Below are 57,671 nucleotides of genomic sequence, written 5' to 3' on the forward strand. Positions count from 1 at the left end.
AGGTGAGTCCGGTATTTTTTTGTTACATGGTTTCCTCCTCCTGTTGGAGCCCTGACAGCATCTGACTGAGCATTTGAACGTCGATCAGTTGTCCTGCTTTCAGGCCAAGTGCGACGGCAATCTTGTGGCTTTGTCCACGCAGGCAGCGTCGCTTCCCTTCAAGAACTTGATAGACGAGGCCGCACGAAAAGCGGTTTTCGCGAGCCCATTCCGCAATGGATATGCCGCTGCCTTCAATCAAGGAGCGGCATTCTTCAGGAGTGCGGAAGGGGGGAGAAGTGCTCATCGCGCAAAATGCATGCAAATGAGTACACGCTAGCACCCCGTATAGAAACTGTGCAACATATTTTCTATAATCCCTGACATGCCTACACAAAATGAAACATTTCTGCCTGGATTTGGTGAGCGTCTCAAGGAAGAGCGAAAGCGCTTGGGGCTTAGCCAGGATGAGTTCGCCGAGCGCGCTGGCGTAAAGCGTCTTGCCCAGCTCCAGTACGAGAAAGAAGCCCGTGAGCCGAGAACTTCGTACTTGGCGGCCATCGGAGCGATGGGCGTCAGTCTTTCATATGTGATTTTCGGGAAGAGACCGGCGGAGTCTGTGCTTGGGCCTGAGGCAATCCGAAGGATTGAGAAGAAGATTTTTGACCTACTTGAAGCCTACGTCGCGGAGCAATGCGGAGGCTATTTGAGTTCCGATGGTCGTTATGTCTTATTCGAGGTGATGCGCTCACACTGCATCCAGGCTGCAAGCAAAGGGCTTGATGCCGAGAGCAACTTGGCCGCATTTTTCCCAAAGAGGGTCCAGGGTAATGAATAGGAGTAAGGGGACTGATTCTTCAGATGAGCATGTGATGCGAGCGTTAAGTCGGATCAGAGAAGCGTTTGAAAACGACTCTCCCGCCAGCGAAGATGAGGCGCTCGGAATTTTGCGAGAGAAACTGTTCGAGTTTCGGCCGGGTGAAACGTCTGAAAAAGCTTATGGACCAAGTGCCGAGGCAGCTCATCTTGGTGAGCCCCCGAGTAGTGATAATCGTGTTGAGGCTGTTTTGGGCTGGCTGAGCGATACGAAGAGGTTCGCGCCAACGGAGATTGAACGCATGCGGCGTATCGGGATTTTTGCGGAAACGTCAGATGGACGCGTGGTTGTGCGTGAGCAACCGTTGCAAGAGACTTGGGCATCCGCTCTTGTTGCCGGTGTTGCCTTGCTTACCGGTGCCTGGATTGCCTGGGTCTGGTTCGGGTCGGAAGGTAATCTGACCGTGATTACAGCTTCATTTTCGATCGGGAGCTTGTTCGGGCTTATTGTAGGAAAAGCGCTGGATAAATCGTTCCGATTCGCCAAACTTCGCTCAAAAGTGTTGGAGGTGGCGCCTCGTTTTGAGGATGGTGTGGTGGTTCGCCTTTAAACCAGAAGGCCGGAGTTCGGCCATAGCTGACTTTGAAGATGCGCGCAGACTTGGGCTGCAGTGTGCCACTCACCTGCCGCTCAGACAGAAATCGCGCAGTTCTAAACTAACCATCAGGGCATGGTGAAATGGCCATATAATCCGTTTGGCATATAAATAACAATGCACTCCGATAATCGAGACGAATGAGACTGTGATGGGGCACGCTGTCTGCTGGAACTGTTTTGACGATTCGTATCTGGCGGCCATTGCAAAAAGGAATGGCCGCCAGGTTGCCTGCTCGGTTTGCGGAAACAAAAGACGTAAAGGTTTTACTGTCGAAGAGCTTGGCAAGGAGCTTGAGCCTGTCATCCGCGAAAATTTTCAGCTTGGCGAGTTTTATCGGAAGTTTTCGAGTGATGAAGATGATCGTGGTCACGAAGAGCAGGATGGCGACGATCTGAACTATGTTGTCCAAGAGGTACTTGGACAGTATTTCGAGTTTGAAGACGAAATTGTTGATGCGGTAATTGCTGCAGAAGATGTCTGGCCGCCTGACGGTGACGTTCCTTTTTTCGATACCAATTCGAATTACGTTCATGTCCCCATTCGTGCGGGTAACCTTCACTACCAGTGGAGGTGTCTTGGCGAGGAATTGAAACATCGACGGCGCTTTTTTTGCGAACAAGCCAACGAACTATTTGGCTGGGTGTTTCAGGGTATCGATAAGGTGGTTTCCCGGCACCCATTAGCCAAAGGTGCTTCTGTTGTTCGGGAACTGCCCGTCGGGGAAAAAATATATCGGGCGAGAGTGTGTGATGAGCACTCACTGCAACGAATGTTTGATTCACCGTTCCGAGAGGTCGGGCCTCCTCCGAAAGAATTTGCCAGTGAAGGTCGAATGAATCCAAAAGGTGTTGTGGTTCTCTACACCGCGCTAGAGAGAGACACCTGTTTGGCGGAAATACGACCATCAATTGGTCACCGTGTCGTGTCGATTGCTCTCGAGACCATTCGACCACTCAGAATTCTTGATTTTTCGTGGCTAGCCCATGCGCTGGATAGAAGAAATCAAAGTTACTTCCAGCCTGACCATACGCGTGTGCTCGAGCGGGGCGTGTTCCTGAAGCATTTGAGCTATCTCATCTCTCAACCCGTGGTTCCCGGTAAGGAGTATGAATATCTAATCACTCAGGCGATGGGCGAATACTTGACCCATGTTCATCCGGAGCCGTTTGACGGTGTTATGTTTGACTCGGTGCAGCAACAGGCGGGGCGGAATATTGTGCTCTTTCCAGATAACTCGCTAATAACGGCAGAAGTGGAGGAACTTTTCGGTGTTAACTACGTTTTAGATAGCGTCACCCTCCATTCGATAACAGGCCTAAGCTATTCTCACGATATCGAGGATATTTATGTGGGCGATGGGGGCGAAGTATTGGTTTTGAATGGACTCGATGATCACGACGAGGATAAGTTGTGAAAATCGTGCGTGTGGCCCCTGTACTTGATGACCTGCTCAACGACGGCCGGCTGGCGCGGCTGTTCTCGAAGGACACCCGCCACTGCGCTTTACAACTGTGGATCTTGCAGATCAAGTCCGAGCAATCGATTGAAAATCGCATAGTCTATGGCCGCCTGCTCCCCTACAGCCATTCCAGCGACTGCTGGTCTTCCAGCTACGACGATAACTTCCATACCTTTGGGCAAGTCCTGACGCAGGTTATCCAGCTAAACCTGTACGTCAAAAGCATCCACTGCGCGGATATCCTACGGCAATTGAGCGCCGGTAGAACGGTTGCGGAAATCAGCGAAGAACTGAAGCTAGGGCTCTCGGATCAGTTGAAAGCGAGGTTCGGAGCAACCGCACTCGCCGCCGCCGGCCTCGTCTACCGTCCCGTCGCTTACTTGGTCAACAAAGATGCGCATGGCGAGGGTTCACCATCGAGCCCGCATGGCGGAGCTGGGGCTTTCAGCGCGTCGATTACGCAGACCAATAAGGAGGCGCTGTTCCGCCTAGGCCCCGACTACGACGTGGCCTTGACCGAATCGGTGGTCAGACGCCTCAACACGGACACGGGCCTAAACTTTGGTGGCGCCGACATCATCAGGTTCGGCGACCTCGAACTGCTGGTCTTCCCTGCCCTAGACGACCTAGAGCGCAGCTTGCTCAACGTAAGCTGGGCCGATGCGCCGAACGCCCTCGTCGCCCGATTCAATCCATTGCAGGTTCCGTCCTTCAGCGGATTCCAGTTTCGCCTGAGCATCGCGAACGACGGCCAAGTTGTCCAGTCGGGCGTCACTACAGCAAGACGCGATGCAGAAGGCGTGTTCGAGTGCAAGTTCGAGCTAAGCGACCAGTTGCGCGCCAGGACCGACAGCACTGAACTGGAGATCTTCGGCTTCGGCGATCAGTCCGGCGACGGCACGCTGTGTTGCCGGTGGCGGATCGGCTACGTTCGGGAGCTCCATCTTCAAGGTCATGTAGTGGGCCACCGGGCCAGCCCCGTCAAGTTCGACTGGCTGGACAAGACTACACGGCCATCCGCGTCCGAGCGATTGAAGGTAGCCTTGACAATCAATCGCGGCAATCTGGGATTTGCCAACCACATCGGAGGGCGAGAGGCGGACCCTTGGGTACCGGCCAACCGCGATCTCGTATCCCTTTTCGCGCGGCTCCATCCACCGAAGTCGGAGGGGCAATTCTTCCTGCGCTGGGGCCAAGGCGATGGCGAGGGGCGGCTGCAATTCGTGGAATGGTTCCGGGCGCTGCTGGGGAAGTACCAGCAACATCAAGTGGTCATTTTCGATCCCTATTTCGAGACAGCCGGCTTGGGGCTGATGTTACTCTGTGCGGCGCCGAAGGCTGACTACATCGTCTTCACTTCCCTACCCAGAACATCTAAGGAAGGCGAAGCCACGCCGGGCGAATCCGACAAGCCCATCCCGGGCCGGATTAACAACCTTGTAGCGAGCTGCGAACACAACCGCCAGCTACTAAAACAAATCAAGCTGCGCATATACGGCCTGAAGGAAGGCCGTCTGCATGATCGCTACATCCTGATCATGGGACCGGACAGCCTGCCGGTCGCAGGCTTCAATCTGTCCAACTCGTTTCAGACGGCCGCCCAAAACTATCCGTTGCTGGTAACCCCTATCCCAGCAGATGTCCTTCTCAAGGTTGAGCAATACAAGTCTGGGCTGGTGCGGGAGGCGAAGGCCGCACAGTCTGAGGGCGAGACCGAGAGCTCCTCCATGCAGCTTCTCTTCGACTCCGCAGCGTCGCCGACGCCGCCAAGGCGCTACGAGCCACTCCTCTGTCTCGAGAATGCCCGGGCGGGTGACGTACTAAGCGCATGGACCGGCGAGCCGGCATTGCAAGGCTTGAGCGGCGATCGGTTGAAGGAGTGCATGGCGGAATTGAACCTTATCAAGGATGGCTCGCTTGATCTGCCTGAGACGTCAGGTCTGCGCAACTGTCTTGACCGGCAGGCAGACAACTTCGATGACTTCACGCCTACCTGGGTGGTACTCGGCGAACTGCTCGCACATTCACGCGCTGGGGACAGCCGCTTCACCGAACTCGGATCCGAGAGGGGCTTTCTTGAATTCCTGTTGCGCTTCCTCGATGCATCGCTCAATCGCACCCATGATGAGGCAGACAAAGAGTTAGCCATGTTGGACGCCCGGTTCTTTCGGGAACCAGTCGAGGCCCTTCTAAACAGTCCCTACCACCTGGAACACTTGTTCCATCCTACAAAATATGCAGCCCTGACCTGGTCGGAGTACTTCACTATCAAGTTCCTGTGGTGGTACGCGCCGGACGCGCTGCTAGGGATCGCCGAAGCCCAGATGGCTAGCGTGCCATTGGAGCCCCAAAACTCGGATACGATGCGACTGTCCCTGTTGAGCCAGATCGTTAGTGAGATCTCGCTGTCGGTGCAGTTCGACATCAGTGAGGGGCAGCGGGACCGCCTCGTTCGCAGCGGCAACGGATTGCTGCAATGGATGGGATTGAATGCAATTGAGATGCAGCTGGAAAAGCCGGGAGGGTTAGCCACAGTGCTGCAGTTGGTGGCCAACTTTGCCTATCCAGAGCGAGTGCGTGCCCTGGGTTGGATGGTTCATCACGCGGCAGAGAATACGAAGAAGTCCGACATATACAAAGGCCTAGTCGCGGCTTTGCATGAGGCATTGCCGGCGACCATTCCGGCTGAAGAGTTGAGACGCCTCGTCGACTCCATGCGCGGACATATGCGACAACTGACTTGGACCGAACCCTGGCTATTCCAGGTTGTGGTCTCCCCTTTGCTGCAGAATGGCCGCGCTAACGCGGACGATGCTTGCGAAATTTGGGTTCAGGAACTGGCTGCTTTGCTGGAACCGAAGCCGAAGAACCAGCCGCAGCTGTTTAACACAGCGCGTGAGGGCCAGACAACCAACATCACCGCATTCCTCCTAGCCTACAGTAGCCCGGAACGACTGCAGGCCAGCCTGAAGTCGATGCAAGCGATCCTGAAGCGGCAGAGGCGCATCGTGCAACAGCCCCTCGCCAGCACTTCGGACTGGACCCAATGGGACGGCGCCCTGATGGTCTCGATGTGGATGCTGACCTTTAGCCGATGGACTCAGTACTATCTACGAGAGCGCGGCATGACCGACCGCGAATTGGAGGATCTGTCGCGGGACGCCCGCGAGCTTGCGATGGTCAGGCCGATGGTCGAATGGCGCTCGGAGCACGCCGGCAAGCAGGGGCAGCTCGCCGCGTTCCTCGACCAGGTGGAAGAGCTCCCGGCCTCAAGCGACGACTCTAGAAGCAAACTTCAATAGGCAGCGCCCCTTTGTCATCTCTGCGGTTAAAGTTGGCTGTGGCCCCACGGCATTGTCAAAGCGCCGTCATTTCACACAAAACTGGTGCCAATGTCGGAAAGCAGTTCTACACTAGCCGCCCGTTGTCTCCGACGCAAATGACCGCGTTGGCCGAGATGTTGCCTCTGGTAAGGAAACGGAGCGCTAAACTCAGACGGCGTGTCCTAAATTAGCCCTCGTGCGGCCTGCTTGTTTATGCTGGCCCGACAACTACCAAAATCCATCCACTAAGCAGTCCATGATGAATGCGTGCGGCTATACTTTGATCACTCATATAGCATTGACTGAGTGGGTAAAAGTATGGGTGGGAAGTCACCAAAACTGATCTGTCGAACTGGGCAGGAGGCGCGAGAGTTGCGCCACAAATTTGGGCTGAACCAGGTCGATTTTTGGGGGCAGATAGAGGTTACCCAGTCAGGCGGTTCGCGCTATGAGTCAGGGCGCAGGATGCCGGATCAGGTGACGCTGCTGCTGCATCTAGCTTATGGCACAGAAAGACAGGCCAATATGCTACTAGCCCATTTGCGACAACGTGAAGAGTAGCAACTGGCCGAAATCCTCCTGTCCTAGCATGCACGACCACTGCAAGCCAACTGCGCGGGTACGTTTTTCCAATTAGGCTCGCTCAATCCCGCACAACCGAAACGAATCACTGCCAAAGCTGAGAAAGATGGACTCAGGTAGGCCGGGCGCCCGATGTGGGATTTGTGCGCCATTCCCCGATAGATAAGCCGCGATTGGTCGGTCGCTGCCGGAATAACGTAGATGCGCGGTGCGTAGTGACTGATTTGCCGCAATACTCAGTCAATGTGACGCCCGCATTTGTTGTTGTCATCGCCGCTATGCGGTAGTACTATGCTCGGTCGATTTTCCAAATAAAAATCAAGTGCAACAACAAGAACCCGGGATCGAGATGCGCAAGGGAGCGGCGCATCTTTCGGGAACAGCCATTGCGCTCCGTTTTTCCTTCAATAAAATCGTATCGGTTGCCCTGCTGGCCACTGTGACGGCAAGTGCGGGCGCGCAAACCGGGAGCGATATTGCCCAGGAACTGCAGCGACAGCAGGCGCGGGAGCGTCAGTTGCGCGAGCAGCAGGAGGTGATGCCGGACGTCAGGCTGCAGGCGCCTGCTGGCGCGTCGGACGACGCGTTGCCGGTAGACGAAACGCCCTGCTTCCCGATTCGCGAAGTTGTTCTCAAAACCGATGTCCCGGATTTTGACTGGGTACAACAGACCGTCGGTTCCTCGGTCGCATTGGCCAACGGGCGTTGTCTCGGCACCAACGGCATCAATTGGCTGATGAAACGCGTTCAGGATGCGATCATCGCACGGGGTTACGTCACGACCCGCGTCCTTGCCGAGGCGCAGGACCTGCGTGCCGGTAGCTTGAGCCTAAGCATCGTTCCCGGACGGATACGCGACATCCGCTTCACCCCGGAGAGCGGTGCCCGTGCCAATCCCGTGAATGTCCTGCCCGCCAGCCCTGGCGATATTCTGAATTTGCGCGACATCGAACAGGCGCTGGAAAATTTCAAGCGTGTGCCGACGGCCGAGGCCGATATCCAGATCGTGCCCGGGGATGCGCCCGGCGAAAGCGATCTGCTGATCACCTGGCGACAAGTCTTTCCGTTTCGCCTGACGCTCAACGCCAACGATGGTGGAACGCGTAGCACGGGCAAAAACCTGGGTTCGGTGACGGTTTCGGCGGATCACCTGCTCACCCTCAACGATCTCTTCTACGCCAGTTTCAACAACGATATCGGCGGCAGCCACGGCAAGGAGAAAGGTGATCGCGGGACCCGAGGTCATACCGTGCATTACTCGCTGCCCTGGGGGTACTGGCAGTTTGCCGTCACGACCAGCAAAAACCGTTATCACCAGAGCGTGCCAGGGGTGAACCAGACCTACCTGTACAGCGGCACCAGCGAGAACCACGAAGCGCGCATCAGTCGGGTCGTGCATCGCGACGCGCAGGGTAAAAGCACCGCCTACCTACGCAGCTATCTGACGCAGTCGGCCAATTTCATCGACGACACAGAAGTTGAAGTCCAGCGCCGGCGCATGGCCGGTTGGGAACTCGGTCTGCAGCACCGGGCTTTCGTCGGGCAGGCCACCGTCGATCTGTCGGCGGCCTACCGCCGCGGCACCGGTGCCTTTGGCGCCATCGCCGCGCCGGAGGAGGCGTTTGGTGACGGTACCCATCGTCCCCGCATCGTATCTGCCGAAGCCAGTATTGCGGCCCCCTTCAAGCTGGCTGGCGAGCAGCTGCGCTACTTGGGGAGTTGGCGGGTGCAGTGGAACCGAACGCCATTGGTTCCCCAGGACCGCTTTTCAGTCGGCGGGCGCTACACGGTTCGGGGATTTGACGGTGAAAGCGTCCTGATGGCCGAGCGCGGTTGGCTCGTGCGCAATGAACTGGGCTGGCAACTCGGTGGCAGCAGCCAGGAACTCTACCTGGGCATCGATCACGGTCAGGTCGGCGGTCCATCCGCCGATCTGCTGGTCGGTCGCAAATTGACCGGTGCCGTGCTCGGCTTGCGTGGTGGCTACGGCACGCTGTCCTGGGATGTCTTCATCGGCACCCCGCTGGATAAACCCCGGGGCTTTGAAACGGCACACAGCAGCAGCGGCATCAACCTGACCTTGAGCTTCTGAGACCATGAATGCACAACGCTTCCGACTCGTTTTCAACCGTTCGCGCGGGATCTTGATGGCTGTTGCCGAATGCGTTTCGGCACGTTGCAAGTCGGCAGGCAGTCGCAGTTCGCCGCTGCCGCGTCCGGCAATGGCGCGTTGGGCACCCCTGGCCTTTGCCGTCTTCTCGACGCTGGGCGGGTCATGGGTAACGATGTCGATCGCGCATGCGCAGGTCGTCGCCTACCGGAATGCGCCGGCCAGCCAGCAACCAAGCATCACGAATGTCGGCAATGGCGTGCCGCTGATCAATATCCGAACGCCCAGTGCTGCCGGGGTGTCCCGGAACACCTATGAACAGTTCGATGTCCAGGCCCAGGGCGCCATTCTCAACAACAGCCGGGTCAATACCCAGACCCAACTGGGCGGGTGGGTTCAGGGCAACCCCTGGCTGGCGGCTGGCACCGCCCGCGTGATCCTCAACGAGATCATCTCGGCCAATCCCAGTCAGTTGCTCGGGTTCATCGAAGTGGCAGGAAGTACGGCGCAGGTCGTGATCGCCAACCCGGCCGGGCTGACCTGCAACGGTTGCGGCTTCATCAATGCGAGTCGCGCAACGCTGACCACCGGAACCCCGATCCTTAACGGCGGCAATCTGGACGGTTATCGCGTTGAGGGCGGTGTGGTTCGTATCGAGGGTGGCGGCATGGATGCAAGCCGTGCCGGATACACCGATATCATCGCCCGTGCCGTCCAGATCAACGCCGGTCTGTGGGCGCAAACCCTGGCGGTCACCACCGGCAGCAATACGGTAGACGCAAACAACACGCAGGTGACACCGATTGCGGGTAGCGGTGCGGCGCCCGACTTTGCCATCGATGTGGCGCAGTTGGGCGGCATGTATGCCGGCAAGATCACCTTGCGTGGTACCGAAGTCGGGGTTGGCGTAAGAAATGCCGGTTATCTTGGCGCTTCAGTTGGCAATGTCGTGGTGACTGCCGATGGGCGCCTTGAGAATACGGGCGGGATTGTTGCAGCCACTGATTTAAGCATTGATGTGGGGGCCGGGATTACCCATCGGGGAGGATTCCAGGTTGGTGGAAACCTGCTACTCACCGCGGGTGACGATATCGATCTTGCCGGTAGTGAAAATTTCGTCGCAGGAACTTTTGGTGCTCAGACAGCCAATTCCATCATTCATAGCGATGCATGGAGTCGTGTTGGTAGATTGGATATCACGGCAGACACGTTGGACAACCGTCGTGGCAAATTCATCCAGACGGGCACTGGTGTCGGAGAATTCAAACTGGCCGACAAATTCGACAACCGTGCAGGTCTGGTCGTATCTGCGGGAGATGTTCAAGTCGCGGACACCAGTGCCGGTCACGCGCTGGCCATCGAAAATGGCCTCGGAAGCGTGGTTGCGGAGCAGCGGCTTGCGATCAATGCTGGCAGTTTAAGCGGTGGCTCGCTACTGTCTCACCGTGATTTGACTGTCGAGATTGGTGGGGATTTTACGAACGACACAGAAATCACCGCCAACCGTAACGCAGACATCACGGTGGGTGGCAGCTTCACCAACAGCGCCTTATTGCAGGCCGGAAATACCCTTTCCCTTCAGTCTGGCCAATTGACGAATGAAGCCACTGGCAAAATATTTGCCGCGAATCTTGATCTCTTGGTTGGTGGCACTGGCGCATTGCTTAACCGAGGAATCATCGACGGTGGCAATAGTCGCATTCAAGCCCATGCACTGAACAACCTTGGTTCAGGCCGTATCTATGGCGACAATCTCGCGATTTCAGCGGGCGCCCTGAGCAATGCCGCAGAAAATGGCAGCAGTTCGGTCATTGCCGCGCGAAACCGTTTGGATATTGCAGTCACCACGCTGGATAACCGCGACGGGTCTCTGATTTTCTCGGCCGGTGACATGCACATTGGCGGGGCGCTCGATGCGGACGGACATGCTGCGGGGCGCGCCAGTGCCGTCACCAATGCCAGCGCAACCATCGAATCCTTAGCCGACCTTACCCTGGAGGCTGAACGACTCGACAACCTTGATACCCATTTCCGTACCGGGATCAATGAGGAAGTGACTGGCTCGGGTCAAGATTTCCAAAACTATGGCTCCGCTTATCGTTACACCAGCGATCAGGTCAGCACCTACTTAGGGCAGCCGAATAGTTCGCAGTGGGTGCTTTACCTCAACACCCCGACTGAAACCAGTTCGAGCTGGTATCGCTATGACTACACCCGTAGTACTACCGAAACTGTCGTTCTGGAACGGCAAGCGGCGAGCATCCAGGCTGGCGGGGTCCTGAAGATCGATGCCAAGGACGTTGTCAACGACAAGAGTCGCCTGCTTGCGGGGGGGAATCTGAACCTGATTGCCGATACGCTCGACAATCGCGATGCAACCGGCCGGCGTGAGGCCACCGAAAGTGGCACGGTGACGCACTACTGGCGAAACAAGCGGAGTAGCGGCCTGCCAGCGCAAGGCGTCGCAACCAGTCCTTATACCGCAGCGCCTGTCGTCGAGGAGTTCAGCCTTGCGACGGCTATTTACGAGGGCAATCGGAGCTTTTCGGGAAGCGGGTTTAATCAGGCTGGAAATACCCCGGGTAGCGCTGCGACGGTGAATGAGGCGCCACGCGTGCCCAATAACAGTCTGTTCCGCCCTGCGCCCGAGGCGGCAGGTTATCTGACGGAAACTGACCCACGTTTCGCCAACTACCGGCAATGGCTCAATTCGGACTACATGCTCCAGCAATTGGCCATGGATCCGGCAACGACCCAGAAACGTCTTGGAGACGGCTTTTACGAACAGCGGCTGATTACCGAACAGATTGCCAATCTAACCGGACGACGTTTTCTTGACGGCTATGCCAATGAAGAGGATCAGTATCGAGCCTTGATGAACGCTGGCATCGCGGTTGCGAAGGAATGGAATCTGATTCCCGGCGTGGCGCTTTCTGCCGAGCAGATTGCTCGCCTTTCCAGCGATATCGTCTGGCTGGTCGAGCGCGAGGTTACGCTTGCCGATGGCCGAGTGGCGAAAGCACTTGTGCCGCAGGTATATGCAAGTGTCCGAGAGGGAGATTTGGCGCCTTCAGGGGCGCTCATCGCGGGGCGCAATATCGATCTGGCAGTAGCCGGGCAACTGGTTAATTCGGGCGCGATCGCCAGCCGTGGAAATGTTGCGGTTGCCGCCGGCGATTTCCTCAACCGCGGAGGCTTGCTTGCGGGTCGTGAGCTTGCGATCGAGGCAGAACGCGATCTTTCCTTCAAGGCGGGACTCATTACTGCAAAAGATCGGCTGGCACTGACTGCCGGTGGCAATATCGTGGTCGCCAGCGACAGTTATCGGAGCGAGGCAGCTAGTGGTACACGGGAGGGGATTGCCCGCCAGGCCACGCTCTATGCGAGCGGTCCGGGTGCCTCGCTGGATTTGTCGGCGGTCGGCAATCTCAAGCTCGATGCGGCCCAGGTCATTGCCGGCCAGGCCAAGATTGTTGCCGGAGGGGATGTTTCGCTCAGTGCATTGGCAGACCGTAGCAGCCAGACCCTGACCAACAGCAGGGGGAGTCGTACGCAAACCGAGATGCGAGAGACCGGAACTCGCATCGACACGACCGGTGATTTAACCCTCGCGAGTGGCGGTGATCTTTCATTCAATGCAGCCCGCTTGGCTGCGGGTGGGGTGTTGGCGGCTCGTGCAGAAGGCGACCTTGACGTAAATGCCGGACGCCAAAGTGTCGAGATCGATGGTCGCATCGGGCGCTCAACCATCGGTATTGGCCAGGAGAGTGTTGTCGGTAGTACGTTGTCAGGCAAGCAGGTGGCGCTCTCAGCTGGCGGCGATTTGGGCGTGGTCGCTAGCAGCCTTGTTGCCACGGGTGAAATGACGCTCAATGCAACGGGTGATGTACGTCTCGCGACGGCAACAGAAAGCACTCGCAACGACTGGCGAAAGGGGGATGGACGCAACTATCGCCTGGAATCCAGCACCAGTGAGCAAGGGGCCCTTTTAAAGGCGGGAGGGGATATTACGCTTGTCGCCGGTAGTGACTTGGTGGCTCGTGCGGCCGAGGTGGGCAGTGATGCGGGAGCCGTCAGGGCCCGCGCCGGAAACGATATGGTCATCGAAGCCGGAGAAGCGAGCTATCAGCTGGAGCAGGCACGCTACAAGAAAAAGAGCGGCGCACTGTCGAGCACGACCAAAACGACGCGCGATTCGATCGATAGCACCACTGCCATTGGTAGTACCTTTAGCGGCGAAACGGTGACCCTGGTTGCCGACGGCGATATCGGGATCAAGGGCAGCAATGTTGTAGCGACGAAAGATGCGGTGCTGGCGGCCGGCAACGATCTCAACATTGAAGCAGCCACTGAGACACATAACGAAACCCACTTCAAGAAGGTCAAGAAAAGCGGCGCCTTCGCCTCCGGTGCGAGTCTGACCATCGGCAAGCAGCAGATGAGCACCGACCAGAACACCGAGTCGACGCGGGCGGCAAAGAGCAGTGTCGGCAGCCTGGAGGGCGATGTGACGCTGCTGGCTGGCAATCGTTACCGCCAGGTCGGCAGCGACGTGATCGTGCCCAAGGGCGACATCGAGATTGCGGCAAAGACGGTCGACATCGTCGAAGCGCGGGAAACGGACGCCAGTCGCTTTGTCCAGAAGTCGAAGCAATCGGGGCTGACGGTGAGCATCAGCAACCCGGTGATCAGCGCCGTGCAAACCGTGCAGCAGATGAAGGAGGCCGCCGGCAACACCAGTGACGGGCGGATGAAGGCGCTGGCAGCGGCAAGCGCCGCGCTCTCCGGGTACAACGCCTATTCGGCGGTGGCGGCGGGACAGGGGGAGACGATCAAGGGCAAGGACGGGCAGATTCCGACCAAGCGGGATGCTGACGGCAAGGCGATCGAAGGCCGCGACGCCACGGCACTCGACAAGGTCGGCGGGATAAACGTCAGCATCAGCCTCGGCAGTTCGAAGAGCAAGAGCACCTCGACCCAGAAGCGCGACAGCGCGGCTGGCAGCGAACTGCTGGCCGGGGGTGACATCCGGGTCACGGCCGGCGGTGCCGGTGCCGCGAGCGACATCACGCTGCGTGGCGCCCAGGTCACGGCCGGCCAGAACGTCACGCTGACGGCGGAAGACGAGATCAATCTGCTGGCTGCGGCCAACACCGCCGAGATGCGCAGCAGCAACAAGTCGAGCAGCGCCAGCGTCGGCGTCAGTGTCGGGACGAGTGGCTTCGCCATCACCGCCGCCGCCAGCCGGGGCAAAGGCAAGGCCAACGGCGACGACCTGAGCTGGACCAACACCCGCGTCGAAGCCGGCGAAACGCTGACCCTGAACTCGGGCGGCGACACCGCGCTCAAGGGCGCCGTTGCCGCCGCCGAGCGGGTCGTCGCGCGGGTCGGCGGCGATCTCGCCATTGAAAGCCTGCAAGACGTCAGCACCTACGACAGCAAGCAGAGCAGCAGCGGCTTCAGCATCAGCATCCCGATCACCGGCTTCTCGCTGACCGGCATCGGCGGCAGCATCAGTGCCAGTAAGAGCAAGATCGAAAGCGACTTCCGCAGCGTCGCCGAACAATCCGGCATCCGCGCCGGCGACGGCGGTTTCGACGTCCAGGTCGGGCAAGACACAACGCTGACCGGCGGTGCCATCACCAGCACGCAAAAAGCCATCGACGCCGAGAAGAACCGTTTCACCACCGGCAGCCAACTCAGCCTCAGCAATCTCGAAAACAAGGCGGAATATGAAGCCAAGGGCGGCAGCATCAACATCGGCGCCGGCTTCAGCCTCGACGGCAAGCTCGCGCCGCAAGGGACGAGCGCAGGCTTCGGCGAGGATTCCGGTAAAGCTGGCAGCGCGACACAGGCCGCCATCTCCGACATCGCCGGCAACCAAGCCGCCCGCACCGGCGACGCCGAAACCGGGCTGAAACCGATCTTCGATGCCGCCAAGGTGCAGAAGGAGATCGATGCGCAGGTGCGGATCACGCAGATGTTCGGGCAGTTGGCACCGAAAGCGGCAGCTGACTTCGCGGGTAAACAGGCGGCAGAGCTCCGAGAGCAGGCAAAACAGGAAAGCGATCCGGCAAGGAAAGCCGAACTGCAGAACCAAGCAAAGCAGTGGGATGAAGGTGGTGTCTATCGCGTCGCCCTGCACACTGCCCTGGGCGGACTCGCAGGCGGCACCTCGGGTGCTTTGGGCGCTGGCGCTTCCGCCAGTGCGGCACCGCTTCTGAATGAACTGCAAGACAGCATTGTTGATCGTCTGAAGGATGCCGGGGCCGGTGACGCCGTTGCCAAGCTTGCCGGGCAACTGATCTCCGGAGCGACAGCGGTGGGCATCGGTGCGGTGGCGGGCGGCACTCAGGGAGCGACGACGGCGTTAAACACGGATGCGAATAATCGGCAGCTGCATCCGGAGGAGAGGAAACTAATCCGCTCACTGGCTAAACAAAAGGCCAGGGAGGGCTGCCTGAATGATACCCAGTGCCAGCTTTCAGCCACCTTGTACTGGACCGATGTCCTTGAGCGTGTGGCGGAAAGCAGAGTTGATGATCAGGAGTATCTGAAAACTGCCCAGTATCTGAACCAGCTTGAGAAAACGGCAAGCATTCAAGGCAGCGAGGGGCAAATGGGGGCAGTTAGCCGCTACTTCGCCGATCTCGAAACCGCCGCCAGGATGCTCGACCCGTACGCAGGCAAGACCATCGTCGTGAACGGGCAAGCGACATCACTCAATGGCAGCAACCAAACCTATTTTTCGGCAACGCCCGAGCAGTATGCCAATGCCAGCGGGAACTACTTCCTCGGCGTAGCGCCCGATCCCTCGATCATCCCCGGCATGGCCGAGCGGGATCAGGCCCGTCTGGAACAGGCCGGAGTGAAAAGCGGTAGTGCCGAGCCGCTATATCTGGCCGAAGAGATTGCTTTGGGCGGACCGCTGACTAGTAAGGTGCTGGGGGCGTTGGGACGGACCTGGAGGGCGCTTGATATAGCTTTTGCTGGAAAAGTGGGGGTCTCTGCGAGTGGAAATATTAGCACCCAGCAGGTGACCCGTGAGGGTATCGCGGCAAGTTTGAATGCGGCGGAGCGGGCACAACTCGCGAAATTGAATGCGCTCTCTGATAAAGCCGAGCAAGGTGCCTTGCGTGAAACCGTGACCAACGGCTACATGACACGCAATGGTTTTACCCAACTCGAAGGAAAATGCGGCAGCAACAAGTGCTTCGATGGCGTCTTCGTGAAGGGGGACACCGTCTATATCGTGGAGACGAAACCCTTGCAGGCGAATGGGGCTATCAAGTTGAATGGGCCAGATGGGGATTTGCCCACACAGATGACCCCTGACTGGGTGAAAAGCCGTGCGGATGCACTTGCACAAACCGGTGATCCGACAAAAAAACAGACGGCTGCCTTGATACAAAAAACATTTGACCCGAATAGCAATATCAATCTGGTCAAGATTGTTGCCGGTGTCAATGAAAACGGCGTTACTTTGGTGAAATTGGCGAAATGAGCAATTCAATCAAGGATAAATATCTGGCCGATCCGGCTCGCTATGCTGAGGAGGCATACGACTCTCTCCAGCAGAGGCTATTGACCATTGAGTACAAGTACGCCAAGGGCGTACCAAAGTTCGAAAATTTGTTTGCCTTCATGGCCTCTGCACACGAAAACCTCGGTCTCCTCGCCTACTTCGCCCACGGCGACATGACAGCCTTCAAGCAGCATTGGTATCTGGCCACCAAGCTCTGGTTACATGCATCACGCCATCTTCCGAACAAAGACTATTACATGAGCGGAGGAGAAGACCATTTCACCTTGGAATGGAGTTTCATTCATCCACTAGTATCCGACAATCAGGCACTCATTAACGAAGCTGCGGCACTCGAAACACCGGTGCTGCTGATGTACCGCGATAACCCAAAAACGATCGAATTCGCCTTCCACATCGCTCAACTCGTTATCCGTGGCGACTACGAAGCCGCACAAGCTAAAATCGCCATTGGCGCCAAAAAAGCGGGCAGCAAAATGAAACAAGCCTATGCCAACGGCAACGACTTCTACTCGCTCCTGATGAAGGGGGACAAAGCCGGGCTGGAGGATTCGCTCATGAATGATCTACGAAACCTCAAGAAAAATACCTTTTTTACGGTTTCCGAATTTGTATACCCAATCATTACGCTGAGAACCAAGCTCTGCTGGCACAAAGGCATCCCGGTCGAGATCGAGCACCCGATGGTGCCGATGGCATGGATGCCCATTCAGCCGCTGCCGCAATACGACGACATCTACGATTTCCTCTCACCGAACTGGCAACCGCCCGACCAAGGTTTCATGGCAAGGCTGTCACGCAAGCTCCAGAAATCGTTTCCGGAGATCGATGCTTGCATGGAGCGCATCCGTCAGGTCGATAGGTGCTCTTGAGTTTCCCCCATGTCAGGGTGTGATAGACCGAATCCTCACGCCGAACAACCTCGTTCCTCAAATGCAGGGCTGCGCCCCCTTTCCTTCGCCTCCGGCGTGAGCGTGACATTCGGCAAGCAGCAGATGGATACCGACCAGAACACCGAGTCGACGCGGGCGTCGAAGAGCAGCGTCGGCAGTCTGGAAGGCGATGTGACGCTGCTGGCTGGTAACCGCTACCGCCAGGTCGGCAGCGACGTGATCGTGCCCAAGGGCAACATCGAAATCGCAGTAAAGACGGGCGACATCGCATGGATACTTTGGCCTTTTTGTCTCTCCCCGCAAACAGAGACAAGCAGGGGCGGGCAGACTTCATTACCTGGGTTGATACCTACCTCAAGGGACATTCGGACCAACCATACCAATATCGCGGCCTTGATGTTTATGGCGCACGCTGTGCGCTTCTGCATGCCTTCAGCTCTGAGGTCAGTTACCACGATCAATACCCAGATGCGAAGCGATTTGGCTATCACGACGGTGGCAAACACGCCTACGATCCAGCGCAGAATGAACGCTTGGTGATCATTGGTACGGCGTCATTTCTGAATGACGTGGTTGCAGCTGTTGGCGACTTTATGGAGGCATGCAAGGCCGACACGGATCTCCGTGGACGGGTCGAAGCGAGGCTGCCGGGAGTGTTGCAAACCTTTCCTCTCCAGCCAGATTGAAGCAAAAACTCTGCTTTTTCCCGATGTCGGCATACTGTCGTCCTGCTGTCGTGTTGCCTTTGGTCGGCGCCCTGCACACTAGTTCCATCAACCAACCGATGGAGAACAATGATGTCCGCAACTGAAAAGACGCAACCCCGACTGCTCACACCGGAAGAGCTGGGCTTGGTGGTGAAGATCCACCGTGAACTGCGGCAATGGTCCCAAGAGCAACTGGGCGAGCTCTCGGGCCTGAGCACCCGAACCATACAACGTGTCGAAGGTGGCAAGCCCTCAGACCTTGATACACGTCGGGCGTTAGCACGAGCCTTTGATCTCGAGGACATTGATGCATTCAACAAGCCCTACGTCATCCCGAGCGAAGACGAATTGAAAGCAGCAAAAGAAGAGTTCGACAGGGAAAACATCACATTGCCGGTACTACCGCTAAGCACAGGGAAAGAACTTGCCAGCCTGGTGGAATTGGCCTCGATGGACCTATCCACACCGGCCTTCGAATTGAGCCGCGAAGCCGATGAGCGCTTTGCTGAATTGATCGACCACTTCCGGGACTACAGGGACTGCGCCGACTGCTACTCTCAGCGAGACAAGTTCGCCATTTACGACGAGCTTCAAGAACACATCGACGCACTCAAGGTACTTGAGGTATCTCTGCGCTACGCAATCCGAAAAATGATTGTCAAAGGTGCTATACCAGAGGCAAAACCAGTGCCGGTCAAGGTGCTTTACGTGATTGCGTTCCCGCTTGGAAAGGAACCCACGGAGATTGCCACTCCACGATCGATGCCGTTGGGCTGGTAATTCAATAGAAAGCGGCGAAATCCCTTTTGGAATCTCGCCGCTTTTGAATCGCCTCGGCTTTCGTAGACAGTTTGAAGGACGGCTTTTATGCACAGAGTGGTCGATGTCTTGATCCGTGCGGACCGTCGGCTTCGGCCGAACTCCGGTCTCATGACCATGGCAACAGGCCCCACGTCGGTCTTTGCCGATACCCCGACGTCCCCCCGTTTTCAGTAGCGAGTGTGTCCGAAATCCTGTGTAAAGCTGCCATCGGGGATCCATCTACTGGATGGCGGCTTTGGCCGAGATCCGGCCTCATGCCAGCGGCAATAGGCGGCACCTCGGCCAAAGCCGACCTTGGTATGTTGCCCTCACTTCTTCAGAAATAGCTTGAAAACAGCCATTCACTTCGTGAGCATTGCATGATCTCATGCTGTAAAGTTATGTATGCAAAAGCAATAAATTTAACTCAACGAATACAAAATGGTCTCAATAATTGCTGAGGACGGGACATGCGGATAGAAAAAATCTCGATCGAGAATTTCAGACTTCTACAGAGCGCTGAAATGTCGCTCGAACGGACGACAACATTGATCGTCGGCCGCAATAACAGTGGCAAGACATCAATCACGGAGTTTTTTGCGCACGTTCTAGGGGATGAGCCGAAGAAGTTGCGGCTTGAAGACTTTTCGGCCGCAAGAAGAGATGCCTTTCTCGTCGCTAAGCAGTTACATCGTGATGGCAAGGACGAGAAGGATGTTCTCGCGGCATTGCCGGTCATCGTGGCTACGGTCTTTGTGTCCTACGACCCTGCCAACGAACTTGGCGCACTCGCTCCATTTATTATCGACCTCGACCCCGAGTGCAAGACCGCCAAAATTTGTATTGAATATCGCCCTGCACAGGGAGCCTTGGCTTTACTGCTTGACTCTCCTGTCCCAGAAGGAGGAGCAGATGACGCAGCGCATCTCTTCAAAAACCTCAAAGAGGTTGTTCCAAAGGCCTACGAGTATCACGTAACGGCAGTTGATCCCAACGATTCGACCAATCAGCGCGCCATTGAACTTAAGCAGCTCGGTAAGCTATTTCACTGCGGACTAGTGAGCGCACAAAGGTCTCTTGATCAACATAAGCGCGGCGAGCCCAATGTCCTGGGTAAGCTCTTGGAGGAATTGTTTACCACTGCGACAAGTGCCACAGCCACCGCCGCAGACCAGACGATTGCCGCCGAATTGAAGGCGGCCGTTTCGAGCATCGAGCAAAGCATTCATGCGGGCTTCAACGAGAAGCTCACGGCGTTGCTGCCGAAGATCAAGAGCTTCGGGTATCCAGGTCTCAATGATCCTGACTTGCGGACGGAGACGGAACTGAATGTCGTCAGTCTCCTAAGTGAGCACACGAAGGTCTTCTACACGGGAGCGCATGGGGTTCACCTTCCTGAGGGATATAACGGTCTTGGTGCCCGTAACCTAATCTACATCCTTCTTCAGCTTCTGAGTTTTCACAAATCTTTTCGTACGACCCCGACCTTGCCGGCAGTGCACCTGATCTTCATTGAGGAGCCCGAAGCTCATTTGCACCCGCAAATGCAGGAGGTCTTTATCAAGCAGCTGAATGCTGCAGTCCAGGTCTTTTCGGCGGAGTATCCAGATCAAGAATGGCCGGTCCAGTTTGTCGTCACGACGCACTCATCGCACATCGCAAACGCTGCACCGTTTGATGCAGTCCGCTATTTCCTTGCCAAGCCTTCAGCAGATGGCGCAACACGGCACACAGTAATTAAGGACTTCCGGAAAGGAGCTGACAAGATCAATGACCAAGATCGTGGCTTCCTGCATAGATACATGACCTTGACAAAATGCGACTTGTTCTTCGCCGACAAGGCTATTCTGATGGAAGGTCCGACCGAGCGCCTCTTGATGCCGCGTATCTTCCAGCTCATTGACGCGAAGCTAGACGAATCCAAGAAGCTCTCGCACCAATACATATCGACAGTAGAGGTCGATGGAGCGAACGCGAAGATTTTCTCGCCATTACTCGATTTTCTCGAATTGAGGACACTGGTCATCACCGATCTTGATGCCGTAAAGATGGGCGACAACAAGCGCTATGAGAAGTGTCCCTACTCGAAGGGAGAGCGGTCAATTAACACGACTCTTCGCGACTGGTTCAAGATCAAAGACGGTGAGGCTCTTGCCCTAGACTTTCTGAAAGCAAAGACGCCGCAAGAGAAGGTACAGGGCTATCGACGAGTCGCTTACCAAATTCACGAAACTGAATCGGAGTTCTGTGCACGCACATTTGAAGATGCGTTCATCCTTGCAAACCCTACGCTCTTTGATTTGAAAGACGGCGAGCATTGGGGCGATCTTTCGTTTGGTATTGCTGCAGGCATGGGCAAGGTCGAGACCGCATTGAAGTACGGCCTTTCCGACGATGAATGGAAGGTGCCTGCATACATCCATGAAGGCCTGCTTTGGCTAGCGGATTCAGCACCGCTGCCCCTGCAATCTGCCGACCCACACGCAAATGGAGGCGTGGCTCATGGAGCTTGAAACGCAAAGTCCCGCAATTGAAGCCGCGCAGAAAGCGCAGGAGCGCGTCAATCATTGTATTGACCATCATCAGTGCTTCCGCCTCGAGGCCGGCGCAGGAGCTGGGAAGACCTATTCCCTCGTCCAAGCTCTTAAGAGACTCATTTCTGAGCGTGGCTCAGATTATTTGCGTCGCGGCAGGAAGGTCGCATGCATCACTTACACAAATGTCGCAAAGGGCGAAATTTCGCAAGAGATTGACGAGCATCCGGCCGTGCTGGTTGAAACTATTCATGCCTTCTGCTGGGGTAGCATTAGCCAGTTTCAATCCGTTCTCAGAACGGAAGTAGGAAAGCTCCAAAGGCACGCGGAGAAAATCGTGGAAGCGGGCGGCGTCGGCAACCGACGTATTGAGTACGACCTCGGGTACTTTGGCATTCACGATGACCGGATCACTCTCTATCACGACGATATTCCAGAACTGATGGCACGCTTCCTGGCGATGCCGAAGTTCCGGCAGATATTCACGGGGTCTTACCCAGTAGTATTCATTGACGAATATCAGGACACCAATGACGATTTCATGGGTGCATTGGCTACGCACTTTCTAGAGCCCAAGACGGGACCATTAATCGGCTTGTTCGGCGATCACTGGCAGACCATATATCGGGACGATTTCGACCTGACTGCGCTGCCCAACGTCGAGGGAATTGATAAGGGTTCGAATTTCCGCTCAGTGCCCGCAGTGGTGGACATGCTCAACCGCATTCGGCCAACGTTGCCTCAGGTCGTTCATGATCTGGCTGCGCAGGGTGAGGCTCGCGCGTTCCATGCGAACAGCTATACGGGGGAGCGGACAGACACCGCACACTCGAAACTGGACACGCCGCCAGATGTCACGCGTGCCTACATCGCCGCGCTTCGTAAACAACTTGAGGATGAGGGCTGGGACTTCTCACCAGGGTTCACGAAAGTGTTGATGCTGACGCATACCGCTCTTGGGGCTGAGCAAGGCTATCCCTCAATAGTTGAAATCTTCAAGTCCCATCCAGACGCCATTTCTAAGCTCGACGATGCGACTCTAGAATTTCTTGGCAGAATCGTAGAGCCTGCGTGTGCGGCGTACAAGGCGAAAAAGTACGGGCAGATGTTTGACGTGCTTGGCCGGGCGGCCACCTTGCAAAAGCCTTCAGAGAAGCAGGCTTGGGCAGATGACATGAAATCCCTCGATGTTCTACGCGAAAGTGGCACTGTGGGAGAGGTACTGGACCTTCTAAAGAAGACGCGCCGGCCTCGTTTGCCTGATAATGTGACCCGTCGTGAGGACGACATGGCAGCGTTTGATCCTGCTGCGGGAGAACCAGAGAAGCTATCAGTTGACCGCCATCGACGTTTGCGTGACGTGAAGTATCAGGAAGTTGCGAACCTCGTGCGCTTTGTCGATGGCTTCACGCCCTTTGCCACTCAGCATAGTGTCAAGGGCGCAGAGTTTGAGAACGTCCTCATCGTCTTCGGCGGCGGTTGGAATCATTACAACTGGCCCCGCATGCTCGAATACATGGATACCGGTGCGAAACCGACGGCTGCCCATCAAAAAGGTTTCAACCGCGCCAGAAATCTCTTCTATGTCAGTGTCTCTCGGCCAAAGCGCCGTCTAGCAGTTCTTTTTACACAGACGATGAGCGAAAAATCGCTGGGGGTACTCAACATGTTGTTCGACAACAAGGTAGCCGCAGTTAACCTACCCTGACCATCGCGCTATGCAGTCTTGTCTTGTCGCGCTGTGGCGAGCGGTTTACGTTTCAGAATCAGCACGACGTCCCCCTCATATTATTTGGCATCCTGCCGCCGGGAAAATGCCTCAGGGCTAAGGTAAAAGAATGACAGACGATCTCATTGATGGCCTGCTTTACCGAACAGAGGGCTCCGACCTGGATTTCAAGGCTGAGCAGTACGCGTTATCCGGCGAGGACAATGAGACGAAGTCGGAATTGCTAAAGGACATCCTCGCCATGGCCAATGCCTGGAGAGAGGGCCCCGCGTACATCCTGCTCGGTTTCAAGGAAGAAAAGCCCAATCCCCCTCAGGTTATTGGCATATCCGAATTCCACGATGACGCCCACTTTCAACAGCTCGTGAATAGCAAGGTAACGCCAAAAATTCAGTTCAAGTACGAGGTTCGGCCATACCGCGGGGTAACGGTTGGGATTATCACGATCCCGAAGCAGCCTCGCCCGTTTTTCGCTCCTAGGACCTGGGGGCGAGTTTTAGCCAACACCGTCTACGTTCGGCGGGGAAGCTCAACAGCCACGGCTCTACCGGACGAGATTGCCAAGATGGGGGCAGAAGCCGAAGAGGAGCGACGGCGACCGCTTGTGGATATAAGTTTCCTTACTGCTGAAGGCGATGACGTATTTGCTGTGAAAAGAAGCGCCAGGATCCTAGATTTTGGAAGTATTCGGGATCTCCCCGATTTTAGTTTCAGAAGCTCGTCTGGGGGAATCTTTAATTCCATCGAGAACCTGAACACCAATTCGAATTATTGGCGAGACCTTGCAAAGTGGTTAAGCGCGCACTTGGCAGCGATACCTGTACATGTTCATGTCTACAACAGATCATCCTTCGCTTTGTCAGATTGCAAGTTGGAGATAACCGTTGATACCGAAGCTGGCGTTGCAGCTGGATTTCGCTCAGGGAGTAGTCTTCCTGACTACCCGCAGAAAGAGCGGTCTCTTTACCCTCTTAGTGGTCGTATTCCGAATTTCGCCATCAGGGATGAGCCTAATCTATCCGTCGAAGGTGAAGAGGGCAAGCAACGCTGTATTGTGCGCTTTCCAAAAATACTTCCCGGGGAGACAGCCATCCTCGATAACTATCTCGCCATTTTCCCTCAAGAGTGTGGAATCCTGGCTTTTAGAAGCCGCTTACTGGCGAGCGAGCTTTCCGAGCCGCTACCTTATCGGCACTCCGTTGAAGTCGAAGTGCTCCGAGACACCAAAACCATTGAGGACTTGGTTAATGCGGACGCTGGAAAAACTCCTAGGCTACCCCTTTGACGATAGCTGCTTTTGACCACCATCGGTGACTGAACGGCTGGTAACCGAAACACTGCAGTCCGATGCAGCCAGGAGGCTCAGAGTCCGCAAAGGCCGATATCCCGCCTAATAGAGTGCCATTCTTGATTGGACTCTAGTCGGTTGGAAAGGTGGGATTTCTCAAACGTGTTCGCAAATCTCAAGTTCCCGGATTTGCTTGATTCTGCGGCTTTCAGCGGCTGAGAACCTGTGGAAACCATTGTGGCACCGATGTTTGCTATCTCGACCTAAGCTGCGGAAGTCTCAACTTGAGCTGCGGACGAGAAGACGCAGCAGGAAAACTGGTTGACGAAGTCATGTCGATATAACTAATATTTTCGACATGAAATCCGACTATCGCCAAACCATCCCCCCGCAGTGGTCCGTCATGTCGCGCATCTTCGTCGCTCTCGGCGATGAGCACCGGCAGCGCATCCTGCTGCTGTTCGAGCCGGGCGAGCGGCTCAATGTCGGGCAGATCGCCGAAGTTTCGACGCTGGCGCGGTCGACCGTCTCGCATCACCTGAAGGTCCTGCACGAGGCCGGGGTCCTGGCTTCCGAGAAGATCGGCAAGGAGGTGTGGTTCTGGATCGACCGCCAGACGCTGGAAACCACGTTCACCAACGTCCTTGATTACGTCCGGGAGTCCACCTGATGCGTGCCCTGTTGCGTCCGCTGTTGCGGCTGGTCGCCCGCCTGCTGTTCCGGGTCGAGGTACGCTTTCGCGCCGCCGAATTCTCGCAGCGCAAGCTGCTCATCGTCGCCAATCACGAGTCCTTCCTCGACGGCTTGCTGCTCGGGCTGTTCCTGCCGCTCGACCCGGTCTTCGTCGTGCATACCGGCATCGCCCGGCAGTGGGGCTTCCGCTTGCTGCTGTCGCAGGTCGATTACCTGGCGGTCGATCCGACCAGCCCGATGGCGATGAAGAAGGTGATCCGGCTGATCGAGTCGGGGCGGCCGGTGGTCATCTTCCCGGAAGGACGGATCACGCTGACCGGTTCGTTGATGAAGGTGTACGACGGCCCGGCCTTCGTCGCGGCGAAGACCGGCGCGACGGTGATCCCGGTGCGGCTGGACGGTGCTTCGCGCTCGTATTTCTCGCGCCTGTCGGGGCGCTACCCGAAGGCGCTGTTTCCGAAGATCCGCCTGACCGTGCTGGCGCCGGCGCATTTTCCGATGCCGGCGGCGTCGACCGCAAAATTGCGCCGACGCAAGGCCGGCGAGCAGATGCGCAAGCTGATGCAGGAAATGATCTTCGCCTCGCGCCCGACGCAGACGCTGTACGGCGCGCTGTGCGACGCGGCGGCCTTGTTCGGGCGCGGCCGTCGCTTGCTCGAGGACGTCAAGCAGATCGAGTATTCGTACAACGACCTGCTCAAGATGGCGCTGATCCTGGCGCGCCAGATCGAGCGCGTGTCGGTGCCGGGCGAGAAAGTCGGCCTGCTGCTGCCCAACCTGGTGCCGACCATCGGCCTGCTCTTCGGCCTCACTGCCAGGAAGCGCGTGCCGGCGATGCTCAACTACACCGCCGGCAGCGACGCCATGCAGGCTGCCTGCACCGCCGCCGAGGTGAAGACGGTGGTGACCTCGCGCGCCTTCGTCGAGCAGGCCAAGCTCGGCGACAAGCTGGCCGGGCTGCAGGGCATCGAATTGCTCTATCTTGAGGATATCCGCGCGCGCATCGGCCTCGCCGACAAGCTGTGGCTGGTGCTGTGGGGGCTGCGCTTTCCGCGCGCCTTCGAGCTGCATGCTTCGCCCGAGGACGCGGCGGTGGTGCTGTTCACCTCCGGCTCCGAAGGCAAGCCGAAGGGCGTCGTCCTGCCGCACCGGGCGATCCTCGCCAACATCGCGCAGATCCGCGCGGTGATCGATTTCTCGGTCGACGACAAGGTGCTCAACGCGCTGCCCATCTTCCACAGCTTCGGCCTCACCGCCGGCGCGCTGCTGCCGGTGCTGACCGGCGCCAACCTCTTCCTCTACCCGTCGCCGCTGCATTACCGGGTGATTCCGGAAGTCGCCTACGACCGCAGCTGCACGGTGCTCTTCGGCACCTCGACCTTCCTCGGCAACTACGCCAGGTTCGCCCATCCCTACGATTTCTACCGCCTGCGTTACGTCGTCGCCGGCGCCGAAAAACTGTCGGAAGCGGTGCGCAGCCAGTGGTTCGAGAAGTTCGGCGTGCGCATCTTCGAAGGCTACGGCGCCACCGAAACCGCGCCGGTGCTCGCGGTCAACACGCCGATGGCGTACAAAACCGGCACCGTCGGCAACCTGCTGCCGGGCATCGAGCACAAGCTGGTGCCGGTGCCGGGCATCGCCAACGGCGGCATCCTGCACGTGCGTGGCCCCAACGTCATGGCCGGCTACCTCAAGGCCGACCGGTCCGGTGTGCTGCAGGCGCCGGTTTCCGAAGCGGGCGAGGGCTGGTACGAAACCGGCGACGTGGTCGACATCGACGACGAGGGCTTCGTGAAGATCGTCGGCCGGGTCAAGCGCTTCGCCAAGATCGCCGGCGAGATGGTCAGCCTCGAAGTCGTCGAGAAACTCGCCGTCGCCACCTCGCCGGACAAACCGCATGCCGTCTCCAGCCAGCCCGATGCCGCCAAAGGCGAAGCACTGGTGCTGTTCACCACCGACCCGCGGCTGACCCGCGAGGCGCTGGCTGGCAAGGCGCGCGAACTCGGCGTCCCGGAACTGGCGGTGCCGCGGAAGATTCAGGTGGTCGACGCATTGCCGCTGCTCGGCACCGGCAAGATCGATTACGTGACGCTGAAACAGATGGCGGAGGCGGCATGAGCTGGGAATCCGATGCGTATTGAACCCATCGTCATCAGTCAGCTGCTGTTTTTCCTTATGCCGGCTTGGTTAGGCTATCGGATACTGCTTCGCCAAACTCAAACGGGATTGTCTCCATGGGTAGCCACCTTGATGATGCTGGTGTGGCTTGTTCTTGCCCCATATGGCTTGCTTGTCCTCCTGGTTCCCTTTGTCAATTGGCTGTTCATCACTTATCCCGCTCTCCAGGTAGGCGCTTGGGATGTCGGACTGGCGTTGGCGTTATCGGTGGGAATGTTATTGTCATACTTGATTGCAATCGTGATTGGTGTGGTGGCGGTGGTCAAATTTTTCTGGGCAGTCCCAGGGAAGGAGAGTTCAAGTGCTTACTGACCATAGTCCGGATCGAATGCGCCGCCGTTTGCTCGGGCTGTTCATCGGCGGTACCGCCCTGGCCGCTGCCGGCGCCAGCCTGGCCAGGCCGGTGGTGGTCAATCCCTGTCGCGCGGCGATCCCCGTCCGGCTGCTCGACAGTCCCTGGCTGAAGCAGGCCTGGGCCGGCATCGACCCGGCCGGGCTGTGGGACTGCCACGTCCATCTCGCCGGGCTGGGCGATGGCGGCAGCGGCATCGAGATCGGGCCGCAACTGTCGTCGCCGCTGCAGCCGGTGCATTACGCGCAGCGCCTGTTTTACATGAACGCCGGCTGCGCCCACGACGCGCCGGGGGCGGTCGATGCCGCCTACGTCGCGCGCCTGCTCAACCTGTGCGACGCGATGCCGGCCGGCTTCAAGGTCATGCTCTTCGCCTTCGAGCGTTTCCACGACACGGCCGGTCACGCGCATCCGGAGCATTCGGCCTTCTATGTGCCGAATGCCTGGGCGGCCAGGCTGGCGCGCGAGTTTCCGGCGCGTTTCGAGTGGGTGGCGTCGCTGCATCCCTACCATACGTCCACGGTCGACGACCTGAAACAGGCAATTTCCGCCGGCGCGCGCGCGGTGAAATGGCTGCCGGCGGCGCAGGGCATGGACCCGGCGTCGCCCAGGTGCGATGCCTTCTACCGCGTGCTGGCCGAGTCCGGGACGCCGCTGATCGTCCATTGCGGCGAGGAAAAGGCGGTCAAGGGCAGCGATACCCAGGCCTACGGAAATCCGCTGCGCCTGCGCCGGGCGCTCGATCTCGGCGTCCGGGTCGTGGTCGCGCACTGCGCGACGATGGGCACGGACATCGACGACGATGGCCGCGTGCGCTCCAGCTTCGACCTCTTCCTCAAGGCGATGGCCGAGCCGCGTGCGGTCGACCGGCTCTACGGCGACATTTCCGCGATCGCGCTGCGCAACCGCCAGCCAGCCGTGATCCGCAGCCTGCTCGAACGCGAGGACCTGCATCCGCGCCTGCTGCACGGTTCGGACTACCCGTTGCCCGGCGTGCTGCCGCTGATTTCGCCGGCGACGCTGGCGCGCGCCGGCCTGCTGCCGAAGGCGGCGGTCGCCGATCTCGACGCACTGCGCGAACACAACCCGCTACTCTTCGATTTCGTCCTCAAGCGCCTGCTCTCGTGGCAGGGTCATTCCTTCTCGCCGGCGGTCTTCGACACCCGCCGCATTTTCACGGTCGACCGGTCATGAGCGGACAATTCGCCCTCCTCAAGCAACGACGTTTCGCGCCCTTCTTCGTCACCCAGTTCCTCGGCGCCTTCAACGACAACCTGTTCAAGAATGCGCTGGTCGTGCTGCTGACCTTCCACGCCGTGCAATGGACGACGCTGGCGCCGGAATTGCTGGCCAACCTGGCGGCCGGCATCTTCATCTTGCCTTTCTTCCTGTTCTCGGCGACCGCCGGGCAGCTGGCCGACAAGTACGACAAGGCCGTCCTGGCGCGTCTGGTCAAGGTGCTCGAGATGGGCATCATGGGCGTCGCCGCGCTCGGCTTCCTGATGCACAGCCTGAGCGTGCTGATGGTCGCGCTGTTCCTGCTCGGTTGCCATTCGACGCTGTTCGGCCCGGTCAAGTACGCGATCCTGCCGCAGCACCTGCATGCCGACGAACTGGTCGGCGGCAACGCGCTGATCGAGGCCGGCACCTTCGTCGCCATCCTCATCGGCACGCTGGCCGGCGGTCTGCTCGCCGGCTCGGTCGAGCATCCGGTGTGGATCGCCGGTGGCGGTTTCCTCGTCGCCCTGGCCGGCTACCTGAGCAGCCGCGGCATCCCGGCGGCGCCGGCGCCGGCACCGGCACTGACGGTCAACCTCAATCCGCTGACCGAAACCTGGCGCAACCTGCGGTTCGCCCGCGAGAACCGCACGGTCTTCCTGTCCATCCTCGGCATTTCCTGGTTCTGGCTCTACGGTGCGATGTTCCTGGCGCAGTTCCCGGCCTACACCAAGAACGTGCTCGGCGGCGGCGAGACGATGGTGACCGCGCTGCTGGCCGCGTTCACGGTCGGCATCGGGGCCGGATCCCTGCTCTGCGAGCGGATGTCGGGCAAGCACGTCGAGATCGGGCTGGTCCCCTTCGGCTCGATCGGCCTGACCCTGTTCGGCCTCGACCTGTGGCTGGCCTCGCCGGTCGGGCTGGTCGGCACGACGGCGCACCAGCTGTCGGCGCTGCTCAGCCTGCCGGCGGTGTGGCGGGTGCTCTTCGACATCGTCATGATCGGCGTCTTCGGCGGCTTCTTCATCGTCCCGCTCTACGCGCTGATCCAGTCGCGCAGCGAAACCAGCCACCGGGCGCGGATCATCGCCGCCAACAACATCCTCAACGCGCTGTTCATGGTCGTCGGCGCCCTCGGTGCGGCGTCGGCGCTCGGCGCCGGGCTGTCGATCCCGGCATTGTTCGCGATCGCGGCGCTGCTCAACGCGGCGGTGGCGGTGTACATCTACGGGCTGGTGCCGGAATTCCTGCTGCGCTTCGTCGCCTGGCTGCTGGTCAAGGCGGTGTACCGCCTGCGCAGCGAAGGGGTCGAGCGCATCCCGCTCAACGGCTCGGCGCTGCTCGTCGCCAATCACGTCAGCTTCGCCGACGCGGTGATCCTGATGGGGGCGTCGCCGCGGCCGATCCGTTTCGTCATGGATCACCGCATTTTCCGCACGCCGCTGCTCGGTTTCGTTTTCCGCCATTGCGGCGCGATTCCCATCGCCCCGGCCAGGGACGATCCGGCGCTGCTCGAGAAAGCCTTCGCCGAAGTCTCGGCGGCGCTGGCCAACGGCGAACTGGTCGGCATCTTCCCGGAAGGCAACATCACCCGCGACGGTGAGCTGCAGCCTTTCCGTTCCGGCGTCGCCCGCATCCTCGCCGCCAACCCGGTGCCGGTGGTGCCGATGGCGCTGTCCGGGTTGTGGGGCAGCTTCTTCTCGCGCATCGACGGCGTCGCGATGAAAACGCCGTTCCGGCGCGGGCTCTTCTCGCGTATCGGGCTGCGCGTCGGGACGCCGCTGGCGCCCGACGAGGCGACCCCGGCGACGCTGCACGAGCGGGTCCTGGCCTTGCGCGGCGCGGTCAAATAGGCGGCGCGGCGGTAAAATCCCGGACTTTGCCCGAAAGCTGACGATGGCCTCCGTTTCCCCGATCCCCGCCGACCCGCTGGCCGCCCTGGCCGATACCGAGTGCCAGCGACTGGCCGCGCGCCTGGCCCAGGATGCCTTTGCCGCCGTCTTCCGCATGGCCGTCGCGCCGGACAGCGACGTCGAAGCCGGCGCCCTCGGCGAGCTGGCCGGGCGCTGCAGCAACTGGAGCCAGGCCGGCGCCGACGACGATGCCCGGGCGCTGCGTCTGGCCCTGCTGGTGAACGGTCTCGACGCCTGGGGCCTGGCCTACACGCAGGCCTTCCAGCTGACCGCGATTCCGGCACTGACGGCGCTGCTCGGCGGCTTGCGCACGCGCCTCGACGCCGCCGCCGATGCCCGCTTCCAGCAGCAGTTCGCGCGCATTGCCGAGGTCGAATTCGCCGCCGTCGATTTCAAGGTCGAACTGCGCCGCAGCATCCATCTCGCGCTGTGGCATGCGATGTCCGCATGCGAAACGGCGGAGCAGGCGGAAGGCCTGGTCCGGCCGCTGGGCAGCCTGCTGCTCGGGCTCAACGAACAGATGCCGGAACTCGGCTGGCGGCTGATCGCCGATGCGCTGGCCAGCATCCAGATATCGCTGCTTGCCGATCCGGCGGCCTCGGCGATTGCCCAGGAGGGCACCCGGCAATTGTTCGCCGCCTTGCGCCATGCCTTGCCGGGCGAGCGCCACCAGGCGATCCTGGCGCATTCCGGCCGGGCCGTCGTCGCCTGGCAGCAGGCGCGGCGGGCGCGCGACGCAGAAGGTAGAATCGACGCATGAGCCTCGCCGCAATCAAGGAAAGACTGGATCTCTACGAGAAGCTGATGCGGCTGGACAAGCCGATCGGCACGCTGCTGCTGCTCTGGCCGACGCTGTGGGCGCTGTGGCTGTCGTCGAACGGACAGCCGGACTGGGTCGTCGTCTGGGTCTTCGCCCTCGGCACTCTGCTCATGCGCTCGGCCGGCTGCGTCATCAACGACTACGCCGATCGCGATTTCGACAAGCACGTCGAGCGCACCAGGGAACGTCCGCTGACCGCCGGCCGGGTGAGCACCCGGGAAGCGCTGGCGCTGTTCGCCTTCCTCTGCCTGCTGGCCTTCGTGCTGGTGCTGGTGCTCGGCAAGCCGCTGGTCATCTGGCTGTCGATTCCGGCGGTCTTCCTCGCCGCCAGCTATCCGTTCACCAAGCGCTTCTTCGCCATCCCCCAGGCCTATCTCGGCATCGCCTTCGGCTTCGGCATCCCGATGGCCTACGCCGCGCACCTCGGCAGCGTCCCGGCCGAGGCCTGGCTGCTGCTGCTGGCCAATGTCTTCTGGGCGGTCGCCTACGATACCGAGTACGCGATGGTCGACCGCAACGACGACCTCAGGATCGGCATCAAGACCTCGGCGATCACCTTCGGCCGTTTCGACGTCGCCGCGGTGATGCTCTGCTACGCGGCGACGCTGGTGCTGGTCGCCCGGGTCGGTGCCGCCTACGGCATGGGCTGGCCTTTCCTCGCCGGCCTGGCCGCGGCGGCGCTGATGATGGGCGTCCATTACACCTGGATCCGCGGCCGCGAACGCATGGCCTGCTTCAAGGCCTTCCTGCACAACAACTGGGTCGGCGGCAGCATCTTCGCCGGCATCGCCCTGGACTTCCTGCTCCGATGAAATACCACGACCTGCGCGACTTCCTGTCGCAACTGGAAAAGACCGGCGAACTCAAGCGTGTCAGGGTCGACGTCGATACGCACCTGGAAATGACCGAGATCGGCGACCGCGTGCTGCGCGCCGGCGGCCCGGCGCTGCTCTTCGAAAAGGCCCACACGCAGGGCCGGCGGCACGAGATGCCAGTGCTCACCAACCTGTTCGGCACGCCGCAGCGCGTCGCGCTGGGCATGGGCGAGGAGTCGGTGCAGGCGCTGCGCGAAGTCGGCAAGCTGCTCGCCTACCTCAAGGAGCCGGAACCGCCCAAGGGCCTGAAGGACGCCTGGGACAAGCTGCCGGTGCTGAAACAGGTGCTCAACATGGCGCCGAAGAAGGTCAGCAACGCGCCCTGCCAGGAAGTCGTCTGGGAAGGCAAGGACGTCGACCTGTCGCGGCTGCCGATCCAGCATTGCTGGCCGGGCGACGTCGCGCCGCTGATCACCTGGGGCCTGGTCGTCACCAAGGGGCCGCACAAGAACCGCCAGAACCTCGGCATCTACCGCCAGCAGGTGCTCGGGCCGAACAAGCTGATCATGCGCTGGCTGGCGCATCGCGGCGGCGCGCTTGATTTCCGCGAATTCCAGCTGGCCAATCCGGGCCAGCCCTTCCCGGTGGCGGTGGTGCTCGGCTGCGATCCGGCGACCATCCTCGGCGCGGTGACGCCGGTGCCGGACAGCCTCTCCGAATACCAGTTCGCCGGCTTGCTGCGCGGTGGCAAGACCGAGCTGACGCAGTGCATCGGCTCCGGTTTGCAAGTGCCCGCTTCCGCCGAGATCGTGCTCGAAGGCCATATCCATCCCGGCGAGATGGCGCTCGAAGGGCCGTACGGCGATCACACCGGCTACTACAACGAGCAGGCGGAATTCCCGGTGTTCACGGTCGACCGCATCACGATGCGCAAAAACCCGATCTACCACAGCACCTACACCGGCAAGCCGCCCGACGAGCCGGCCGTGCTCGGCGTCGCGCTCAACGAAGTCTTCGTGCCGCTGCTGCAGAAGCAGTTCACCGAGATCGTCGATTTCTACCTGCCGCCGGAAGGCTGTTCCTACCGGATGGCCATCGTCAGCATCAAGAAGGCCTATCCCGGCCACGCCAAGCGGGTGATGTTCGGCATCTGGTCCTTCCTGCGCCAGTTCATGTACACCAAGACCATCGTCGTCGTGGACGACGACATCGACATCCGCGACTGGAAGGAAGTGATCTGGGCGATGACCACGCGCTTCGACGCGGTGCGCGACACGACCCTGGTCGACAACACGCCGATCGACTATCTCGACTTCGCTTCGCCGGTGGCCGGCCTCGGCTCGAAGATGGGGATCGACGCAACCAACAAGTGGCCGGGCGAGACCAGCCGCGAATGGGGGCGGCCGATCGTCATGGACGCCGGGGTCAAGGCCCGGGTCGATGCGATGTGGGAAGGGCTCGGCCTGTGAGCCTGCGCATTGTCACGGTCGACCTCGAAAATCCGGCAATTTCCGCCGCCTGGCTGGACTTGCTCGAGCACTACGCGCGCGATCCGATGGGCGGTGGCGAAGGCCTCGCCGCCGAGGTCCGCGAGCAGCTCCCCGGACGTCTCGCCGGGCGCCCGGGATTTCACGGTGCACTGGCCTGGGAGGGCGAAAACGCGGTCGGCCTGATCAACTGCTTCGAGGGCTTCTCGACCTTCGCCGCGCGGCCGCTGCTCAACATCCACGACATCGTCGTCCGCCGCGAGCGGCGCCGCGCCGGCATCGGCCAGGCACTGCTGGCGTGGGCAGCTCAGCGGGCGCGCCAGCTTGGCTGCTGCAAACTGACGCTGGAAGTCCTGTCGCAGAACGAGCGAGCGCTCGCTGCTTACGAAATGGCCGGTTTCAAGCCCTATGTGCTCGACCCGGCGGCCGGCCATGCCTTGCTGATGCAGAAGATCCTGAAGGAGGAAACGGCATGAATGAACCCGTCAACCAGGGCCCGCAGGGCGTCCGCCCGTCGCTGGTCAACGTCACCCACCTGATCTACGGCCTGCACGCGATCGCCGTCGTCGTCGGCATCACCTCGTCGGCGACCATTGCCGGCGGCTTCGTCTTCGGCCTGCCGTCGCTGCTGGCCGTCTTCCTCAACTACTGGATGCGCAGCGAAGTCCGCGGCACCTGGCTGGAGAGCCATTTCCGCTGGCAGATCCGGACCTTCTGGTTCACCGTGCTGTGGCTGGGCGTCTACGGCCTCTTCCTGATCACCGTGATCGGCATCCCGATCGCCATCGGCGTCATCCTGGTGCTCGGTTTCTGGGTCGCCTACCGCGTCGTCCGCGGCTGGCTGGCGCTCAACAGCGCTACACCGATCGGCCGCTGAGCCGCCAGCTTTTCAGCAGCGCCAGCGATTGCCGGTAACTGTGCCGGATCTGTGCGGTGTCGTAGCGGTGTTCGCTGCCCACCGGGCAGGCCAGGCGGGCCAGGCAGCCTTCGCCGCAGGGCGAGCCGGGGTGCAGGCGTTCGTCGCTGCAGGCGGTGAGATCGAAGCGATCGCCGACGGCGCCGGCCGGACAGGCGGCGACGCAGGGACGCTCGCGGCAATCGGTGCAGGGACTGGAATTGGCCGGATTTTCACGGTCGACCGTCGCATCCGGGGAAAAACCGGTGTCGGCGAGGATCACGCAGCGGTAGGCGTACCAGCTGCCCCATGCGCGGTCGATGCCGATCATCAGCGGCGACGGCTGGTGCCAGCCGGCGTGCGCGCCGAGTGCCTGCAGGCCGATCGGCGCCGGGCCGGGATAGACGATGCGGTAGTGACGGCCGGGGAAAAAGCGGGCAAAGCAGTGGTCGACCGTGGACGTCGTGTAATCGTCGATCGGGTGCTCGCCGGCCGGCCGTGCCGCCTGCACGCATTGCCACAGGCGGCGGCCGGCGTGGCCGAGCAGGATCAGCTGGCGTTCGCGCGGCTGGCGGGCGAGCGGTGCGAGCAGCGCCGCCGGCAGGTCGGCGCAGGCGAACACGTGCTGGCGGTTGAGTCCGGCCTCGGCGAGGAAATCAGTCGGGAAGACGTCGGCCTGCGTCGGCGAGTTCATTGCCGCTCGGCCAGCCAGTTGAGCAGTGCGTCGATTGCCGCGGCGCCTTCCTGGGCGCGCGGGTCGTTGATGAAGAAGCTGAGCGCGTAGCGCCGGCCGCGGGCGTCGAGCGCGTAGCCGGCGGCGCTGCGCACGCCGTTGAGCGTGCCCGTCTTGATGTGGGCGCGGCCAGCGGCGGGGGCGCCGTTGAGGCGCTTCTTCATCGTCCCGTCGAGGCCGGCCAGCGGCAGGCTGGCGATGAATTCGGGCATCACCGGGCTGCGCCAGGCGGCGAGCAGCAGGCGGTTCATGTTGCCGGCGCTGATCCGTTCGCTGCGCGACAGGCCGGAGCCGTTGTCCACCACCAGTTCGGGGAAGTCGAGGCCGCGCCCGGCCAGCCATTCGCCGAGCCTGCGGGTGGCGCGCTCGGTGCTCGCCGGCGTGCCGTCGGCGGCGAGCGTCAGGAAGACCTGGCGGGCCATCACGTTGTTGCTGTACTTGTTGATGTCGCGCACCGCGTCGGCCAGCGGCGGCGATTCATGGCGGGCCAGTTCGCGTGCGGCCGGCGGCGTGCTGCCGGCACGGACGCGGCCGCCGAGGCGGCCGCCGAGCTCCTGCCACAGGCTGAGGATCAGCCCGGCGGCATGGGCGTCGGCCGGCAGCGGTGCCAGGTTGAGTGCGCGCTCGCCGCACTGGCTCGCGTAGCCGCCCTGGATTTCCAGGCGCTGGCGCTCGCCGTCGGCGCTCACGACGAGGTTGATGCGGTCCTTCCAGTCGGCCGGGCAGGGACCGGCCAGGGCGCGCAGCCGGTTGTCGACGACCAGGCCGGCGCTCGGCGACTCGAGCAGCACGCGCGGCGGCTGGCCGTCCTGCGGCTGCAGCGTGAAGCGCAGCGACTGGAAGTCGATCAGCAGGCCGTTCGGGCCGACGTTGTAGGGGCGCTGCGGCTTGTTGTCGAAGGCCGCCGGGTCGAAGGCGACCGGCGCGAAGACGCTGCGGTCGAGGACGATGTCGCCGGCGATCCGGTCCACGCCGCGGACGCGCAGCTGGCGCAGGAGCAGCCACAGGTGCTCGATGGCGAAGCGCGGGTCGCCGCTGCCGCGCAAGTAGAGATTTCCTTCGAGGACGCCGTTGACCGTGACATTGTCGGCCAGCGCCGCGGTCTGCCAGGTGTGCGCCGGGCCGAGCAGCTCGAGCGCGGCGTAGGTGGTCAGCAGCTTCATCACCGAGGCCGGGTTCATCGCCGTCGCTGCGTTGTGGGCAAGCAGCGGCGCCGGCGCGTCGACCGGCTGGACGACGACGGCGACGCTGGCGACGGGAATCTGCGCCGCCTGCAGCGCGCGCAGCACCGGGGGCGGCAACTGCGCCGCAACCGGGGCGGCGAGGATCAGCAGGGAACAGAAAACGAGCAGCGGACGCAGCGACATGCGAAAAAAATGGAGGCCGGGAAGGGCCTCCATTTTACGCCGTGCGCCGGACTCAGCGCCGGTACAGCTCGAAACCGGCGATCAGCTCGGCCAGCGTGCGCGAGGTCTGCAACAGCTCGTCGGCGGCCTGGCGGGCCTGGCGGGCGGCGTCGGTGTTCTGCTCGATCAGGTCGGTGATCTGCTGCATGCTGACCGCGACTTCCTCGCTGGCGATGCCCTGCTGGCGGGCGGCGTCGGAAATCTGCCCGGCCATCTGCGAAACCTGGCTCGACGACTGGGTGATGCCCTCGAGGCCGGCGACGCTGTCGCGCAGCTTGCCGATGCCGTTCTCGACTTCCTGCGAGGCGATGTCCATGCTGGCCACGGCCTGCGCGGTGACGGCTTCGATTTCGCCGACGGTGCGGTCGATGTCGGCGGTCGAACTGGTGGTCCGCTCGGCCAGCTTGCGCACCTCGTCGGCGACCACCGCGAAACCGCGGCCCTGCTCGCCGGCCCGGGCCGCCTCGATCGCCGCATTGAGCGCGAGGAGGTTGGTCTGGCTGGCGATGTCGGCGATGACGCCGGTGATGTTGCCGATCTTGGCGATCGCCTGGTTGAGCTCGTCGATGGTCCGGTTCGAGGCAGTCACCGCATCGACGACGCGGTTGGTCGCGTGCATGCTCTCGCTGATGTGGGCATTGCTGAGCTTGACCTGTTCCTGCGATTCGCGGGCGGCGCCGGCGGTGTCGGCGGCGTTGGCGGCCACTTCCTGGACCGACTGGCTGAACTCCTCGGTCGCCGCGGCAACGCCTTCGACGCTGGCCTGCTGCTGCTCGGACTGGGTCGTGACCTGGCGCATCTGGGCCTCGAGCAGGCGGCTGCGTGCGTCGATCGCCCGCGCGGCGCTGCTGATGTCGTCGAGCATTGCCTTCAGCGTGCCCTGCATGATGCCGAGGTTGCACAGCAGCAGACCGGTCTCGTCGCGGCCGCCGATGTCGATCTCGTCGGTCAGCCGGCCCTCTGAGATTCTCTCGAACTGGGCGATGGCCTTGCGGATCGGGACGACGATCGCATTCACCAGGAAAGCGCCGCCGATGCCGACCAGCAGCAGTGCCGCGGCAAGCAGTCCGATGCTCAGGTTGCGCACCTGCGCATAACCGGCCTCGGCATCGCGGTAGGCGGCCTCGGCGTCGTCCGAGAGCGCCTGGATCAGCGCCAGTCCATCGCGCTGCATTTCCGCGTAGAGGGGGTTGATGCTGCGCAGCAGGGTGACGTTGGCGTCCATGTAGGCGCCCTGCTTGAGCTGGTCGCGGGCCTTGTTCACGCCTTCGTGCGAGAAGCGCTCGCGGGTTTCCCCGAACTTGTCGAGCAGTGCCTTCTGCGCGTCGGTCAGCGGAGCGGCCTTGAGTTTCTCGAGCAGGTCGTTGATTTCGCCGCGATTCTTCAGCGTCGCCTCGATGTGCATGTCGAGCGGATGGTCGTGCAGGCTGGCCACCGGGCCGTCGGGGTTGTGCTGGAGGCCGAGCATGATCTGCGACCGGTTGTCGGAGAGCAGGAACATCATCCGGTTGACGGTGTTGGCCGGCAGCAGGTTCTCGCGGTACATGGCGTCGAGTTCCTGGTTGATGCCCTTGAGGTTGCTCAGCCCGAGCACGCCCAGGATGGCCATCATCGCGAGGAGGACGCCCATGGTCGCCCAGATGCGGGCACGCAGCGACAACGAGCGGCGGCCGCTGGCCGGCAGCGGCCCCTTCTGTCCGGCGTTCCGGTAGGCGGCTTCGGCGGCGGCGCGGCGGGCGCTGTCGGCAGGCGTGCGCACCGACATGTAACCGGTGACCTGGCCATTCTTCTTCATGGGGACGACGAAGGCCTCGACCCAGTAGAAATCGCCATTCTTGCAGCGGTTCTTGACCAGTCCGCGCCAGGGCAGGCCGGATTTGACCGTCTGCCACAGGTCGGCGAAGGCGGCCTCGGGCATGTCAGGGTGGCGGACGACGTTGTGGTTCTTGCCGATCAGCTCCTCGCGGGAGAAGCCGCTGATATCGACGAAGGCGTCGTTGGCGTAGGTGATGATGCCCTTGAGATCGGTGCGCGAGACCAGATAGGTGTTGGCGGGGAAGTTGACTTCGCGTTGGCTGACCGGCTGATTGTTTTTCATGCGTTTTCTGGGAGTTGCAGCGAAAAATACGGCTGGAAATAGTCACTATATAACGTTGGTAATAGTTTGTGTTCGCCGTCACCTTCTCATGACAGTTTGCCGGGCCGCCAAATGCAAAAGCCCGGCATTCGCCGGGCTTTGTCGAATGATCCGGTACTCACCGGATCATTTTTCGCTTTCGTAGATGACATCGGCGCGGCGGTTCTCGGCCCAGGCTTCCTCGTTGCGGCCGAGCAGCTTGGGTTTGGCCTTGCCCCAGCTCTTGACGGCGACCTGGCCACTGCCGGCACCGTGGCCGAGCAGCGTCGCGCGCACGCTCTGCGCCCGCTTAAGGCCGAGGCGCTGGTTGTAGGCCGGGCTGCCGCGCTCGTCGGCGTGGCCTTCGATGCGCACGCGGGCGCTCGGGTGGCGCGCCAGGTAGCGGGCATGCGCCTGCAGGATCGGATCGTAGTCGGGCTTGATCGCTGCCTGGTCGAGGTCGAAGTAGACGCTGCGCTGGGTACGCAGGCCTTCCTCGTCCATCCGCATCGGGGTTTCGTCAGCCTGCTTCGCCGCCAGCGACTGCGGCGTCTGCAGTGCGGCGGGTACCGGCTCGCCGAGCAGGCCGGGGTGCACCTTGAGGGTGCCGTCCTGGGCGACCTGCCGGATTCGCGACGGATCGTCGCGGGTGGCGCAGGCGCTGAGCAGGGCGGCGAGCAGGAGGACGAGGGGCAGGTTGCGCATGATCATCGGGCGTCTGGGAAAGCGGGAGATGATATCCGCTCTGCCGCTTTCCGGCCAGTTTCGACTTGCGCCGGACTTTGCGCCAGGGCAAAAAAACCGCACCGGGGCCGGTGATATAATCGCCCACCGAATTTTGCACCTGGCGCTTCCCAGTGATCTTCACCCTAGGCATCAATCACCATTCCGCTCCGCTCGCCATTCGCGAGCGCGTGGCCTTCGGTGCGGACAAGCTGCACCACGCCCTGGCCGAACTGGCGCATGCCCGGGTGGTGCGCGAAGTTGCCATCCTGTCGACCTGCAACCGGACCGAAATCTACTGCGCCGCCGAATCGCCGCAACAGGTCATCGACTGGCTGAGTGCCTACCATCAGGTTACCCACGACGAACTGGCCCCCTTTCTCTACGTCCATGACCAGCCGTCGGCGATCCGCCATGCCTTCCGTGTCGCCTGCGGCCTCGATTCGATGGTCATCGGCGAGCCGCAGATCCTTGGTCAGGTCAAGGACGCAGTGCGCGCGGCGGAAGAGGTCGGCACCCTGGGCACCCAGCTGCACAAGCTTTTCCAGCGCGCCTTCTCGGTGGCCAAGGAAGTCCGCAGCACGACCGCGATCGGCGCCAACATCGTCTCGATGGCCGCCGCCGGCGTGCACCTCGCCGAACGCATCTTCGATTCGGTTGCCGGCCAGCGCATCCTGTTCATTGGTGCCGGCGAGATGATCGAGCTGTGCGCGGCGCACTTCTGCGCCGCCAAGCCGAAGCAGGTCACCGTCGCCAACCGCACCGTCGAGCGCGGCCGTGATCTGGCCGAGCGCTACGGCGGTTCGGCGATCCGCCTCGACGAACTGCCCGATCACCTGGCCCAGCACGACATCGTCGTTTCCTGTACCGCCAGTCCGCTGCCGATCATCGGCCTGGGCATGGCCGAACGGGCGGTCAAGGCACGCCGGCACCGGCCGATCTTCATCGTCGACCTGGCGGTGCCGCGCGACGTCGAGGAAGAGGTCGGCGAACTCGACGACGTTTTCCTGTACACCGTCGACGACCTGGCCCAGATCGTCGAAAGCGGCATGGAGTCGCGTCAGGCTGCTGTCGTCGAAGCCGAAGGCATCATCGGTCAGCGCGTCCAGGAGTTCATCGGCTGGCTGCAGGCCCGCGACACCGTGCCGGTGATCCGTGCCCTGCGCGACTCGGCCGAGCGCATCCGGCGCAACGAGCTGGAGCATGCGCTGAAGCTGCTCGGTCGCGGCGAGGCGCCGGAAAAGGTCGTCGAGCAGCTGTCGCAGCGCCTCAGCAACAAATTCCTGCACGCACCGACGAGCACCCTCAATGCTGCCGAAGGTGAGGACCGCCAGGACCTGCAGGCGGCCGTCGAGCGCCTTTTCCACCTGCGCAGCGGCGACTGAGCCGGTTCAGTCGGCGGCGTCGTCGGGGCGGTTGAGGACGATGCGGTTGCGGCCGGCGCGCTTGGCCTCGAGCAGTGCGTCGTCGGCGGCGCCGATCAGCGACGAGGCAGTCAGGTAGTCGGGCAGGGCGGCGATGCCGCAGCTGAAGGTGGTACGCAGCGTGCCCTGGGCGTGGGCGTGCGGCAGTTGCGAAAAATCCTCGCGAATCTGTTCGAGCAGCCGTTGCGCATGGGCGGGGGCGATGCCGGGCAGGGCGACGATGAATTCCTCGCCGCCGTAGCGTCCGATCAGGTCGGTGTTGCGCAGCCGGCCGCGGAGCAGCCAGGCGAGGCTGCGGATGACCTGGTCGCCGACCGGGTGGCCGTAGGTGTCGTTGACCATCTTGAAGCGGTCGATGTCGATCATTGCCACGACCAGTTCGCCATCGGGCAGGGCGCCCTGGAGCAGGCGCTCGATCTGGACCTTCGAGGTCGAGTGGTTGAGCAGGCCGGTCAGGCTGTCGTGCTGCCCTGAATAGAGCATTTCGCGGTAGCGCTCGATCTTGGTCTTGACCACCGAGGCGAGGATGATCGGGTTGACCGGCTTGGTCAGGAACTGGTCGCCACCCAGGCGCAGCGCCTCGACCTGCTGCACGATATCGGTCTCGCTCGACAGGTAGATCACCGGCAGGGCCTGGTATTCGGGAATCTGGCGCAGGGCGCTGGTGACTTCGACGCCGGTGCAGAAGGGCATGTACATGTCCATCAGGATGGCGTCCGGCCGGTATTCGGCGGCGGTCTCGAGCAGTTGCCGGGGGTCGTTGATCGCCCGGCTGTCGATGCCGTGCTGGGTCAGCGAGCGGCGGATGTGGGCGACGGCGGTCGCCGAGTCCTCGACGATCAGCACCCGGTGCATCTCCTGCTCGTGCATCTCGACCAGGTCGAGGACCCGCGACAGGACATCGCTGACCTTGTTGCCGACCGGTACGCAGGCGTCGGCGCCGGCGCGTTGCAGGAGGACGATGCTCTGCAGGTTGGAGGGCACCGACAGGCAGTAGAAATAGCTGGTCGGGAAGCGCGTGCGCAAGGCGATGATCGCGGCGATCGCCGGCGGCGGGTAGGCGCGGCCCTCGACGTCGGGGACGAAGATGATCGCCAGCGGCGGCTCGTCGCTGCCTGGCTGTTCGTCCCAGCGGATCGCCTCGGGCAGGAAGCCGAAGAAACCCAGTTGCTCGGACAGCGAAGCCGACCATGGATGGCCCTGGCGGGCGACGATGGCGACCCGGCGCGGTTTGTTCCAGGCGTCGGCGGTATTGCCCTCGGCCGTGTCGAGCACGCGCCGGGCAAGGATCGCCGGCGTTTCGTGGCGGCGGAGTTCGCCGAGGATGATGCTCAGCTTGCGCTCGATCGCGACCGCCTGGTCGAGCGGGATCGGATGCATCTCGCGATCGGCGAAGAAGGTCAGCGCGGTGTTTTCCAGTTCCTGGCAGGCGCGCACCAGGCCGGGCAGGTGCTGGCGGTGCAGTTGCTCGGTCAGGCCGTTCAGCGACAGCGTGAACTCGACGAAGAGGTCGAACTCGCCGCGCAGGCGATAACTCTCCCAGCCGCGTTCGAGGGTGGTGGCCAGGGCGAGGATGGAGTTGGGAAAGTTGGGCATCGCGTCGGACAGTTAATCGAACAATTATGCTGATGGAACGACCCCGTGGCAATCTCGGTGGATTACCGGGGGGGTAGAACTCGGTTACCATTACGCCCCTTCCATTCACGCCGGCATCGCCATGAAACCGAGCATCCGCCAAAAACTGGACCTGCTGGTCGATCGTCTCGACGAGATCGACCGCCTGCTCTCGGATCCGGGTACGGCCAGCGACATGGAGCAGTTCCGCAAGCTGTCGCGCGAACGCGCCGAACTCGAGCCGGTGATCGTTCATTTCAACGCCTTCCGCCAGGCCGAGCAGGACCTCGCCGAGGCCGAGGCGATGCGCGAGGATCCGGAAATGCGCGACTTCGCCGAAGAAGAGATTGCCGCCGCCAAGGCGCGCCTGCCCGAGCTCGAGGTCGAACTGCAGAAGCTGCTGCTGCCGAAAGACCCCAACGACGAGCGCAGCGTGCTGCTGGAAATCCGCGCCGGTACCGGCGGCGACGAATCGGCGCTGTTCGCCGGCGACCTCTTCCGCATGTACTCGCGCTACGCCGAGCGTCAGCGCTGGCAGGTCGAGGTGCTGTCGGCGAGCGAGTCGGAGCTCGGCGGTTATCGCGAAGTCATCTGCCGCATCGCCGGCTACGGCGCGTATTCGCGCCTGAAGTTCGAGTCCGGCGGTCACCGCGTCCAGCGCGTGCCGGAAACCGAGACCCAGGGCCGCATCCACACCTCGGCCTGTACCGTAGCGATCATGCCGGAAGCCGACGAGGTCGAGGACGTCAACCTCAACCCGGCCGACCTGCGCATCGACACCTTCCGCGCCTCCGGCGCCGGCGGCCAGCACATCAACAAGACCGACTCGGCGGTGCGCATCACGCACATCCCGACCGGTATCGTCGCCGAATGCCAGGACGGCCGCTCGCAGCACGCCAACAAGGCGTCGGCGATGCGCGTGCTGGCGGCACGGATCAAGGACGTGCAGGTGCGCGCCCAGCAGAGCCACATCGCCAGCACGCGCAAGAACCTGATCGGCTCCGGGGATCGCTCCGAGCGCATCCGCACCTACAACTTCCCGCAGGGGCGGATCACCGATCATCGCATCAACCTGACGCTGTACAAGATCGCCGCGATCATGGACGGCGACATGGACGAACTGCTCGGCGCGCTGGCTGCCGAACACCAGGCCGACCTGCTGGCCGAACTGGCCGAGCAGCAATGACGCTGGGCGAGGCGCTGGCCGCGGCGCGGCAGAAGATCGACCGGCTCGACGCCCGTCTGCTGCTCGAATACGCCACCGGCTGCAGCCACGCCGACCTGCTGGCGCGTCCGGAAACCCCGGTGATCGCGCCGGCCCATGCGCAGTTCGCCGAGTGGGTCGAGCGCCGTGCCGCCGGCGAACCGCTGGCCTACCTGGTCGGCGAGGCCGAATTCCGCGGTCGGGTCTTCCAGGTGTCGCCCGAGGTGCTGATTCCGCGGCCGGAAACCGAGGTCCTGATCGATCTGACGGTCGACCGCCTGAAAACGCAAAAAACCGCCCGCGTTGTCGATCTCGGCACCGGTTCCGGCATCGTCGCCATCTCGCTGGCGCTCGAATGTCCGCAGGCGCAGGTGTTTGCCGTCGACCTCTCGCCCGGGGCGCTGGCCGTCGCCCGCAACAACGCCGGCCGGCTCGGCGCCCGCGTCGACTTCCGCGAGGGCGACTGGCTGGCGCCGCTGGCCGGCGAGCGTTTCGACCTGATCGTTTCCAACCCGCCCTATGTTGCCGATGGCGACCCGCACCTGAGCCGGGACGGTCTCCCGTTCGAGCCGCAGATGGCGCTCAGTGATCTGGAAAAGGGCGGCAACGGCCTGGCCTGCATCCGCCGCATCGTCGCTGCCGCGCCCGCCTTCCTCAACCCCGGCGGCTGGCTGTTGTTCGAGCACGGCTACGACCAGGGCGAGGCCAGCCGGAACTTATTGACCGGCGCCGGGTTCAAAGGCGCATTCACCCATCCCGACCTCGCCGGCACCGATCGCGTGTCCGGCGGCCAACTGTAAGCCTCTGGAGCCAGCATGTCCGACGTTCAGCAACGCATCCACGAAACCGTCACCAACAACCCGGTCGTCCTCTACATGAAGGGCGACGCGCGCTTCCCGCAGTGCGGCTTCTCGGCCGCCGTCGTCCAGGTGCTCAAGCTGTGCGGCGTCACCGACTTCGTCACGGTCAACGTGCTCGCCGACGAGGAAATCCGCCAGGGCGTCAAGGAATACGCCAACTGGCCGACCATTCCGCAGCTCTACATCAAGGGCGAATTCATCGGCGGCTGCGACATCGTCAAGGAAATGTACCAGTCCGGCGAACTGCAACCGCTGCTGGCCGACATCGCCAAGCCCTGAGGCGCCCCGCCTTGTCCGGAAAGGCCGCCCGCGGGCGGCCTTTTTCGTCAACCCTTGCGGCTGATCCGCCCGAGGATGGCTTCGGGGATGTTCTTCAGCGCCAGCACCCGGTCGACCGCGCCCAGCTTGACCGCTTCCTTGGGCATGCCGTAAACCACGCAGCTGTCCTCGTCCTGGCCGACCGTCCAGGCGCCGGCGTCGTGCATCTCCTTGAGCCCCTTGGCGCCGTCGTCACCCATGCCGGTCATGATGATGCCGACCGCATTGCGCCCGGCGAAGCGGGCCGCCGAGCGGAACAGGACGTCGACCGACGGGCAGTGGCGGCTGACCGGCGGCCCCTCGACGACATCGACCGCGTACTGCGCGCCATTGCGGCGCAGCATCATGTGCTTGCCGCCGGGGGCGATCAGGGCGCGCCCGGCCATCACCCGGTCGCCGTGTGCCGCTTCCTTGACCTCGATCTGGCAGAGGCTGTTCAGCCGCTGGGCGAAGGCCGCGGTGAATTTCTCCGGCATGTGCTGGACGATGACCAGTCCCGGGCAGACGCGGGGCAGGGCGGTGAGCACCACTTCCAGGGCCTGCGTGCCGCCGGTCGAGGTACCGATGGCGACGATGTTCTCGGTGGTCTGGGCCATCGCCTGGCTGTGGTCGGCCGGGGCCAGCATGACGTCGGCCGAGAGCTTGGCCGGGCCGGGGCCGAGCGGCGCCAGCGGGCGCGCCGGGCCGAGGCGCTTGAGGTTGGCCTTGGCAGCGGCACGGATGGCATGGATCAGTTCGCCGGCGCTTTCGAGCAGGAACTGGCGCAGCGCGGTCGTCGGCTTGGTGACGATGGCGAAGGCGCCGGCGGCGAGCACCTGCATCGCGGTTTCCGAGCCGCGTTCGGTCAGCGTCGAGCAGATGATCACCGGCGTCGGGCGCGTGCTCATGATCTTCTTGAGGAAGGTCACGCCGTCCATGCGCGGCATCTCGACGTCGAGCACGATGACGTCGGGCCAGGTCTTCTGCATTTTCTCGAGGGCGAAGATCGGGTCGGGGGCGGTGGCGATCACCTCGATGCCGGCGTCCTCGCCGAGGCTGGCCGAGAGGACCTGGCGGACGACGGCGGAGTCGTCGACGATCATTACCTTGATGGTTTGCATGCTGTGCTTGCTCCTGAGTCAGCCTGGTCTGCGACCAGGGTCGAATGCCTGAGATGGACGTGGCCGCTCCAGATGTCGAAGAGCAGGTGGCGATGGCCGTAGCCTTCGACATGCCCGCCGACGCAGGTCAGGCAATGGTTCTGCAGCAGCGCCAGGGCGGCCTCGACATTTTTCTTGCCGATGTGCCGGTCGTTGCGCCGGGTCAGTTCGGGAAACATGTTGCCGCCGCCGAAGATGCGCAGGCGAAAACTGGCCGGGGTCAGGCCGTGGCGGCGGATTTCGTCGAGCATCAGCTGCATCGCCTCGTCGGCATAGCGTCCGTCCGGCGATGCGCCGCCGCGGCAGCCGCGGCTGGGCAGCATGAAATGGCTCATGCCGCCGACCAGTTCCTGCGGATGCCAGAAGACCAGCGAGACGCACGAACCGAGCACGGTGCGCAGGCGCGTGTAGCGGTCGCCGAAATGGAGTTCGCCGGGCTGCAGGAAATACTCGATGACACCGTCGGGCTTACGCATCGGGTTTGCGGTAGATCGAAGGACGGACCGGCTTCAGTGCGTCGGTGATGCCGTTCAGGTTTTCCGAATGGCTGATCATGAAGTGGCCGCCGGGCTTGAGCATCGGCAGGAGGCGGCGGACGACCTGCTGCTTGGTCTCGATGTCGAAGTAGATCATCACGTTACGCAGGAAGATGACATCGAAGATGCCGAGGTTGGGCAGGGCGTTGTTCAGGTTGATCTGGCGAAAACCGATCCGCTCGCGCAGCGCCGGATTGATCAGCACGCTGCCCTCGTGGGCGCCGATGCCGCGCAGGCAGTGCTTGTGCAGCAGGGGGCGGGGGATGCCGTCGCAATCGGCAAGCGGGTAGAGGCCGCCGGCCGCTTCCTTGAGGACACGGGTGCTCAGGTCGGAGGCGACGATTTCCCAGGGACGCTGCAGGCCGAGGCTTTCGGCGAGCACCATGGCAATCGTGTAGGGCTCCTCGCCGCTCGAGCAGGCGGCGCTCCAGACGCGGAACGGGCTGCGTCCGACGGCGCCGGGCAGGACCTGGTCGCGCAGGAAATCGAAGTGCTTCGGCTCGCGGAAGAAGTAGGTCTCGTTGGTGGTCAGCAGGTCGATGGCGTGCTGCATCTCCTGAGCGTTTCCCTGGACCCGCCGGAAATACTCGCTGTAGCTGCCGATCTCCAGCTGGCGCAGGCGCTTCGACAGGCGCCCGGCGACCAGCGGCTTCTTGGCATCGCCCAGGCTGATTCCCGCCTGCTTGTAGATCAGGCTGCGGAACAGCTGGAACTCCTTGTCGCTGAGTACGGCCGGCGCGCCGGAATTTTCCTGGGCCACGATCCGCTCCCGCTCAGCCTGCCGCCAGCGCCGGTTCGGGGCGTTCGGCGAAGGCCGACAAGGTGGCCAGCTCGTCGACCGAGAGCACGCGTCCCATGTCGAGCAGGATCACGAAGCGGCCGGCGATCTTGCCCATGCCGGAAATGAAGTCGGCGCGAATGCGCGCGCCGAAAGCCGGCGGCGGCTCGATTTCGGCCTGCGGGATCTCGAGGACCTCGCTCACCGTATCGACGACGATACCGATGACCTGGTGGTCGTCGGCGGCGCCGAGTTCGATGATCACGATGCAGGTGCGCCGGGTGACCTCGGTGGCCGGCGCGCCGAAGCGCGCCTTCAGGTCGATCACCGGCACCACCGCGCCGCGCAGGTTGATGACGCCGCGAATGCTGGGCGGCATCATCGGCACGGTGGTGATCTGGCCGAATTCGATGATTTCCTTGACGCTCAGGGTCTCGACGGCAAACATCTCGCCGCCGAGGGTGAAGGTCAGGTACTGGCGCGGCTCGGCCGGCTGTGCCGCGGTTGCAGTGGGCGCGGGCGAATGCATGGCTCAGCCCTCGAACTGGACGAAATCGGCATGGCTGAACACCGCCGCCTTGCCCTTGCCCCTGGCCGGCGATTCCTGACGCAGCGCGCGGCTGCCGGTGTCGCGCGGACCGGTGTTGCCGACCCGGAAGAAGGACATCACCTGGGTCAGGCTTTCCGCCTGCGAGCTCATCTCCTCGGCGGTGGCAGCCAGTTCTTCAGAGGACGACGCGTTCTGCTGGGTGGCCTGGCTGAGCTGGGCCATCGCGGCGTTGATCTGGCCGACACCGGAGCTTTGCTCGTCGGAGGCCGAGGTGATTTCCTGGACCAGGTCGGAGGTCTTGGTGATGGTCGGGATGATCACCTCGAACAGGTCGCCGGCGCGCTCGGCCAGGGCCACGCTGCTCTTGGCGGTTTCGCTGATTTCCTGGGCGGCGATCTGGCTGCGCTCGGCCAGCTTGCGCACTTCGGCGGCGACCACCGCGAAGCCCTTGCCGTGCTCGCCGGCGCGGGCCGCTTCGATGGCGGCGTTGAGGGCGAGCAGGTTGGTCTGGTAGGCGATGTCGTCGACGATGCCGATCTTGTCGGCGATGCTCTTCATCGCGGTGACCGTCGAGCGCACCGCTTCGCCGCCCTCGACGGCTTCCTTGGCGGCCTTGCTGGCCATGCCGTCGGTGAGCTTGGCGTTGTCGCTGTTCTGGGTCACCGAGGCGGCCATTTCTTCCATCGAGGCCGAGGTTTCCTCGACCGACGCAGCCTGCTCGGAAGACGATTGCGACAGGCTCTGGGCGGTCGCCGACACTTCTTCCGAGGCGCTGGCCAGGGATTCGGCGGTGGCGCGGACTTCGGCGATGGTCGCCGTCAGCCGTTCGGCCATGTTGCGCAGGTTGAAGAGCAGGCTGCTGCTGTCGCCCGGCTTGGTGTCGACGCGGACGGTCAGGTCGCCTTCCGCCATCGATCGGAGAACGTTAGCAGCGTAATCCGGTTCGCCGCCCAGCTGGCGCATCAGGCTGCGGGTGATCAGCAGGCCGATCAGGCTGACCGCGACCAGCGTGATCAGACCGGTGATGACGGATATCCATGTGGCGTTGGTTTCGGTGGTCAGGGCCTCCTCGGCGGCCTTCTTGCCGAGTTCGGCGTTGTACTGGCGATGCTCCTCGAAGGCATCCCACATGCGACTCATCACACGCTGGTTGGCTATCACCAGATCGCGCGCTTCTTCCATCTTGTTGGCCCGCGAGAGGATCAGGACCTTCTCGCGCAACTGGTCGAAATCGGCCAGGGCGGCACGGTCCGCCGCCAGCAGGCTGCGGTCCTTGTCGTCGCTGAGCAGCGTTTCGTAAACCTTGAGCGCTTCATCGATATCCTTGCGGTAGCTGTTCATTCGTTCCTCGATGCCAGCCATCACCTTGTCGTCGGAGGCGGCAATGTGCTGCCAAAGTTGGGTGCGCATCGCCGCCATCGGCGCGAATGCATGGTCGATGGCGATCAGGCTGGGGACGGTGTTGGCGTTGCCGTAGTTGGCCGAATCGAACACCCGGTTCATCTGGGTCAGGCCGAGCGCGGCGAGGAGGACGATGCCCAGTGCTGCCGAGAGCACGAGGAAGAGCATTTTTTTGGTGACGGTCATGATGGGTCTCCGTGGAGGAAGGGGCGCCGCTGGCGGCGTGCAATGATGGAAAGGGCTGCTGGGGGGGGCTGGCTCAGGTACTGCCGGTGGTGCATGTTTCGGTGCTGCCGGCTGCTGCCGGCTGGCTTTGCCGGGTGACCTGCCTGACCAGGCCCGGGATGTCGAGGATCAGCGCGACTTCGCCGCTGCCCAGGATGGTCGAACCGCCGATGCCGCGGATCTGGCTGAAGACCTTGCCGAGCGGCTTGATCACGGTCTGGAACTCGCCCATCAGGCGATCGACGACGAGGCCGGCGCGTTGTCCGGCGTACTGGACGACAACGATGTTCTCGCGGACGGGCGGCGGGGCGTCGATTTCGAACTGCTCGCGCAGGCGGATGAAGGGCAGCACGCCGCCGCGCAGGTTCAGGTAGTTGGCACTGTCATGCCGTGGGTCGAGGTTGTTCGGCAGTTCGATGCACTCGAGCACCATGTCGAGCGGCAGCACGTAGGCGGCGTTGCCGACGCCGACCATGAAGCCGTCGATGATCGCCAGCGTCAGCGGCAGGCGGATGCGTACCGTGGTGCCGACGCCCTCGACGCTTTCGATGTCGACGGTGCCGCGCAGCGCCATGATGTTGCGCTTGACCACGTCCATGCCGACGCCGCGGCCGGAGAGCTTGCTCACCTGTTCGGCGGTGGAGAAGCCCGGCTCGAAGACGAGGTTGAAGATTTCCTTGTCGGACAGGACCTGGCTCTCGCCGATCAGGCCGCGTTCGATCGCCTTCCTGAGGATCCGTTCCTTGTTCAGGCCGCCGCCGTCGTCGCTGACTTCGATGACGATGCTGCCGGATTCGTGGAAGGCGTTGAGCCGGAGTTGCCCGGTCGCCGGCTTGCCCCGTGCCAGGCGGACCTCGGCGGGTTCGATGCCGTGATCCATCGAATTGCGGACGATGTGGGTCAGCGGGTCGCCGATCTTCTCGACGACGGTCTTGTCGAGTTCGGTATCGCCGCCGCGGATGTCGAGCGCGATGTCCTTGCCGATTTCCTTGGCGACGTCCCTGACCACCCGCCGGAAACGGTTGAAGGTGGCGCCGATCTGCACCATGCGCAGGGTCAGTGCCGAGTCGCGGACGTCCTCGACCAGCCGCGAGACCAGGGTCGTCGCCTCGATCAGCGCCGGCAGCTTGGAGTTGCGTGCGACCATGCTGGCGCCGGCGCCGGCGATGATCAGTTCGCCGACCAGGTTGATCAGTTGGTCGAGCTTGCCGGCATCGACCCGGATCAGGCTGTTTTCGGCGGTGCGGGTTTCCTTCGCCGAGTTTTCGGCCGGTTCGCTGCCGCCGGCTTCGGCTTCGACCGCGGCCTCGCTCGTCGGCGCCTCGGCGTCGAGGGCGGCCACTTCGGCGGCGCTCAGGCTGCCCAGGGCGAGCAGGATGTCGCGCATGCCGACATCCTTGTCCAGGGCTTCGAGCATCCGGCGGTAGTCGTCGAGCGGTGCGTGCGGCGCCAGCAGGTGGATCAGGCAGTCGTCGCGGATGAACTCGAAGGCGCCGTCGATGTCCGTCGCCGCCCTGTCGCTGGCGAAGGCGATCTCGAAGCCGAGGTAGCAGGCCTCCGGGTCGATTTCGGCGAGCATCGGGGTGGCGTCGGTGATGCTGCGGATGGCGCTGATTTCGCCCAGCGTTGCCAGGTAGCGCAGGATCGAGGCCGGGTCCATGCCATGACGCAGGACATCCGGGCCGAAGCGCAGGGAAATGTGCCAGCGCGGCGAGTCGACCGTGCACTGCCCGGTATGGGCTGCCGGTACCTCGGCGCGTACCGTCGCCGGGCTGGCATGCGCGGTCGCGAGATAGGCTTCCAGCTGCTCGAGCAGGGCCTGGCCGCCGGCCTTGACCGTGGCGTCCGGGCTGCCCTGGGCGGCCAGCAGTTCGATCAGCTGTCCGAGGTGGTCGCCGGCTTGCAGCAGCAGGGCGCCGAGGCCCGGGTCGAGCGCGATTTCGTTGTTGCGGACGCGGTCGAGCACGCTCTCGGCAACGTGGGTGAAGGCGACGATGTGGTCGAGCCCGAACAGGCCGGCACTGCCCTTGATGGTGTGGGCGGCGCGGAAGATGGCATTGATCGTTTCCGGGTCGTTCGGCCGGCTTTCCATGTCGAGCAGGGCTTCTTCCATCTGCAGCAGCAGTTCCCGGCTTTCGGCGATGAAGGTCTGCAGGGGGTCGTCGTGTTCGGTGCTCATTGTCCGCTCTCGCTTTCCTGGTCAAGTGCGTCGGTCGTCAGTTGCGCGTCGAGGCGGAGCAGATCGAACAGTCCGCGGACCGCGGCGCTCGGATTCGCCAGCTCGAGCTGGCGGCCTTCGCCGCTGGCCTGGCGCTTGGCCGCCAGCAGCAGTTGCAGGCCGGCGCTGTCGATTTCGGCGACCTCGGCGAGTTGCAGCCGGAGGTCGTCGGTGCCGGCCATTTCGCCGATCAGGCGGTCGCGCCATTCGCTGGCGGTATAGATCGTCAGTTCGCCGCTGACGGTGATGTCACGGCTGCTGCGGGCGGATTCGTTCATGATCGCTCCTCCTCGGGTGGGGTTCAGGGCAGGATCAGCTTGCCGACCGCGGTCAGCATCTGCGCCGGCTGGAAGGGCTTGACCACCCAGGCCTTGGCGCCGGCGGCCTGGCCGGCCTGCTTCTTGGCGTCGCCGGCCTCGGTGGTGAGCATGATCACCGGGGTGAACTTGTAGGCCGGCAGTTGCTTGCTTTCCTTGACGAACGTGATGCCGTCCATGTTGGGCATGTTCACGTCGCTGATGATCAGGTGGATCTTGCGACCGTCGAGTTTCTTCAATCCGTCGACGCCGTCGCATGCCTCGATCACGTCGTAGCCGGCGCCCTTGAGGGCGATGCTGACGACTTGCCGCAGCGACGCGGAGTCATCGACGATCAGGATGGTCTTGGCCATGGTTTTCTCCGTCATTCAAAAAAAGGTGATGTCGTCGGCGTCGGAGCCCTGGTTGGCGCCGCCGCCGGCATGCAGGCGGTGCTGCTCCGGGGTGGTGAATTGCCGGGCCATGTCGTTCAACCAGGCAGAGGCGTCGAGCTGGCCGGCCGGACGTCCGGCGGCAACCTCGCCGCTGGCCAGCCGCAGGCGTTCCTCGAGCTGGCGCAAGTCGATGCGGACATGGTCGAGAATCTGGCCGACCCGGTCCTGGAACTGCAGGGCGACCAGCACGTCGCCGATTTCATGGCCGATGTGTTCGCCCTGGCGGGTCAGGGCACTGGCGTTGTCGACCAGGACCTCGGCGGCATCGCGGAAGCGCGTCACGACCTCGCCGATATGGGTGCCGGCGTCGTCGATCAGGCGCAGCTCCTCTGCGGCGTACTGCTGCGAACTGGCCAGCGTCGTGCCGATGCCTTGATTGACGACGGCGACGGTCTCCGCGATCTTGCGGCCGGTCTCGCCGGAGAGCGACGACAGCTTGCGTACCTCGTCGGCGACGACGGCGAAGCCGCGGCCGGCTTCGCCGGCCCGGGCCGCTTCGATGGCGGCGTTGAGGGCGAGCAGGTTGGTCTGCTTGGCGATTTCGCCGACATCGCGGGCCATCGATTCGAGTTCGCTGGTCATCGCTGAAAGTTCGCGCACCTGCTGCAGCAAGGCATCCTTGTTGGCCAGCGTGCCTTGCAGGCTGGCGATGATCCCGTTCAATTCGGCTTCGCTGTCGGCCAGCAGGCTGACCAGATCGACCCCCTCGCCCGAGCGGGCCGAGGCGACGGCCTTCTGGACGCCTTCGGAGAGGCTGGCGAAGCGCTGGCTGAGCGCGGTGATCGATTCCTCGGTCTGGCGGTGCACGATGTCGATCTGGCTGGCCCAGAGCGGCAGGACTTCGACGCACAGTTCATCGAGCCCCTGCAGGCGGGCAGCGACGGTCGCTTCGCGGGTCGCCTGCTGCGCGGCCTGCAATGCTTCGTCCCAGGCAGCGCGCTGGCGTGTGTCGGCATGGCGCAGCCAGGCCGCCCCGATGACCGTTGCCAGAATCATGACGGCGATGCCGCCGAGCGCCGGTAGCGTCCACCCGAAGCCGTAAAGGCCGATCGCGCAGCCGGCCAGCAGGGGAAGCGCCAGCGGGGCGAGGGGGCGCGTTTGCGGGGCAGTCATGCTTTTCTCCGATGGTTCTGGCGCCCCTGGCGGAAGGCGCGGATCAGTCCCTGCATCTCGTCGCGCGCCGGCGGCTTGCCGAGCAGGACGAATTCGCCGGGCAGGTGCCGGCATTGGTCGGCGATGGCGGCAGGGTCGCTGGCCAGGGCGATGAGCAGGGTGCCGCCGCGCGGACGGTCGCCCTGGTGGTCGCCGAGCGCGGCGAGATCGAGCCCGTCGATGTCGGCAATGACCACGTCCGGCGTTTCGTCGCCGAGGCTGAGCAGGCTTTCGAAGGCGTTCTGGGAGAGCTGGACCTTGCATTCCGGGAACAGCTCGCGCAGCACTTCGCCGAGTGCTTCGCGTTCCGCCTGGTTGCCTTCGATGATCAGGATGGCGAGACGACGGTCGTCGTGCGCGCCGTCGTTGTCGTGCCGCGCGTCGAGAACCTGGTTGATCGAACTGCGCAGGATGCGGCGATGTCCCCCCGGCGTCTTCCAGGCTTCGAGCATGCCGTTCTCGACCCAGAGCTGGGCAGCGCGCACGCTGATGCCGAGCAATCTGGCGGCTTCAGTGGTGGAGCAGGTATCGGGAATGGAGTTTGGCGTTTTCATGGCATCTGCTGAGGTTTTTGCAGATATTGCCAGATTTGTAGTTGTTGTCAACTAATTTGTTTTATTTGTTGTTTGGTTGTTAATTTTGCTGTTTGTGGTTTTTGAGCGCCCAAAGAAAAACCCGCCTGGCGGCGGGTTTTCGGGGCGGGAGGAGGGGCTCAGGCTTCGGCGACCTGGAACTCGATGGTCGGTCCGTCCATGACCACTTCCTTGACGGCACAGTGGGCGATGCTTTCGAGGATCGCCGCCTTCTGCCCGGCGGTGAATTGTTCCGGGAAGCGCACTTCGGTCTTGAACCTGGCCAGCGTCAGCGGTCCCTTGGGCCCGGCGAAGGGCTTGCAGTCGATGGCGATGCCTTCGGCCGAGATGCCGAGTTCCTTGCACGCCTTCTTGGCATAGACGGCGGCACAGGCGGCCAGGGTGGCGTAGAAGCCCTCGAGCGGGTTCATCAGGCTGCCGTTGAGGGCGAAGGTGGTTTCGTGCTTGCCGGTGCTGACCTTGATCAGGGGCGTGCTGTCGACGACGGTGCTGTACATGCTGTTCTGCCTTGGGTTATTGATATCCGCTTATATATTAAACCTCTAATATGGTGCGGCGCAACAAGGCCTGCCGCCGGCCGTGGCCGGCGGCGGTCGATCAGCCGAGGCGCTTGCGGGCGCGGACGATGGCGGCGCGGACCTGGTCCGGCGCCGTGCCGCCGATGTGATTGCGCGAGGCCAGCGAGCCTTCCACGGTCAACACCGAAAAAACGTCATTTTCGATCAGCGGCGAGAACTGCTGCAGTTCTTCCAGCGTCAGCTGCGGCAGGTCGACGCCCTTGAACTCGGCCGCCTTGACAGCATGGCCGACGGCTTCATGGGCGTCGCGGAAGGGCAGGCCCTTCTTGGTCAGGTAGTCGGCGAGGTCGGTGGCGGTGGCGAAACCCTGGGTCAGCGCGGCCTTCATGTTGTCGGCGCGCACCGTGATGCCGCCGGCCATGTCGGCGAAGATGCGCAGCGTGTCGGTGACGGTGTCGACGGCATCGAACAGCGGTTCCTTGTCTTCCTGGTTGTCCTTGTTGTAGGCCAGCGGCTGCGACTTCATCAGGGTGAGCAGGCTCATCAACTGGCCATAGACGCGGCCGGTCTTGCCGCGGGCCAGTTCCGGCACGTCCGGGTTCTTCTTCTGCGGCATGATCGACGAGCCGGTGCAGAAGCGGTCGGCGATCTGGATGAAGCCGACGCGCGGGCTCATCCACATCACCAGCTCTTCCGACAGGCGGCTGATGTGCATCATGAGCAGGGCGCAGGCCGAGGTGAATTCGATGGCGAAGTCACGATCCGAGACGGCATCGAGCGAGTTCTCGCAGACGCCTTCGAAGCCCAGTTGCTCGGCGACGAATTCACGGTCGATCGGGTAGGTGGTGCCGGCCAGTGCGGCCGAACCGAGCGGCAGGCGGGCGACGCGCTTGCGGCAGTCGGCGAAGCGCTCGCTGTCGCGGCCGAACATCTCGAAATAGGCCAGCATGTGGTGGCCGAAGGTCACCGGCTGGGCGACCTGCAGATGCGTGAAGCCGGGCATCGGCGTCGCCGCTTCCTTTTCGGCCAGGTCGACCAGCGCGCTGCGGAAGGCCTTCAGCAGCAGCTGGATGTCGTCGATCGCGTCGCGCAGGTAGAGGCGGATGTCGGTCGCCACCTGGTCGTTGCGCGAGCGGCCGGTGTGCAGGCGCTTGCCGGCGTCGCCGACCAGCGCAGTGAGGCGCTTCTCGATATTGAGGTGCACGTCTTCCAGGTCGAGCGACCATTCGAACTTGCCCGATTCGATCTCTTCGGTGACGATGGCCATGCCGCGCTCGATGTCGGCCAGGTCGGCGGCGGCGATGATGCCCTGTTTGGCGAGCATGCGCGCGTGCGCCAGCGAACCGCGGATGTCCTGGCGCCACATGCGCTGGTCGAAGTCGACCGAGGCCGTGTAGCGTTTGACGAGATCGGAGACCGGCTCGGAGAAGCGGCCGGCCCAGGTGTATTGATTGGCGTTGGAAGTCATGACTGTGGTCTAGAATTGGGCAGATCGGCGACGAATTTCAGGGAAACCCGCACGAAGATGACAAGTATACGGCACTTTCCGGCCACTCACCCCTTGCCCGACTGGCGCAATTTCGGGGTCATGCTGCGCGTGCTGCTCGGGGTCAATGCGCTGGCCGCGCTGGCGGCGCTGGTGCGGGCCCCCGACCTGGCCGGCTGGCCGGCACAGTTCATCGACCTGGCTTCGGTCGTCGAGCCGCTGATGCTGATCGGCCTCGGCCTCCTGTCGCTGGTCCGCGACCAGCTGTGGCGCCTGCGCCTGCGCAGCGGCCAGGCCTGTGTGCTCGGGCTGGCGGCGAGCCTGGCGGCGGCGCTCTACGGCTACGCCTGGTCGCTCGCCCTGGTTGACGGCGGCGGCGTGCTGCGCGGCGTGCTGCTGGCCGTGGCGACGACGGCTTTGCTGCTGCTTTACTTCGAACTGCGCGCCCGGGCCTTGTCGCCGGCCCAGGCCGAGGCGCGGCTGGCGGCGCTGAACGCGCGGATCCGGCCGCATTTCCTGTTCAACTCGCTGAACGCGGTGCTCTCGCTGATCCGTGCCCGGCCGCAGCAGGCCGAGGCGGCGCTCGAATCGCTGTCCGACCTGTTCCGCGCGGCGATGCGCGATCCGGCCGAGCTGGTCAGCCTTGCCGACGAGATCGCGCTCGGTCGCCAGTACCTCGAGCTCGAGCAATTGCGCCTGGGCGAGCGTCTGACGGTCGACTGGCAAATTGGCCAAATTTCCCTGGGCCTGCCGATCCCGCCGCTGATGCTGCAGCCGCTGCTGGAAAATGCCGTCTATCACGGCATCGAACCGTCGCCGAGCGGCGGCACGATCCGCATCGAGATCGCCCGGCGTGGCGACGAACTGGAAATCCGCATCGCCAATCCGACCGCCGGTCGGCCGGCGCATGCCGTCGGCAACCAGATGGCGCTGGCCAACATCCGCGAGCGGCTGGCGCTGTATTACGATCTCGAGGCGCGGCTCGAGAGCGAAGTCGCCGATCACCGCTACGAGGTCCGCATCGTCCTGCCATGCCAACGCAAGCACCGCTGAAGCTCCTGCTCGTCGACGACGAGCCGCTCGCCCGCGAGCGGCTGCGCGCGCTGCTCGGCGACATCGCCGGCCAGTGCCC

The 57,671-nt window shown here is 62.4% G+C and carries 47 protein-coding genes (1 of these 47 cut by a window edge); 29 read left to right on the forward strand and 18 right to left on the reverse strand.

Annotated features, from left to right (window positions below):
* Positions 1 to 22: 22 nt before the first annotated feature.
* Positions 23 to 286, reverse strand: coding sequence for a DNA-binding protein (locus DFR40_RS08995; protein WP_121458136.1), 264 nt, complete (start codon positions 284 to 286; stop codon positions 23 to 25).
* A 78-nt stretch (positions 287 to 364) separates the two neighbouring features.
* Here DFR40_RS08995 and DFR40_RS09000 point away from each other — a divergent pair, with 78 nt between their 5' ends.
* From DFR40_RS09000 to DFR40_RS09105, 23 genes are all read left to right on the forward strand, one after another.
* Positions 365 to 817 (forward strand): helix-turn-helix domain-containing protein, encoded by a 453-nt coding sequence (locus DFR40_RS09000; protein WP_121458137.1) that lies wholly within the window; start codon positions 365 to 367, stop codon positions 815 to 817.
* Positions 810 to 1,406 (forward strand): hypothetical protein, encoded by a 597-nt coding sequence (locus DFR40_RS16985; protein WP_147431306.1) that lies wholly within the window; start codon positions 810 to 812, stop codon positions 1,404 to 1,406. The genes DFR40_RS09000 and DFR40_RS16985 overlap by 8 nt, the downstream gene beginning before the upstream one ends.
* 196 nt (positions 1,407 to 1,602) lie before the next feature.
* Positions 1,603 to 2,868 carry an RES family NAD+ phosphorylase gene (locus tag DFR40_RS09005; protein WP_121458138.1) on the forward strand — a complete coding sequence of 422 codons (1,266 nt, stop codon included), beginning with the start codon at positions 1,603 to 1,605 and terminating at the stop codon, positions 2,866 to 2,868.
* Positions 2,865 to 6,215: a VPA1262 family protein gene (locus DFR40_RS09010; protein ID WP_211329765.1), complete on the forward strand. Its 3,351-nt coding sequence runs from the start codon at positions 2,865 to 2,867 to the stop codon at positions 6,213 to 6,215. Before DFR40_RS09005 ends, DFR40_RS09010 begins: the two co-directional genes overlap by 4 nt.
* A gap of 339 nt (positions 6,216 to 6,554) precedes the next feature.
* On the forward strand, positions 6,555 to 6,797 hold the full coding sequence (locus DFR40_RS17585) for a helix-turn-helix domain-containing protein (protein WP_121458139.1): 243 nt from the start codon (positions 6,555 to 6,557) through the stop codon (positions 6,795 to 6,797).
* A gap of 343 nt (positions 6,798 to 7,140) precedes the next feature.
* Entirely contained in the window at positions 7,141 to 8,910 is a 1,770-nt protein-coding gene (locus tag DFR40_RS09020; RefSeq protein WP_245985646.1) for a ShlB/FhaC/HecB family hemolysin secretion/activation protein, read from the forward strand.
* A gap of 4 nt (positions 8,911 to 8,914) precedes the next feature.
* The gene (locus DFR40_RS09025) at positions 8,915 to 16,432 is read left to right on the forward strand and encodes a hemagglutinin repeat-containing protein (RefSeq protein ID WP_121458141.1); all 7,518 of its coding nucleotides are present in this window, start codon (positions 8,915 to 8,917) and stop codon (positions 16,430 to 16,432) included.
* Complete coding sequence (locus tag DFR40_RS09030; protein ID WP_121458142.1) at positions 16,429 to 17,343, forward strand: hypothetical protein; 915 nt, start codon at positions 16,429 to 16,431, stop codon at positions 17,341 to 17,343. The genes DFR40_RS09025 and DFR40_RS09030 overlap by 4 nt, the downstream gene beginning before the upstream one ends.
* Before the next feature lie 102 nt (positions 17,344 to 17,445).
* Complete coding sequence (locus tag DFR40_RS17145; protein ID WP_170160188.1) at positions 17,446 to 17,904, forward strand: hypothetical protein; 459 nt, start codon at positions 17,446 to 17,448, stop codon at positions 17,902 to 17,904.
* Between the two features lie 257 nt (positions 17,905 to 18,161).
* Complete coding sequence (locus tag DFR40_RS09040) at positions 18,162 to 18,851, forward strand: helix-turn-helix domain-containing protein (protein WP_121458258.1); 690 nt, start codon at positions 18,162 to 18,164, stop codon at positions 18,849 to 18,851.
* 491 nt (positions 18,852 to 19,342) lie between these two features.
* Positions 19,343 to 21,385 carry an ATP-dependent nuclease gene (locus DFR40_RS09045; RefSeq protein WP_121458144.1) on the forward strand — a complete coding sequence of 681 codons (2,043 nt, stop codon included), beginning with the start codon at positions 19,343 to 19,345 and terminating at the stop codon, positions 21,383 to 21,385.
* On the forward strand, positions 21,375 to 23,114 hold the full coding sequence (locus DFR40_RS09050) for a UvrD-helicase domain-containing protein (protein ID WP_121458259.1): 1,740 nt from the start codon (positions 21,375 to 21,377) through the stop codon (positions 23,112 to 23,114). Before DFR40_RS09045 ends, DFR40_RS09050 begins: the two co-directional genes overlap by 11 nt.
* 130 nt (positions 23,115 to 23,244) lie before the next feature.
* The gene (locus tag DFR40_RS09055; protein ID WP_121458145.1) at positions 23,245 to 24,420 is read left to right on the forward strand and encodes an AlbA family DNA-binding domain-containing protein; all 1,176 of its coding nucleotides are present in this window, start codon (positions 23,245 to 23,247) and stop codon (positions 24,418 to 24,420) included.
* 406 nt (positions 24,421 to 24,826) lie between these two features.
* Complete coding sequence (locus tag DFR40_RS09060; RefSeq protein ID WP_245985648.1) at positions 24,827 to 25,093, forward strand: ArsR/SmtB family transcription factor; 267 nt, start codon at positions 24,827 to 24,829, stop codon at positions 25,091 to 25,093.
* Positions 25,093 to 27,234 (forward strand): bifunctional acyl-ACP--phospholipid O-acyltransferase/long-chain-fatty-acid--ACP ligase, encoded by a 2,142-nt coding sequence (gene aas, locus DFR40_RS09065; RefSeq protein WP_211329766.1) that lies wholly within the window; start codon positions 25,093 to 25,095, stop codon positions 27,232 to 27,234. Before DFR40_RS09060 ends, aas begins: the two co-directional genes overlap by 1 nt.
* 12 nt (positions 27,235 to 27,246) lie before the next feature.
* Positions 27,247 to 27,606 carry a hypothetical protein gene (locus tag DFR40_RS09070; RefSeq protein WP_121458148.1) on the forward strand — a complete coding sequence of 120 codons (360 nt, stop codon included), beginning with the start codon at positions 27,247 to 27,249 and terminating at the stop codon, positions 27,604 to 27,606.
* Positions 27,607 to 27,622: 16 nt separating this feature from the next.
* Positions 27,623 to 28,840, forward strand: coding sequence for an amidohydrolase family protein (locus tag DFR40_RS09075; protein ID WP_121458149.1), 1,218 nt, complete (start codon positions 27,623 to 27,625; stop codon positions 28,838 to 28,840).
* Positions 28,837 to 30,717, forward strand: a complete 1,881-nt coding sequence (locus tag DFR40_RS09080; RefSeq protein ID WP_121458150.1) for an MFS transporter — start codon at positions 28,837 to 28,839, stop codon at positions 30,715 to 30,717. The genes DFR40_RS09075 and DFR40_RS09080 overlap by 4 nt, the downstream gene beginning before the upstream one ends.
* 43 nt (positions 30,718 to 30,760) lie before the next feature.
* Positions 30,761 to 31,537: a hypothetical protein gene (locus DFR40_RS09085; RefSeq protein WP_121458151.1), complete on the forward strand. Its 777-nt coding sequence runs from the start codon at positions 30,761 to 30,763 to the stop codon at positions 31,535 to 31,537.
* Positions 31,534 to 32,409: a 4-hydroxybenzoate octaprenyltransferase gene (gene ubiA, locus DFR40_RS09090; protein ID WP_121458152.1), complete on the forward strand. Its 876-nt coding sequence runs from the start codon at positions 31,534 to 31,536 to the stop codon at positions 32,407 to 32,409. Before DFR40_RS09085 ends, ubiA begins: the two co-directional genes overlap by 4 nt.
* A complete protein-coding gene (gene ubiD, locus DFR40_RS09095) occupies positions 32,406 to 33,881 on the forward strand; it encodes a 4-hydroxy-3-polyprenylbenzoate decarboxylase (protein ID WP_121458153.1) in 1,476 nt (491 codons plus the stop codon). The genes ubiA and ubiD overlap by 4 nt, the downstream gene beginning before the upstream one ends.
* A complete protein-coding gene (locus DFR40_RS09100) occupies positions 33,878 to 34,375 on the forward strand; it encodes a GNAT family N-acetyltransferase (protein WP_245985649.1) in 498 nt (165 codons plus the stop codon). The genes ubiD and DFR40_RS09100 overlap by 4 nt, the downstream gene beginning before the upstream one ends.
* A complete protein-coding gene (locus tag DFR40_RS09105; protein ID WP_121458155.1) occupies positions 34,372 to 34,776 on the forward strand; it encodes a DUF4870 family protein in 405 nt (134 codons plus the stop codon). The genes DFR40_RS09100 and DFR40_RS09105 overlap by 4 nt, the downstream gene beginning before the upstream one ends.
* Here DFR40_RS09105 and DFR40_RS09110 read toward each other — a convergent pair.
* From DFR40_RS09110 to DFR40_RS09125, 4 genes are all read right to left on the reverse strand, one after another.
* Positions 34,757 to 35,488 carry a hypothetical protein gene (locus DFR40_RS09110; protein WP_121458156.1) on the reverse strand — a complete coding sequence of 244 codons (732 nt, stop codon included), beginning with the start codon at positions 35,486 to 35,488 and terminating at the stop codon, positions 34,757 to 34,759. The genes DFR40_RS09105 and DFR40_RS09110 overlap by 20 nt on opposite strands.
* Positions 35,485 to 36,894 (reverse strand): D-alanyl-D-alanine carboxypeptidase/D-alanyl-D-alanine endopeptidase, encoded by a 1,410-nt coding sequence (gene dacB, locus DFR40_RS09115; protein WP_121458157.1) that lies wholly within the window; start codon positions 36,892 to 36,894, stop codon positions 35,485 to 35,487. Before dacB ends, DFR40_RS09110 begins: the two co-directional genes overlap by 4 nt.
* Before the next feature lie 52 nt (positions 36,895 to 36,946).
* Positions 36,947 to 39,031, reverse strand: a complete 2,085-nt coding sequence (locus tag DFR40_RS09120) for a methyl-accepting chemotaxis protein (protein ID WP_121458158.1) — start codon at positions 39,029 to 39,031, stop codon at positions 36,947 to 36,949.
* 165 nt (positions 39,032 to 39,196) lie between these two features.
* Positions 39,197 to 39,754: an OmpA family protein gene (locus DFR40_RS09125; protein WP_170160190.1), complete on the reverse strand. Its 558-nt coding sequence runs from the start codon at positions 39,752 to 39,754 to the stop codon at positions 39,197 to 39,199.
* A gap of 152 nt (positions 39,755 to 39,906) precedes the next feature.
* Here DFR40_RS09125 and hemA point away from each other — a divergent pair, with 152 nt between their 5' ends.
* A complete protein-coding gene (gene hemA / locus DFR40_RS09130; protein ID WP_121458160.1) occupies positions 39,907 to 41,157 on the forward strand; it encodes a glutamyl-tRNA reductase in 1,251 nt (416 codons plus the stop codon).
* A gap of 6 nt (positions 41,158 to 41,163) precedes the next feature.
* Here hemA and DFR40_RS09135 read toward each other — a convergent pair whose 3' ends face one another.
* Positions 41,164 to 42,792 carry a GGDEF domain-containing response regulator gene (locus DFR40_RS09135; RefSeq protein WP_121458161.1) on the reverse strand — a complete coding sequence of 543 codons (1,629 nt, stop codon included), beginning with the start codon at positions 42,790 to 42,792 and terminating at the stop codon, positions 41,164 to 41,166.
* A 121-nt stretch (positions 42,793 to 42,913) separates the two neighbouring features.
* On the opposite strand from DFR40_RS09135, the gene prfA reads away from it, so the two are divergent.
* From prfA to grxD, 3 genes are read left to right on the forward strand one after another with little or no spacing between them, the layout of a single operon-like run.
* Entirely contained in the window at positions 42,914 to 43,996 is a 1,083-nt protein-coding gene (gene prfA / locus DFR40_RS09140; protein WP_121458162.1) for a peptide chain release factor 1, read from the forward strand.
* The gene (gene prmC / locus DFR40_RS09145; RefSeq protein WP_121458163.1) at positions 43,993 to 44,814 is read left to right on the forward strand and encodes a peptide chain release factor N(5)-glutamine methyltransferase; all 822 of its coding nucleotides are present in this window, start codon (positions 43,993 to 43,995) and stop codon (positions 44,812 to 44,814) included. Before prfA ends, prmC begins: the two co-directional genes overlap by 4 nt.
* A 15-nt stretch (positions 44,815 to 44,829) precedes the next feature.
* The gene (gene grxD / locus DFR40_RS09150) at positions 44,830 to 45,153 is read left to right on the forward strand and encodes a Grx4 family monothiol glutaredoxin (RefSeq protein ID WP_028994236.1); all 324 of its coding nucleotides are present in this window, start codon (positions 44,830 to 44,832) and stop codon (positions 45,151 to 45,153) included.
* 47 nt (positions 45,154 to 45,200) lie between these two features.
* Here the strand turns inward: grxD and DFR40_RS09155 are convergent, their stop codons facing one another.
* The 12 genes from DFR40_RS09155 to argH all read right to left on the reverse strand — a co-directional run bounded on the left by DFR40_RS09155 (position 45,201) and on the right by argH (position 56,521).
* Positions 45,201 to 46,292: a protein-glutamate methylesterase/protein-glutamine glutaminase gene (locus DFR40_RS09155; protein WP_121458164.1), complete on the reverse strand. Its 1,092-nt coding sequence runs from the start codon at positions 46,290 to 46,292 to the stop codon at positions 45,201 to 45,203.
* Positions 46,274 to 46,807, reverse strand: a complete 534-nt coding sequence (locus tag DFR40_RS09160) for a chemotaxis protein CheD (RefSeq protein WP_121458165.1) — start codon at positions 46,805 to 46,807, stop codon at positions 46,274 to 46,276. Before DFR40_RS09160 ends, DFR40_RS09155 begins: the two co-directional genes overlap by 19 nt.
* Positions 46,800 to 47,627 (reverse strand): CheR family methyltransferase, encoded by an 828-nt coding sequence (locus tag DFR40_RS09165; RefSeq protein ID WP_121458166.1) that lies wholly within the window; start codon positions 47,625 to 47,627, stop codon positions 46,800 to 46,802. Before DFR40_RS09165 ends, DFR40_RS09160 begins: the two co-directional genes overlap by 8 nt.
* Before the next feature lie 13 nt (positions 47,628 to 47,640).
* Entirely contained in the window at positions 47,641 to 48,174 is a 534-nt protein-coding gene (locus tag DFR40_RS09170; protein ID WP_121458167.1) for a chemotaxis protein CheW, read from the reverse strand.
* A gap of 3 nt (positions 48,175 to 48,177) precedes the next feature.
* Positions 48,178 to 49,782, reverse strand: coding sequence for a methyl-accepting chemotaxis protein (locus DFR40_RS09175; protein ID WP_121458168.1), 1,605 nt, complete (start codon positions 49,780 to 49,782; stop codon positions 48,178 to 48,180).
* Between the two features lie 73 nt (positions 49,783 to 49,855).
* Positions 49,856 to 52,000: a chemotaxis protein CheA gene (locus tag DFR40_RS09180; protein ID WP_121458169.1), complete on the reverse strand. Its 2,145-nt coding sequence runs from the start codon at positions 51,998 to 52,000 to the stop codon at positions 49,856 to 49,858.
* Positions 51,997 to 52,317, reverse strand: coding sequence for an STAS domain-containing protein (locus DFR40_RS09185; RefSeq protein ID WP_121458170.1), 321 nt, complete (start codon positions 52,315 to 52,317; stop codon positions 51,997 to 51,999). The genes DFR40_RS09180 and DFR40_RS09185 overlap by 4 nt, the downstream gene beginning before the upstream one ends.
* 23 nt (positions 52,318 to 52,340) lie before the next feature.
* Positions 52,341 to 52,709, reverse strand: coding sequence for a response regulator (locus tag DFR40_RS09190; RefSeq protein ID WP_121458260.1), 369 nt, complete (start codon positions 52,707 to 52,709; stop codon positions 52,341 to 52,343).
* A 15-nt stretch (positions 52,710 to 52,724) separates the two neighbouring features.
* On the reverse strand, positions 52,725 to 53,903 hold the full coding sequence (locus DFR40_RS09195; RefSeq protein WP_121458171.1) for a methyl-accepting chemotaxis protein: 1,179 nt from the start codon (positions 53,901 to 53,903) through the stop codon (positions 52,725 to 52,727).
* Complete coding sequence (locus tag DFR40_RS09200) at positions 53,900 to 54,496, reverse strand: helix-turn-helix domain-containing protein (RefSeq protein ID WP_121458172.1); 597 nt, start codon at positions 54,494 to 54,496, stop codon at positions 53,900 to 53,902. Before DFR40_RS09200 ends, DFR40_RS09195 begins: the two co-directional genes overlap by 4 nt.
* A gap of 158 nt (positions 54,497 to 54,654) precedes the next feature.
* Positions 54,655 to 55,032 (reverse strand): OsmC family protein, encoded by a 378-nt coding sequence (locus DFR40_RS09205; protein WP_121458173.1) that lies wholly within the window; start codon positions 55,030 to 55,032, stop codon positions 54,655 to 54,657.
* A 100-nt stretch (positions 55,033 to 55,132) separates the two neighbouring features.
* Positions 55,133 to 56,521: an argininosuccinate lyase gene (gene argH, locus DFR40_RS09210; protein ID WP_121458174.1), complete on the reverse strand. Its 1,389-nt coding sequence runs from the start codon at positions 56,519 to 56,521 to the stop codon at positions 55,133 to 55,135.
* A 93-nt stretch (positions 56,522 to 56,614) separates the two neighbouring features.
* Between argH and DFR40_RS09215 the strand changes: the two genes are divergently transcribed.
* A complete protein-coding gene (locus DFR40_RS09215; protein ID WP_245985650.1) occupies positions 56,615 to 57,592 on the forward strand; it encodes a sensor histidine kinase in 978 nt (325 codons plus the stop codon).
* A protein-coding gene (locus DFR40_RS09220) for a LytR/AlgR family response regulator transcription factor (RefSeq protein WP_121458176.1) crosses the window boundary here: on the forward strand, positions 57,571 to 57,671 show its beginning. The gene runs 673 nt beyond the window's last position; only the first 101 of its 774 coding nucleotides appear in the window; its start codon is at positions 57,571 to 57,573; its stop codon lies off the right edge, out of view. Before DFR40_RS09215 ends, DFR40_RS09220 begins: the two co-directional genes overlap by 22 nt.

It is taken from the genome of Azonexus fungiphilus (assembly GCF_003634965.1).
Taxonomy (GTDB): domain Bacteria; phylum Pseudomonadota; class Gammaproteobacteria; order Burkholderiales; family Rhodocyclaceae; genus Azonexus; species Azonexus fungiphilus.

Coding starts and splice junctions, on each gene's coding strand:
- ubiD (WP_121458153.1), top strand. CDS start 32,406: ATGAAATACCACGACCTGCGCGACTTCCTGTCGCAACTGGAAAAGACC.
- DFR40_RS09185 (WP_121458170.1), bottom strand. CDS start 52,317: ATGAACGAATCCGCCCGCAGCAGCCGTGACATCACCGTCAGCGGCGAA.
- DFR40_RS17585 (WP_121458139.1), top strand. CDS start 6,555: ATGGGTGGGAAGTCACCAAAACTGATCTGTCGAACTGGGCAGGAGGCG.
- prmC (WP_121458163.1), top strand. CDS start 43,993: ATGACGCTGGGCGAGGCGCTGGCCGCGGCGCGGCAGAAGATCGACCGG.
- DFR40_RS16985 (WP_147431306.1), top strand. CDS start 810: ATGAATAGGAGTAAGGGGACTGATTCTTCAGATGAGCATGTGATGCGA.
- DFR40_RS09005 (WP_121458138.1), top strand. CDS start 1,603: ATGGGGCACGCTGTCTGCTGGAACTGTTTTGACGATTCGTATCTGGCG.
- DFR40_RS09170 (WP_121458167.1), bottom strand. CDS start 48,174: ATGCATTCGCCCGCGCCCACTGCAACCGCGGCACAGCCGGCCGAGCCG.
- DFR40_RS09205 (WP_121458173.1), bottom strand. CDS start 55,032: ATGTACAGCACCGTCGTCGACAGCACGCCCCTGATCAAGGTCAGCACC.
- ubiA (WP_121458152.1), top strand. CDS start 31,534: ATGAGCCTCGCCGCAATCAAGGAAAGACTGGATCTCTACGAGAAGCTG.
- DFR40_RS09190 (WP_121458260.1), bottom strand. CDS start 52,709: ATGGCCAAGACCATCCTGATCGTCGATGACTCCGCGTCGCTGCGGCAA.
- grxD (WP_028994236.1), top strand. CDS start 44,830: ATGTCCGACGTTCAGCAACGCATCCACGAAACCGTCACCAACAACCCG.
- DFR40_RS09040 (WP_121458258.1), top strand. CDS start 18,162: ATGTCCGCAACTGAAAAGACGCAACCCCGACTGCTCACACCGGAAGAG.
- DFR40_RS09070 (WP_121458148.1), top strand. CDS start 27,247: ATGCGTATTGAACCCATCGTCATCAGTCAGCTGCTGTTTTTCCTTATG.
- DFR40_RS09105 (WP_121458155.1), top strand. CDS start 34,372: ATGAATGAACCCGTCAACCAGGGCCCGCAGGGCGTCCGCCCGTCGCTG.
- DFR40_RS09125 (WP_170160190.1), bottom strand. CDS start 39,754: ATGCGCAACCTGCCCCTCGTCCTCCTGCTCGCCGCCCTGCTCAGCGCC.
- aas (WP_211329766.1), top strand. CDS start 25,093: ATGCGTGCCCTGTTGCGTCCGCTGTTGCGGCTGGTCGCCCGCCTGCTG.
- DFR40_RS09200 (WP_121458172.1), bottom strand. CDS start 54,496: ATGAAAACGCCAAACTCCATTCCCGATACCTGCTCCACCACTGAAGCC.
- prfA (WP_121458162.1), top strand. CDS start 42,914: ATGAAACCGAGCATCCGCCAAAAACTGGACCTGCTGGTCGATCGTCTC.
- argH (WP_121458174.1), bottom strand. CDS start 56,521: ATGACTTCCAACGCCAATCAATACACCTGGGCCGGCCGCTTCTCCGAG.
- DFR40_RS09055 (WP_121458145.1), top strand. CDS start 23,245: ATGACAGACGATCTCATTGATGGCCTGCTTTACCGAACAGAGGGCTCC.
- DFR40_RS09085 (WP_121458151.1), top strand. CDS start 30,761: ATGGCCTCCGTTTCCCCGATCCCCGCCGACCCGCTGGCCGCCCTGGCC.
- DFR40_RS09000 (WP_121458137.1), top strand. CDS start 365: ATGCCTACACAAAATGAAACATTTCTGCCTGGATTTGGTGAGCGTCTC.
- DFR40_RS09030 (WP_121458142.1), top strand. CDS start 16,429: ATGAGCAATTCAATCAAGGATAAATATCTGGCCGATCCGGCTCGCTAT.
- DFR40_RS09135 (WP_121458161.1), bottom strand. CDS start 42,792: ATGCCCAACTTTCCCAACTCCATCCTCGCCCTGGCCACCACCCTCGAA.
- DFR40_RS09110 (WP_121458156.1), bottom strand. CDS start 35,488: ATGAACTCGCCGACGCAGGCCGACGTCTTCCCGACTGATTTCCTCGCC.
- DFR40_RS09180 (WP_121458169.1), bottom strand. CDS start 52,000: ATGAGCACCGAACACGACGACCCCCTGCAGACCTTCATCGCCGAAAGC.
- DFR40_RS09025 (WP_121458141.1), top strand. CDS start 8,915: ATGAATGCACAACGCTTCCGACTCGTTTTCAACCGTTCGCGCGGGATC.
- DFR40_RS09195 (WP_121458171.1), bottom strand. CDS start 53,903: ATGACTGCCCCGCAAACGCGCCCCCTCGCCCCGCTGGCGCTTCCCCTG.
- DFR40_RS09155 (WP_121458164.1), bottom strand. CDS start 46,292: ATGCAAACCATCAAGGTAATGATCGTCGACGACTCCGCCGTCGTCCGC.
- DFR40_RS09160 (WP_121458165.1), bottom strand. CDS start 46,807: ATGCGTAAGCCCGACGGTGTCATCGAGTATTTCCTGCAGCCCGGCGAA.
- DFR40_RS09175 (WP_121458168.1), bottom strand. CDS start 49,782: ATGACCGTCACCAAAAAAATGCTCTTCCTCGTGCTCTCGGCAGCACTG.
- DFR40_RS09120 (WP_121458158.1), bottom strand. CDS start 39,031: ATGAAAAACAATCAGCCGGTCAGCCAACGCGAAGTCAACTTCCCCGCC.
- dacB (WP_121458157.1), bottom strand. CDS start 36,894: ATGTCGCTGCGTCCGCTGCTCGTTTTCTGTTCCCTGCTGATCCTCGCC.
- DFR40_RS09050 (WP_121458259.1), top strand. CDS start 21,375: ATGGAGCTTGAAACGCAAAGTCCCGCAATTGAAGCCGCGCAGAAAGCG.
- DFR40_RS09075 (WP_121458149.1), top strand. CDS start 27,623: ATGCGCCGCCGTTTGCTCGGGCTGTTCATCGGCGGTACCGCCCTGGCC.
- DFR40_RS08995 (WP_121458136.1), bottom strand. CDS start 286: ATGAGCACTTCTCCCCCCTTCCGCACTCCTGAAGAATGCCGCTCCTTG.
- DFR40_RS09045 (WP_121458144.1), top strand. CDS start 19,343: ATGCGGATAGAAAAAATCTCGATCGAGAATTTCAGACTTCTACAGAGC.
- DFR40_RS09060 (WP_245985648.1), top strand. CDS start 24,827: ATGTCGCGCATCTTCGTCGCTCTCGGCGATGAGCACCGGCAGCGCATC.
- DFR40_RS09080 (WP_121458150.1), top strand. CDS start 28,837: ATGAGCGGACAATTCGCCCTCCTCAAGCAACGACGTTTCGCGCCCTTC.